Here is a 52,545-nt window from a genome sequence, read left to right as displayed (position 1 = left end):
TAATTATACCAAAAAAACGCTCAGACCTCACGGTCTGGGCGATTTTTTTCTAGGGGAGTTTTTTTACAGCCCCTTTTCTACATTTTTCTATTTATGCAATTTCATTCACTTCTCACTACCCTTCTATCTGACGCAGCACCTTGCGGAACTGGAAATAGAACAGTACAGACGTAAAGCTTACCGCCAGCACATCCGCTACCGGCTCTGCCATATAAACTGCCATTGCCTGATTGCCGGTAAAAATGTGTGGCATAATATAAATAAGTGGCAGTAATAATACGAATTTACGCATCACCGCTACAATAATGGAAGATACTGCTTTTCCCAGTGATGTAAATGCCATCTGACACGCCATCTGGATTCCGAATATCAGAATTGCCATAAGATAAATCCGAAGTGCATTTCCCGTATATGCAATCAGTGCCGCATCTGAGGTAAACATGGCTGCAAATGCTCTTGGAAATGCCATCACCAGTACCCACAAAGCAAAGGAAAATCCTACATCAATTTTCAGTAATAAGAAATAGGCTTCTTTTACCCTGTCTGCTCTTTTGGCTCCATAATTATAGCTGATAATCGGCTGCGCTCCCTGACCCAATCCCTGTAACGGAAGTAGTGCAAACTGCATGACACTGGTTAATATGGTCATGGCTCCTACTGCCATATCTCCGCCATATCGTAATAACGAAGAATTAAAGCAGACTGAAATCACGCTCTCGCTTGCCTGCATAATAAACATTGCTGTTCCAAGTGCAATACTCGGCCAAATAATATTTGCCTGCAATATCATATTTTTTCCTTTCAAGCGAAGATGCGTTTTCTTTCCACATAAAAAAGCCAGCACCCAGATACAGGAACATGCCTGGGAAAGAACTGTTGCCAGTGCTGCTCCTTTTACACCCATGCCAAAGCCAAAGATAAATACCGGATCCAGTGCAATATTAATCACTGCACCAATCAGTACCGACAGCATACCGGTTCTGGCAAATCCCTGCGCCGTAATAAATGCATTCATCCCCAGAGTCAACTGCACAAAAATCGTTCCTATGGCATAAATATTCATATAATCAGTAGCAAAAGAAATTGTATTTTCGCTGGCTCCAAATGCCAGAAGAAAACCTCTGTTTCCCGCCAGCAGAAATGCAGTCAGTATCAGTGATACAATAATCTGGGTGCAAAAACAGTTCCCCAGCGTTTTTTCCGCCTTGTCCTTCTCTCCCTTTCCCATAAATATGGTTGCCCGTGGTGCACCACCATTACTAATCAGTGCTGCAAACGCAGATACTACCATAATCAGCGGCATGCATACACCGACTCCGGTCAGTGCCATTGCACCATCCCCCGGAATATGGCCGATATACATACGGTCTACTATGTTATACATCATATTAATCAACTGGGCTGCAACGGTAGGCAATGCCAGCTTTAATAACAGCTTTCCTACCGGTTCTGTTTCTAAAAATGTTCTGTCATTGGTCTGTTCCATGTGATTCTCCTTACCTTCTATTCGCGTAACTATGGGAAACACGCTTTGCAATTTCCTCGCTACTCGCGTAAAAAAAGAACCGACCAGTAGTCGATTCTTTTCCAAAATATTAATGCCGGCAGCGGGACTTGAACCCGCACGTGGTTGCCCACAACAGATTTTGAGTCTGCCTCGTCTGCCATTCCGACACGCCGGCATTTATTCGGTTCAGTCGAACCGAACAAATGAAAGTTTATCATATTTTCTAATAGATTGCAAGTTTATTTTTCCGGGTCTTTCATATTTTTCAAAATGTCAAAGCAGTCAAATGTTGCAAAATAATCCTTCGGTGTCTCTGCACGACGGATAAGCTGTACGGAGCCATCTTCCTTCAAAAGTAACTCAGCGGATTTTAATTTACCATTGTAGTTATAACCCATGGAATAACCATGTGCTCCGGTATCATGAATTACCAGATAATCGCCCATGTCAATCTTCGGTAACATACGGTCTACGGCAAATTTATCGTTGTTCTCACAAAGAGAACCGGTTACATCATATTTGTGGTCGCATACGCTGTTGTCCTTGCCCAGCACGGTAATGTGATGATATGCACCATACATTGCAGGACGCATCAGGTTTACTGCACATGCATCCACACCAATGTATTCCTTGTGTGTATGTTTCTCATGAATTGCCTGCGTCACAAGGCATCCATAAGGTGCTAACATAAAACGGCCCATCTCAGTATAGATAGCTACATCACCCATACCTGCCGGAACTAAAATTTCATCATAAACCTTGTGTACGCCTTCGCCGATAACACGGATGTCGTTTGGTTCCTGGTCTGGTGTATAGTTCACACCAACTCCACCGGAAAGGTTGATAAAGCTGATATGGCAGCCTACTTCTTCTTTTAATTTAACAGCTACTTCAAAAAGCTGTTTTGCAAGCATCGGATAATACTCGTTGGTTACGGTATTACTTGCTAAGAATGCATGAATACCAAAATTCTTTGCACCTTTTTCTTTTAAAATCTTAAAGCCTTCAAATAACTGCTCTGTTGTAAATCCGTATTTTGCATCTCCCGGGTTATCCATGATACCGTTGCTCATTTTGAACACTCCGCCCGGATTATATCTGCAGCTGATGGTCTCTGGAATCTTACCGATTGTCTTCTCTAAGAAGTCGATATGGGTAAAGTCATCCAGATTGATGATTGCGCCAATCTTGTCTGCAAATTTATATTCATATGCAGGGGTATCATTGGAAGAAAACATAATATGCTTTCCGTCAAATCCCTGGGAATCAGCTAACATCAGCTCTGTCTGGGATGCACAGTCGCAGCCGCAGTCATACTCTTTTAAAATATTTAAGATAAATGGGTTCGGAGTTGCTTTTACTGCAAAATACTCACGGAATCCCGGATTCCATGCAAATGCTTCTTTTACTGCCTTTGCATTTTCACGGATGCCTTTTTCATCATAAAGGTGAAACGGGGTTGGATATGTCTTTACAATTTCTTCAATCTGTTCTTTTGTCACAAATGGTTCTTTCTTCATAATAGTTAGTCTCCTTCACGCCTCAGCTAAGTAGTATTCTAAAATTCCCACTGTGACTTGTCAACCCGTCAAAGTAATTTTTATGCATTTTCTGTGTTGCGCGGAAAGGTCAGCGTTACCTTAAAGAAATCTCCATCCACTAACAGGTGGAAGCTTCCATGCATAAGCTCCGTCAGGCTCTGGGCAATGGATAATCCAAGACCGCTGCCTTCCGTATTTCTGGAGCTGTCTCCCCGGACAAAGCGTTCCTGCAGTTCTTCTCCCGTCATATGCAAAGGACTCTTGGAAATATTTCGAAACACGATGGAAACATTTCTCTCATCCTGTTCTAAGTCAAGATAAACTCTGGTTCCCGGCTGTGCATATTTATAAATATTATTCAACAGATTATCAAAAACTCTCCACAGATGTCTTCCATCTGCCAGAACAGAAAGTTCTTCTTCGGGATGATGAATCACAAGCTCTAAATTCTTTGCCTGCAGCCGTTCCTCATATTCGCCCGCTGCCTGTGTCAACAATACCTCCGGCACACATTTTTCCCAGTTGACTTTTAACACACCGGAGGATGCCTTGGATGCTTCAATTAAATCTTCAATTAATTTCTTTAACCGGGCAGACTGTCGTGTCAGCACTTCCAAGTATTCCTGCACCTTCGGATTTTCCACATCCTCTTTGGTCAGCAAATCCACATAATTAATAATAGAAGTAAGCGGTGTTTTAATGTCATGGGATACATTGGTGATAAGCTCTGTTTTAAAATGCTCGCTCTTCATCCGCTCATCCAGTGCTGTCTGCATTCCGCTTCCAATCTGATTCAGATGCTCTGCATAATTTTTAAATTCTCCACGCATATGGCTGGTGTCCATCTGATAATCATAGTCACCCTCTGCAATCTTCTCACCACCCTGCTTCAACTGATTGAGATTTGCCAGTATGATGCAGAATATCAGGAAAAGTGCTGCCTTTTCTACCAGAAATACCAGGAAAATCCACTCCCAGTTGTAACTGTCTTCCAGCATCAGAACACCGATAAATTCTATGAAAGTAATGCCCAGTGCAATCACTACACCTTTATAAATAAACGGCATATGCTTTTTAATATAAGACAATGCCTGTTTCAGCCATTTTACAAACCGGCATAACAGCGTGTTTCTCCACAACGTCTTTGTCTTATGCCTTACTGAGCAGCTCATGAGAAATACTAAAAGCAGGGTTGCTGTCAATACTGCCAGTATCACAATGGCAGCAAAGGAGCCTATGTCCGTTCCGTAAAATCCCCATATGTTTCCAAAAAATCCTGCCACACAGGCTGCAACGATATAAAGCATCAGTCCATAGAGTTCCAGCGGAATCTTATCGATAAAACTTCTCTGTATTCTGCCCTCTTCATCCTTCTTTCCGGCAGTCCGTACCAGCGTAACCAGTAAAATAACTGCTCCAATTGTACTTACTGCAAGTACCGCAAAGATTGCATAGCGGGTCTTATATGCAAAATCAATATATTTCATTTTAAAATACAAATCATCATGATAAGTCAAATCCCCCAGCGGGAAGAATGCCACTGCATAAATATCACCTCTTGAAAGATTTGCATCCTGTTCTTCTACTTCCGTAAATATCTGCTCCGGACTGTTTAAAACATCTATGGTAATTCCCGGATAACAATAACTGTCATAATTTCCCACGATTGCCATGTATTCCGGAATGACGCTTGCCAGATTTCCGTTTTCTATGGTACAGATTCGTTCCACGGAAGTATCTACACTCTTTTTAAATACATAAAAATTAAAGTTCGTCTCATCAGCCAGGCTGTATGCACAAGACCGCGCATCCTCTATATCATAATTTACAAAGTCTGAAAAAATTTCTGCTGCCAGACAGGAACCAATCTGCTCCTGAAAGTCTGCCGCTGTTTCCTTCTGGCTGTTTCGATAGATCTGGCTGTCTATCATTTCCAGCGTAAATACTGCAGATAAAAATGCAATTGAAGTCAGTAAAATAAATGCAATGACTGCGCTTGCTCTTCTGATGCTTCTTTTTTTCTTTTTCATGGCGTGTTTCCTCTTTCCATCTTATAGCCCTGTCCCCACACCACTTTTAAATATCGTGGATTTGCAGGGTCATACTCTAATTTTTCCCGAAGATGGCGAATATGCACTGCCACTGTACTTTCTGAGCCAAACGGCGCATCTTTCCATACTTTGCGATAGATATCCTTTGGAGAAAATACAACTCCGGGCTGTTCCATAAACAGTTTCAAAATATCATACTCTGTAGGGGTAAGACTCACCGCATCTCCGTCCAGCGTCACAACCTTGGCACTGTCATCTAATTCAATGCCACCGATGGCAAGATTCTTCTTTGTCATGTTTCCACCTCCCAGCTGCATATAACGGCGCAGCTGGGATTTTACTCTTGCCTGGACCTCCACCGGATTAAATGGCTTGGTAATATAATCATCTGCTCCCACCATAAGTCCTAAAACCTTATCGTTGTCTTCACTTTTTGCAGTCAGGAAAATCACAGGGACATTGCTGTTCTCACGAATCTTCACCATGGTCTGGATGCCGTCCATTTCCGGCATCATAATATCCATGAGCACAAGATGTATCTCTGTTTTCTGCATCATTTCAATTGCTTCCCGACCGTTATAAGCCTCGTAAATTCCATAGCCATCCGATGCAAGATAGATTTTTAACGCGGACACGATATCCGGTTCATCATCACATATCAATATGTTATACATTTTCTTTTCCCCTTTCCAAGTACACCATTATTGTATCGAATGAACCTTTAAGAACCAAGGCACCAAGTCTTTAAGATTTCTTTAACATCACGCAAATACTGTCTGTATCAACACCATATAAAGCACGGTTCCCACACCGATGCTCAGTAAATTATTTCTTTTCCACACATGTAAAACGATAACTACGAAAACTGCAATAAATTCCGGCAGACCAAAGGGAAACTTCACTACATTTACTGCCTTTAAGCAGTAAATAACAAGCATTCCCACAACTGCAGGCGGCAGCACTTTTCCAAGATATTTTACGATTTCCGGAATTTCTTTTTTCCCGCTGAATAATACAAACGGAATTGCCCTTGTTGTAAATACAACCAATCCGCAAACCACAATAATTAATAACGACCGTTCCACGCTAATCGGCATTTTCCGCTACCTCCTTTTCTTCCATCACCTTACGACCGGATAAAAGAATTATCATAATACAAATCATGGATGGCAGAATGAAATTATCACTGCCAAAGATAAGCAGGCAGATAAGGGATGCTGCAATTCCGGTCAGCGCCGGCAAGTGATTCCTGCTGGTCAGCCACTGCTCCACAAAAATTACGACAAACAATGCTGTCATGGCAAAATCAATACCCGTTGTGTCAAACGGAATCAGCGTTCCGGCAATGGCTCCGATGGCAGAGCCAATAATCCAGTAAAGTTGGTCTAACAACGCAATGGAAAATAGGAATTTGTGCTCATCCACGCCCTCCGGCACTTTTGTAATAAAGAATAAGGAATAGGTCTCATCTGTCAGGGAAAAAATCATATATAATTTCTTTTTTCCCATATCACGGAATTTTTCTATTAAAGACAGTCCATAAAAGACATGCCGGATATTTACCATAAATTCTAAGAATATAATCTGCAGGAAACTGACTCCCGGTGCAAAGAAATTAACAGCCAGATACTGTCCGCTTCCGGCGTACACCAAGATACTCATCAGAATTGCCCAAAGAAAATTGTAGCCTTTTTCCTGGTACATCACGCCAAATGCAATTCCTATAAAAAGATAACCTGTCAATACCGGTATCGTATACGGAAATGCTGCCTTCACTGCTTTGACATAGCCATTTTGTTTCATTCTGTAATCCTTCTTTCTAATTTGCCCTTTCTACATCAAACACAATAACTCTACAATATGAGACTTCAAAAAACAAGTTTTTTATGCTATACTAGAATAAATTGTAATTTTAATACACAGCCTGGAATTCGCATCTTAATGAGAAAGAAGAATTTCAGATTATGAAAGGAGTTCTATCCATGCAGATTGATCCGATTACCGCTGCGCTTGGAAGTACCGCTGCTTCCACAACCTCTGTAAACGGTGTAAATAATTTTGAATCCTATTTAAATAATGCAGGCAACAATTCCCTTGCATCTATCTTTCAAAAAGCCTCCGATACCTATGGTGTCTCTGTTTCTCTTCTGACCGCCATGGCAAAGCAGGAATCCAATTTTCAGGCAAATGCCACTTCCAAATCAGGAGCCATGGGCATCATGCAGCTAATGCCTTCCACTGCTTCTTATTTTGGCTGTACCGACCCTTATGACCCGGAACAGAATATTATGGCAGGTGCCAAATATATCAGCGAGCTTTTAAATAAATACAACGGAGATACCTCCCTTGCTCTTGCCGCCTACAATGCAGGCAGCGGCAACGTAGCAAAATACGGTGGAATTCCTCCATTTAAAGAAACCCAGAATTATGTAGCCAAGATCACCGGCTATATGCAGGAAGGTGTCACTCTTCCGGACGGAACAGCCGTTGCTGCAAGTTCAAACAGCAATGCTGCCTACAATGCAGGCACTATAGATAATTCCCTTTCTGTCAGCCAGTGGGATTCCCTTGAACAGGATGCCCTGCAGGATATTCTTGACCGCTTCTTTAATTATGATGATTATTTACGTTTTTTGAATATGTTTATGAAATTTATGTAAGATGACTGCAAAAATGCAACCCGGATATTTGTTGCTTCCTAAAAAGCATAGTTTTAGGGGCATTACAAATATCCGGGTTGTATTTTTTTTGCGGATTCCTGGAGGAGCTGGGAATTCTGGCTTCGCTGACTCTCGTCAGGGTAAAAGGCTGGCATTTCTGCGGTTTTTTACCCAATTCAAAGATTCTTACAGCTCCTTCATCATTTCCTGTACTAACTTTGCACAATGCTCTGCTGCTTTCTTTTCAAAAGTTGGATAATCCTCCTGTGCAGAGCCATCTGCTTTATCTGAAATTGCACGAATGACTACATATGGGATGTTATTTAAAGTTGCTGCCTGCGCGATGGAGGCTCCCTCCATCTCCGTACAGTCCGGATGAAATTCTGCAATCAATGCATCCTTTATCTCTTTGCTGGAAATAAACTGGTCACCACTTACTACGCGGCCTTCTGTTACATGAATATCCGGATTTACTTTTTTACATACCTCTACGGCAGTCTTACACAACTTTTCATCTGCCACAAAAGCAAGCTGCTCTAATCCCGGAATCTGTCCTTTTGTATAGCCTAATGGTGTCACATCCATGTCATGCTGAATAGCATCCTTAGATACTAAAATATCTCCGATATCTAATACAGGATTCAAAGAGCCTGCTACACCGGTATTGATAATATGTGTTACATCATATAAATCTGCAAGAATCTGCACGCACATTGCTGCATTTACTTTTCCTACACCGCACTGTACCACTACTACCGGCATTCCTTTTAAATTACCCTCATGAAATTCCATGCCGGCTTTCTTTGTAATCTGGTCTGTATCCATATTTTTCTTTAATGTTGCTACTTCTAATTCCATAGCTCCGATAATTCCGATTTTACTCATGTTTTCTTTCCTCTTTCTGCCGATTTCCTACTTATGCATTACGCAATACATTTTTCATATCTGCTTTAAAGCAAATTTTCCAAGCATTCTCTACGCCGGATAATTCAGATGCGCATCATCAATATGATAGAGCACATTGTTTAAATAGCGGTCTGCCAGATAGTTTGCCATACCAAGGTTCATATCAAGATAGTTGCCGCAGTCTTTTGGACTCGCACCCGGTACTTCACCTTTAAAGTCACGGATAAACTCAAACATGCGAATCATCAGTGGCACAATATCTTTGGATGTATAATCTCCTGCCAGCAGCAAATAAAAGCCGGTTCTGCAGCCCATCGGTCCAAAGTATACGGTTTTGCTGGCATACTCTGCGTCATTTCTTAAAAAGGTTGCGCCAAGATGCTCTATGGTATGCACCTCTGCGGTATTCATAACCGGTTCATCATTCGGTGATGTCATTCTTAAATCAAAGGTTGTTACTGTACTGTCTCCTACGGCATCCTTTCTTGATACATAGACACCCGGCTGCAGTTTAATATGGTCAATTGTAAAGCTTGCGATTTTCTCCATGTGCTTCTTCCTTCTTTCTCTTTTTTCAGAGTAAATTTATCATGCATTTTCTATTGTGTCAAATTTTCTAACAGTAACCCACAAGATTTCTTGCTACTCACCTGCAGAACCTGCCACCGGCAGCTTCTTACGGATGCGTTGCAGCGTAAAAAAGTAAGATGCATACTCTTCGTACACATCTTACTTTTTATCTCCACCATCCTTTATGCGGTAATATTTTTTCCGTTTTCCTGAATGCACTTTGCATACCAGTAATAGCTGTCTTTTGGGATTCTCTTAAAATCTCCGCTGCCGTCATCATGTCTGTCCACATAAATGAGCCCGTAACGCTTCTTCATTTCGCCGGTTCCGGCACTGACAATATCCATGGCTGACCAGATGGTATAGCCGAACAGGTCTACACCGTCCTCGATTGCCTCGCCCATTGCTGCGATATGGTCATTGAGATAGGAAATACGGTAATCATCGTGGATGCTTCCATCTGCACCGACTTCATCCGGTGCACCAAATCCATTTTCCACCACCATCATCGGAAGATGATAGCGATCCCAAAGTTCATTTAATGTATAGCGCAATCCCTTCGGGTCTATCTGCCAGCCCCACTCACTGGCGGTCAGATACGGATTCTTGGCTCCCTCCAAAAGATTTCCATCGGTCTGCTCTGCTGCATCATCTATCGTGGCACAGTTTGTCATGTAATAGCTGAAGGTATAGAAGTCCACACAGCCTGCTTTTAAAATTCCATCATCCTCCGGCTCCTTCTGAATCGTAATTTGATGTTCTTTAAAATAACGGTTCATATAAGACGGATAACTGCCGAACACGGCTACATCTCCGGCAAATTTATTTAATAGCCGGTCTTTGTGCTGGCACTCTAACATATCTTCCGGCCGGCAGGTCAGCGGATACTGCGTAATGTGTCCAATCATACAGCCCACTTTTATTTCCGAGCTGATTTTCCTTGCTTCTATCACCGTTTTTGCTCCGGCAATAAACTGGTGATGTAATGCCTGGAATCTTACTTTTTCGTCTACGGTCATGGATTTAAGAGAAATGAATGCTTCCCCGCCGAGATATTTCCCATCAATCAGCCCCAGCGACTTATAAGCACCCATTGGCATTACGCCAAAGTTAATCTCGTTAAATAAAAGCCAGTAATGTACCTCTTCTTTAAAATAATTCATTACACAACAGGCATAACGAACAAAATCATCAATTACTTCCCTGTTTGCAAAACCACCCTTTTCTTTTACCAGATACCACGGCATTTCAAAGTGGCTTAAGGTCACCACTGGCTCTATGCCAAGGAATTTACACAGGGTAAAGATGTTTTTATAAAAAGAAAGTCCTTCCTGATTCGGCTCCTCTTCGCATCCGGTTGGAAAAATTCTTGCCCAGCTGATACTCATGCGATAACATTTGCAGCCCATCTCCGCCAAAAGGCGGATATCTTCCTCATAATGATGATAATGGTCTACCGCATCATGGCTCGGATAGAATGCTCCTTCTTCCATAGTACTGCGAAACATCCGTGGTTTTCCGATTCCGCCGCCTTTGACATAGTCCTGTATGGTAAGTCCCTTTCCTCCTTCTAAATATCCTCCTTCGCACTGGTTCGCAGCGGTGGCTACGCCCCATAAGAAATTTTCTTTAAATTCCACTTGCACTCCCCCTATCGCTCTATTTTCCTTTCGAGGAATTCACCCAGCCGCTCATCAGAATATATGAGATTTACGGTCTGATAAAAATGCTGATAGCCGTCTCCTGCAAAAGAATGGAATGGTGCATCCTTTTTATAATTCTCCTGCAGTTCCCATTCAAAACAGTCTATCAAATCTGTCAGATAATTTTTCTGAATCGGAATAATGTCATGTGCCGGATAAATTTTATAATCCTCTGTTACTTTTAATGCCAGCTCCTTCAAGCTGTGAAGTGTGCTCTGGAAGGGAGCCTGCACATCATTTCCCTGAAAATGCCAGATGTTGTGTGCAGATATCTGGTCTCCGGAAAAGAGCCATTTCTTCTCCTCTTCCAGAAGCATAATATGTCCATAGCTGTGTCCCGGCGTATGTAATACCGTAAATTCAATATCTCCCAGCGAAATCTTGTCTCCATGACAGAGAAAATGAGGTTTCGTCTTACTGCTGATTCTCCACTCCGGGAACTCTTCCGGTATCAGTTCTTTTGTCCAGGGCATTTTATTTACCCTGTAATCCATTGCTTTTTTACGCATCTCTGTAGTGTCATTCCAAAGAAGCTTTCCCCAGTCCAGCGGATGTATCCACACTTCATCAAACCATTTGCTTCCAAGACCATGATCCGGGTCACCGTGGCTTAACACCAGCATAACCGGCAAATCTGTAATTGTACGAACCAATGGCATGATATTTTCATAGCCATAGCCAATGTCAAAGAGCATTGCCTTATCACTTCCTATAACAAGATAACAATGCACACTCTCTGTCTCCGTAATCACATAAAGCTGATCCGATATTTTTTCCACTACATTCAGACTTTTTTCCATTAAGCTGCTTCCTCTCCATAAATGCTGTCATCAAATCCTAACACCCAGGTTGATACAAAGCTTACTACAATGGTAATTGCTGCTGCAGCAATTGCAAAATAGAAGTTGCTCATCGTTCCATCCGGATTTAAGAAAATCGGCATTGTAAAGAAGGATGGAGCGCCGAAGCTGTATACTCTTACGCTGAAGATTGCACAGAAGATTGCGTTTACTATACATGCAATCCAGGTAGCAATCAAAGGTTTCTTCATTCGTACACAGATTCCATAAAGGGTAGGCTCTGTAACTCCTGCCAGGAATGCTGTAATTGCACAGGAAGATGCCAGTGTACGAAGGTTTTTATTTTTAGTTTTTAACATACAAGCTAATGCTACACCGAACTGTGAGAAGTTCATTCCGATAAATGCAACGAATAACATATTATCATATCCTGCTGTTGCAAACATGGACATTACAAGCGGAATCAATGCAAGATGCATTCCGGTTAATACTAAAAGTGGTGCAAGACAGCCAACAATTAATACAGAAGACCAAGGTGCTACATTATTGATTGCGGTCAGTGCTTTGCATAAAAGGTCTCCACAATAGCTTCCGATTGGTCCGGTAATACATAACATAACTGGAATCATGATAATAACAGACAGTAACGGTTTAAATACAAATTTAACTGCTGCTGGAACAATTTTAACTACCAGCTTCTCTACATAGCTGAAGATCCAGATGGTTAAAATAATCGGAATTACGGTAGAGCTGTAATTTACTGTTTTCACCGGCAGTCCGAAAAGTGATACAAAGCTTCCCTGCTCCGTTAATCCAATCAATGTCGGACTAATCATAATTGCACCAAGGAAAACACTGGTCATAATATCACAGCCGAATTTCTTGGCAGAAGTATATGCCAGTAATACCGGCAGGAAATATAATGCTGCATTTCCAACCATGCTGATGATGGTATAGGTTGTGCCTTCTGTACTCAGTCCGCACTTGGTTAAAATAATCAGTAATGCTGAAATCAATCCACTACACATAATCAGTGGAATTGCCGGTCCTAAAATGGCAGAAAGCACATTGAGAATTTTTGATACAATTCCATTTTTCTCCGGTGCTGCATCTGCTTTTTCAACCTTCTTGCCATCACTGCTGTTTTCAATCTTATGCTTTGCTACAATTGCAGCATAAGCGGATGCTACATCATTTCCAATGATAACCTGAACACCACCAACACTTTCTACTACGCCCATGACATCCGGCAGCTTCTTGATTCCTTCCAGTTCTGCCTTAGACATATCTGCAAGCTGAAAACGAAGTCTTGTAGCACAGTGAAACAGCTTGGTAATATTTTGTTCTCCTCCCAGCCGGGTAATAATTTCATCTCCCAGCTTCTCATAATTTTTTCCCATAAACATTCTCCTTTCATAAATGACCCGCATTTATTTTGTTAAGCTTATTATACCGTGCTTTTATGTTTCAGGAAATTTATACTTTTGCGTCACTAATAGCGAAATCCTCTGCCTAGTTCTGTCCACCTAACAGCTCTTTTACATAGTCAAAGAATTCTATCATATCCCCTTCTCCGCCATAATGTGCTGCAATAACTTCTGTAATCTGCTTACCGCCATAAGAAAATGGCTTTTTAAGATAAATGCGATAAATCTTATTTCTGCCATCCTGCTCATGGTCAATCATAGAAAGACGGTTGCTTCCGATGGTCTCCTCCGACACCTTCTGTTCCTGATATTCATAGCCGATTCTTTTCTTTAAATCATCAAAGTCTGCCACTTCTTCTATCAGATACAGACTGTCCTTTGTGCCATATTTTTTCCGGAGCTTTTCTTCCTTTTCCTTCCAGTAGTTATTTTCAAGCTTATCAACATTTCTCCCCAGCCGCATAATCTGCTCATTGTCTGCAAAGAGGTCGAGATAAGTAAAGGAAGCATCCTTTAATACCAGCTCCTTTTCCGATGTAATCCGAAGCTGGTAATTCCGGCAATACCGCTCCTTTCTCTGTTCAAATAAATATTCCGGGATAACTGTTATCTCACTGATTCGCTCCCCTAAGAAGCCTTTTAATTTATTCTGCACATTATAAATGCTGCTGGCACTCTGGTCACTGATAAATAAAATATCCGGTTTTCTTCTGTTCCGTTCAATGGCAGATGCAAAATAAAGCACCAGATAGCCCATTTCCGCATCCGGAATCTCTGTATTTAAAACAGGACTTAAACAGGTTCTTAAAAGATGCATTTCCAGCGGATACCGCTTCGCCATTTCTTTGGTATGATTACCGATATTATTACGTCCATTCTGAATCCGGAGTTCCATTCTTGACACATGGTCTGATAAAACCTCTAAAAGGTCCCGCTCCACCTGCAATTTAAGTCCGGTTTCCTCCTGCACCCGCTGGATAAATACTTCTAATTTCTGCAGCATATCCAGTTGAATGTCCGTCTCCTTACAGACCATATTCAATTCCTTTAACCGTGCCTCTACATTCTGCTTTTCCTTCTCCTTAAACCGATAGGTGCACACCTTTTCGATTTCATCTACCAGCTCAGTAGAAAGTCTGCCAGGCATTTCAGTTGTGCCATCCTCTTCCTCTGTTACCGGAAATCCCATCTGGCTTCGCATCATGCATACTGCCAGATAACGTGCAAAATCATGATAGGCTTCTCCCGATACGATAAACTGGTTTCTGGTAAATACTTCTGCCAGAACAGCCTGTAACTTCTTCTGATTTTCTGTAAACTGCTCCATCTCTTCTTCCGAAAACAACATATGATAATCCTGTCTGCTCTGCATGGTCTTCATGCACATGATTCTCTTTACATTCTCCGATGCCTGAATCTTAAGTCCATATTGTCCGGATACCAAAAGATTTGCCCCCGGCGTGCGGCTTATAATCCGCTTTACCTGCGGCAGGTCAGAAGTTACAGATGACCGGGAAAAGAATAATCGCTCAGAAATCGTTCCAATACTGGTATACTCCTTTTCAAACAGCAGTAAAGTAATAATCTGCTTGGAATGCACATAGTTCTCCTGTCCGTAACTTTTCTGTTCCTGCTCTAATGCAATCTTATTTTTCAAAAGATACCCCAGCCGGTTATTAGACTGTATCAGAGGCTCTCCTGACTGTTTTTCATTGATTGCCTTAATATCCATCTGCAGTGTCCTGCTGCTCACCCCGATATTTTCCCGCAGAAGGGAACCACTCATCCAGCCATCTGCACTTTTTAAGACCGCTATAATCTTTAACTGTCTGTCTGTATACATTTCATCCTATCTCCTGATTTTTTTCCATTCTTCTATCAGCCGCTCCAGACTCCATGCAGCATTGGCAGGACTGGTGGACGGCAGCTTGCAGATTTCTGCCTTATCCTTACAGGAACAGTATTTCATAAATAATTCGTAGGCTTTTGCGCCATTTAGGAAAACAGCCTCGATGGGAGCCTCCGTTAACAGCCGTTCAATATCATTTGCCACAACATTTGTTATGCTGCTGTCTGAAGATCCTGCTATGTCGCAGGATGCAATAACATCCCAGATAGCAATATGATTTTCAAGAAGAAATGCCTTCTTTTCTTCTATCGTCTCTGGGACCTCACAGCCGCATACTGCCGCCGTTACTTTCCAGAAGCGGTTTCTCGGATGGCCGTAGTAAAACCGGTTCTCTCTCGACTTGACCGACGGGAACGTGCCTAAGATTAATACTCTGGATTTTTTATCGTATACCGGGGCAAAAGTATGCATAACATGTTCTGTCTCCATCTTGTTTTCTCCTTTATAAAATGCTACACTAAAAAAGTTGAATTATCTTTACTATAAAATAGAATGACAAAATAATCAATTTTAAAGGACGATAATCATTATGTATATTCAATTAAATGGTCAGATTCTCTATTATGAAAAATATGGCGAAGGGCAGCCTTTCCTGCTAGTGCATGGAAATGGCGAAACCCACGAAATTTTTGATGTACTGATTCCGGAGCTTGCCGAACATTACACCGTTTATGCCATCGATTCCAGAGGTCACGGTCTTTCTGCTTCTCCAAAAGAACTTCATTACATGGATATGGCAGACGACATGGCAGCTTTTATTGATGCCTTAGAATTAAAGGCCCCTCTCTTTTATGGCTTCAGTGACGGCGGTATCGTCGGACTTCTCTTAGCTTCGAAATACCCGGATAAGCTCTCCAAGCTTATGATCAGTGGTGCAAACCTGACGCCAAAGGACATCAAAGGAAGAGACTACCGCCGCATCCGCAGGGAATGCAAAAAAAATCCGAATCCTTTTTCCACAATGATGCTCAATGAGCCAGATATCCAGCCGGTGGACTTACATAAAATCAAGATTCCAACCCTTGTCTTAGCCGGCGAAAAAGATTTAATCAAGAAAAAGGTTACAAAAAAGATTGCAGAAAATATTGAGCATGCCACTCTGGTTATTGTTCCGGGAGAAGGTCATGGAAGTTATATTGAACACAGTGATAAATTATATCCGCTTCTGTACTCTTTTTTAAACAAATAATCCATTGCAAACTTGAATTGCTGTGCTATAATAATTGCAGACCAAAATGAAAAAGGAGCTATTATGGAACATCTGATTATACCAAAAAATTATCAGTCTCAACTTAACCTGCATGATACACAGATTGCGATTAAAACAGTGAAAGATTTCTTCCAGAATCTGCTTTCCCTGCGTTTAAACCTTTCCCGTGTTTCAGCACCACTTTTCGTTGACCCTGATTCCGGATTAAATGATAACTTAAATGGTGTGGAGCGTCCGGTTACGTTCACCATCAAAGAACAGAATGAGCGTAAAGCAGAAGTTGTTCACTCTCTTGCTAAATGGAAACGTTATGCCTTAAAGCATTATGATTTCAAAGAGGGCGAAGGTCTTTACACCGATATGAATGCTATCCGCCGCGATGAAATCGCAGATAATATCCACTCTATCTTCGTAGACCAGTGGGACTGGGAAAAAGTCATTGCAAAGAAAGACCGCAGCATGGAAACTTTAAAAGATACTGTCCGTACTGTATACAAATGTCTTCGTAAAACAGAAAAATATATGGCTATCCAGTACGATTATATTGAAGAGATTCTTCCGCATGATATCTTCTTCATTACCACTCAGGAATTAGAGGATATGTTCCCTGAAAATACTCCAAAGGAGCGTGAATATTACATAACCAAGGCAAAGGGTGCTGTCTGCATCTTACAGATTGGTGATGTCTTAGAATCCGGCGAACGTCATGACGGACGTGCCCCGGACTACGATGACTGGTCTTTAAATGCCGACATCTTAGTATACTATCCTGTCCTTGATATTGCTCTGGAATTATCTTCCATGGGAATCCGTGTAGACAAGGCTGCACTGCTCTCACAGCTTGATAAAGCAGGCTGCCCGGAACGTGCTAAGCTTCCTTTCCAGAAAGCAATCATTGATGGCAAACTTCCATATACCATCGGTGGAGGAATCGGACAGTCCCGTATCTGTATGTTCTTCCTTCGTAAGGCCCATATCGGAGAAGTCCAGTCTTCTCTCTGGCCGGAAGACATGTGCAAGGCTGCAGCAGATGCAGGTATCCAGTTATTGTAAAACGAACTATGCATAAATATTAAATCCCCGGTATCATATCTTTTTCGGATATGATACCGGGGATTTCTTATTTTGTAATTATATGCGTGCCCAACTCTACTCTGCACGGATTACATCATGCATATCATACATTCCGGCAGGTTTTCCCTTTAAGAACTTTGCTGCTTCTACAGCTCCTTTCCCAAAGATTGCCTTAGAATATGCCGTATGCTTAAATTCAATAACTTCATCAGTTCCTGCGAAGATTACTTCATGTTCACCAACAATGCTTCCTCCACGGACTGCCTGAATACCGATTTCCTTTGCATCTCTCTTCTTCCGCTCACTGCTCCTGTCTAATTTATAGGAATAGGTATTGTCCATAGCTTCGTTCATGGCATCTGCCAATGCAAGAGCAGTTCCACTCGGCGCATCCAGCTTCTGGTTATGATGTTTCTCTACGATTTCCACATCAAAGCCGGCAGGTGCAAGCTTCTTTATAGCAGTCTGCAATAAATCCATTAAGGTATTGATTCCAAGTGACATATTGGCAGATTTTAAAATTGCAGTCTCTTTGCTGGTCTCAGTAACTTTCGCCAGCTGGTCTTCGGATAAACCGGTGGTGCAAAGTACCAGCGGAAGCTTCTTCTCGCCACAGTAATTTAACAGTTCATCTACTGCCTTCGCATTGGAAAAATCAATCACAACATCTGCTGCAATCTGGCATTCCCGGATGGTCTTATATACCGGATAATCATTTTTCTTTTCATCATAGGTATCAATTCCGGCTACAATTTTCACATCTTCGTCCTGCGCAATCAGGCCGGTTATTACCTGACCCATTTTTCCATTACAGCCATGCATGATTACTTTTGTCATCTCTATCATCTCCAGTTTCTTATTCTAATTTTAATCCATATGTACGCATTGCCTGAATCAGTCTCTCCTTATTGGCTGGCTCCATCTCGCAAAGCGGGGAACGAAGCGGTCCGACGTTCTTGCCCATAAGATTTAATGCTTCTTTTACCGGAATCGGGTTTACTTCACAGAATAATGCATCAATCAATGGAAGGGCTTCTCTCTGTAACTGATTTGCTGTTGCAAGGTCTCCTTTAAAGAAGCTTTCACACATATTATGCACTTTTGCCGGAGCAAGGTTTGCCCACACGGAAATTACTCCGATTCCGCCAATGGACATAAGTGGTACAACCAGTCCGTCTTCTCCGGAATATAAATCAAGCTTTCCATCGGTCAAGTACATGGTCTTAGATGCCTGTGCAAGGTTACCGGTTGCTTCTTTTAATCCAACAATATTTTCCTGGGTGCGGAATAATTCTGCAACTGTCTCCGGCAGAAGGTTACATCCGGTTCTTCCCGGTACATTATACATAATAATCGGAAGTCTTGTTTCCTGTGCAATCTTAGAATAATGTCCGATTAAACCTTTCTGTGTTGCCTTATTATAATATGGAGTTACGATAAGTGCTCCGTCTGCTCCTGCTTCTTCTGCTTCTTGGGTCAACTGGATTGCTGTCTCCGTTGAGTTAGAACCGGTTCCTGCTACTACCGGAACTCTGTGTTTTGCAAATTCTACTGCTGCACAGATTACTTTGTGATGTTCTTCCATGGATAAGGTAGAACTCTCTCCTGTTGTTCCTGCAATTACGATACAGTCTGTACCTTCAGAAATCTGTTCTTCGATTAATTCCTCTAATTTGTCATAGTTAACTTCCTCATTTGCTTTCATTGGGGTTACAATTGCAACTCCGGAACCTTTGTAAATAGACATGTTCTTTTTCCTCCACTTTATAAGTATCTTATTTATTGTATGAAGATATCGTTTGTTTTGCTTTTATTACCAGCATAAAAAAACCGGCTCACAGGGAGCCGGTTGATATTCCACTTAAATTATTATGGATCATACCGATAGCGCCCCATCTTATTACAAGATGACAGTCATGAACTTCTTCAATCCATGCCCAAGATTATTCTTTGCAGGAAAAATAACCTTTCGGCGTGTTCCCCTTTCCTTATGTCTTCTTCTATGTCTGCCATATCCGACCAAGTACTCTTGTCTCACGCAACCTCTACCTTCATATATTAAATTTCTTACCTCAATATAGCACCGCTGCTACTATCTGTCAACGTCCTATGCAGACATTTTACATTTTCTTTCTTATTTTTCCGCAGTAATCTTATAAATCTCATCTGCATAGCTGCGAATGGATTCTTCTAATACCCTTCCGGTCATAATAACCTCTGTTTCATCCATCTTTGCTTTTAAAACAGCTTCTAATTCTTCCGACGAAATTACTCCGGCATCTATAAGGCCCAGAACTTCATCCAGAATCAGTACATTGCATTCACCGGTAACCAGCACTTTCTTGGCAAAATTCAGTCCGTTTTTCATATTGAGTTTCTCTTCTGCCTGTCTTTCTTCCGGCAGTTCATCATAATTCTCTTCTGATTTTTCAAAACGGAATACCTTGATTTCCGGTTCTAACTGCTTCATATAAGCAATCTGATCATCTGTTTTTCCTTTTAAAAACTGGATAATAATTACACTCTTATTCTCTCCGGCTGCCCGCAACGCATTGCCCAGTGCAGCATTGGTCTTTCCACGACCTGCACCATAATAAATCTGTACGGAACCCTTTTCCATGACAAACCTCCATGCCAATTCTTACAGGGACTCTTTATCCCAGATTTACTTACGATACCACAATTTCCAATAAAAAGCAATGTCTGTATGTTTCATGTTTTCTCAATTATTCTTTATTTCTACTATTTTATTCCATATATTCAATTTTGCTCACGGATACTTCATAGGCGGTACGCTTCTCTACCTCATCCTCATTTAAGCGTTTGACATACTCCCTGCTCTGGATTCTGCCCCAGATCTGCACATGCACACCCACCTCAAATCTTGCGGCAAATCTTGCATTTCTTCCCCAGCAGATGCATGGGATATAATCAGATTTTCCATAGGAACGGTTTACCGCCACCAACAGGTCTGCAATTTCTCTTCCAAGAGGAGTCTTACGGTAAATCGGGTCTTTACAGATATAGCCATCAAGAAGAATCTGGTTGCTCTTCATCTCCTCTGTCTCTTCTTCAATAAACTCAATCTCCCGGACGAATACGGAGAGAACCAGCCGGTTCTTAAGTTCCTCATGTCTGTTATAGGAACGGAACTGTCCGGTCACATATACCTTCTGTCCTATGTAACTCTGCGAAGTGTCAATCAGACGCTCTGAAATCATCAATGGAATGTAGTCGGAAAAATTACTTAATCTGCTGACCGCTACCTCTACCATATAAAAGCCTTCCCCATACACTTCATGACTGTATTGGAAATCGGAAATAATCTCCCCTACAATGGATACCTGGTTGTTTTCTAAAATCTTATCTGCCATGAATCTTTCTCCTTTATTTAGTGTGTTTTCGAACGTTTTTACAGTACCATTCCAATGAGATGAAACTCATCAAAATCTGTCGATAACATTTTGGATATATTATGCATAAAGCCACTTTTCCATGCATATGCGCTGTGTCCTTGAACAAAGAATGTGCCTTGGCACATTCTCGCGCCTGCGGCGGTCGCTTGCGACATCTACCTTATACGCCGCAGTGTGCATCCTCGCGGAGCGTTTTTTTCTTTACAGGAAAGCAATTTCCTGTAAAGAAAGAAATACTTGCGTATTTTTCAATATGTGATAGAATAAAAACGCCGGTCATTTACAGACAGGCATTATATATAAGAAGAAACTGAATTTTATGCACTGATAGAAGGAAGGATTTTATATGAAAACAACAAGAGACGATATTAGAAACATAGCTATCATCGCCCACGTTGACCACGGTAAAACTACTCTGGTCGATGAGCTGTTGAAACAGAGTGGTGTATTCCGTGCCAATCAGGAAGTCCAGGAACGTGTCATGGATTCCAATGATATTGAGCGTGAACGTGGTATTACCATTCTTTCTAAGAATACTGCTGTATTCTACAAAGATGTAAAAATCAATATCATTGATACTCCTGGCCATGCCGACTTCGGTGGCGAGGTTGAGCGAGTTCTGAAAATGGTAAACGGTGTTATTCTTGTGGTAGATGCATTTGAAGGTGCTATGCCACAGACCAAATTCGTTCTTATGAAAGCACTGGAACTGAATCTGCCGGTTATTGTATGTATCAATAAAATTGACCGTCCAGAAGCAAGACCAGAAGAAGTTATTGATGAAGTATTAGAGCTTTTCATGGATTTAGACGCTTCTGACGAACAGTTAGACTGCCCATTCATCTTCGCTTCTGCAAGAGATGGATACGCCATAAGAAATTTAAATGATGAGCGCAAGGATATGACTCCTTTATTCGAAACCATTATCGACTACATTCCGGCACCTACCGGTGACCCGGATGCAAACACCCAGGTTCTTATCAGTACCATTGATTATAATGAATACGTTGGACGAATCGGTGTTGGTAAAGTAGACAACGGTGTCTTAAAGGTAAATCAGGATGCTATCGTAGTAAACCACCACGAGCCTGACAAACAGAAAAAAGTCAAAATCAGCAAATTATACGAATTTGATGGTCTGAATAAAGTAGAAGTAAAGGAAGCGAAAATCGGTTCTATCGTTGCTATTTCCGGTATTGCAGACATCCATATCGGTGATACCATCTGTGCAACAGACAACCCGGTTGCCATTCCTTTCCAGAAGATTTCTGAGCCTACTCTTTCCATGAATTTCATGGTCAACGACAGCCCGCTTGCAGGACAGGAAGGTAAATTCATTACTTCCCGTCACTTAAGAGACAGACTGTTCCGCGAGTTAAATACCGACGTCAGCCTTCGTGTAGAAGAAACCGACAGTGCAGACTGCTTCAAGGTTTCCGGACGTGGTGAGTTACATCTTTCCGTATTAATCGAAAATATGCGTCGTGAAGGTTATGAATTTGCAGTCAGCAAGGCTGAAGTTCTTTACCACACTGATGAAAACGGCAAGAAATTAGAGCCTATGGAATTAGCTTATGTTGACGTTCCGGATGAATTCACCGGTACTGTTATTGATAAATTAAGCCAGCGTAAAGGTGAGATGGTTGATATGCGTCCAATCAGCGGCGGCTATACCCGTATGGAATTTAACATTCCATCCCGTGGTCTTATCGGTTACCGTGGAGACTTCTTAACCGACACCAAAGGAAATGGTATCATCAATACCATTTTCAATGGCTATGCTCCATACAAGGGAGATATTGCTTATCGTAAACTTGGTTCCCTGATTGCTTTCGAATCCGGCGAATCCGTAACTTACGGTCTGTTCTCCGCTCAGGAGCGTGGTACTCTCTTCATCGGAGCCGGTGTAAAGGTTTACTCCGGTATGGTGATCGGTTCTTCCTCTAAACCGGAAGACATTGAATTAAACGTATGTAAGAAGAAACACTTAACCAATACACGTTCTTCTTCCGCAGACGAAGCGCTGACCCTTGTTCCACCAAAGATACTTTCCTTAGAGCAGGCATTAGACTTTATCGATGTTGACGAGCTCTTAGAGGTTACTCCAGAATCCTTACGTATCCGTAAACGTATTCTTGACCCGACCTTAAGAAAGAGAGCTAACTTCAAGAAATAAAAGTATCTCATGATATAGCATAAGAACTCCCCCGGATATTGAAATTTCTTCCAATATCCGGGGGAGTTTTCGATTACTATAAATGCCTAGTACGCACCATCTTTGTCATATTATTGCAGATATCCGTCCTTTATAATATCAGAAACCACACTGGTCGGAATCGTAAATTCTACAATTCCCATATAACCCGGTGCTACTTCATATTTATCAAAAACAATGGTCAACTCTCCTTCTTTGTTGACATAGAAATTTACATCATTCTTAATTCCATCAAAGCTGTAGCCATCTACATCCTTGTCTAAGAAGTATTGCAGGTTACTGTCTTTTTCCATATTTTCCTTCATCTGCTTTTCTATTTCCTCTGAAATCCGGTCCAGATAATCGGAATCCTTCTGAAATAAATCATTTAATGTAATGGTATTTCCGGTTTTCTTATCTACATTATAGATTTTCGTATACTGGTTCGATCCTGCCATTACAATGGAAGTATCAATTCTTAAAGCAAACAGCCGGTCGTTATCTGTCACTACCTGATAAGACGAATTCACTGCCTCATTACCATTCTCACCATCTTCAATGGAAGCTACATCAGACTGATAAGACTTAATAATACCACCGGCATACTTTTTCACTTCCTGATTCAGCTCGTCCGTCTCATCCGATAATACTTCCCCATCCTGATTTGTCACTGCCACCTGGGGAATGTCTACATTTGCTTCCATATTCTTATCATCCTGTACATCAGAATATGTAGAAAAGTTCACTACTTTTACAATTGTGCCAAGTAATGGAACCTCTTCCATGGCATGGGCTATTGTCGGGCTTACATTTACCGAAATCACCAGTGCAACCATAGCTGCCGCTACCGTTGCTGCTCCTTTTAAAAAGCGGATACTGCCTTTCTGGGTCTCCCTCTTTCCTTTTCTGATTCCGGCTTCCACCTGCGTTTTCAATGCTTCCGGGACTTCTATCTGCTCATATTCCTGCTTCATCCTGTCTATTTTCTCATGGTTCATGCTATTTCCTCCCTGGACATCTTTATCTTTAATTTCTTTAAGCTGCGATACAGGATTGATTTTACGGTGTTTGGATTTTCTTTCAGAAGATCTGCAATATCATCTATTTTCCATTCTTCAAAATATTTTAATATCACAATAGTTCTTTCCCGTTCTTCTAATTCTTCCAACGCTGCCAGCATATCCCAGTCTTTGTATACATCTTCTTTTGCTTCTTCCGGGATAAATACTCCACTTACGATACGCTTCTGTTTCTTGCACATATCCAGTGACGTATTTATAACAATCCGCCAGAGCCAGGTCTTAATATAGGTTTCTTCCTTCACCTGACCGGCATTTTTCATTGCCTTATATGCACTTTCCTGCACTACATCCATTGCGTCCTGTTCGTTCTTTACATAGGTAATTGCCAGCCGGTAAAGCTGCTCATAGGATGCAAGAATTTCCTGCTCCACCGCTTTTGCGATTCCTCTTTTCTTCATTCCTGTTTCCTCTTCTCTTTCCAAAAACCTGCATATGCAAAGAAAGCCTTTCAACCTTTGCTTTCTGTAAATTAGACGTTCCAGCCGGAAAAATAGTTTCATCTTTTTTATTATAACCCGCACAACTTACTGCCGGCAACTCCTTACCTGTGCTTTGCACCCAGAAAATGCTTCCTCTCTTTCATAAATCTCTCTTCTTTTTTGTACTTTTTATTTAGGAAAATGCATAGATTACTACAAAAAATGAATTGAGAATTGCTATGTGCGGTATTTCCGGTTTTTGTAATTTACATACTGATTTTTTAGAAAGGGAGCCTTATTATCGTAACATTCTATCTGATATGAGTGACGCACTTTATCACCGCGGGCCGGACTCCCATGGTATTTATTTAACCTCTCATACAGGGTTTTCCCACACCCGGCTTGCCATTATTGATCCTCATGGTGGACTTCAGCCTATGACCAGACATTATTGTGACGCAGACTTCACCATCGTCTATAATGGAGAACTTTATAATACGAAAGAACTCCGTGAGGAACTGGTTTCCCATGGCATGACCTTTCGTACTCATTCCGATACAGAAGTCATTTTAAATGGATTTCTTTTTGAAGGACCGTCCTTTGTCCGGAAAATGAATGGTATTTTCGCTTTTGCCATTTATAATGAGGCTCATCAGCTTCTCTACCTCTTCCGGGATGCCTTTGGTGTAAAGCCGCTCTTTTACCGGCTTTTTCATGACACACTTATCTTTTCTTCCGAGCCGAAGGGAATTTTCTGTTATCCCGGCTGCATCCCTTCGGTAAATAAAACAGGACTCTCCGAAATCTTTGGTCTTGGTCCTGCCAGGAACCCCGGCAATGCAGTTTATGAGCATATGGCAGAATGTCTGCCGGGACATTACCTCACTTTCAGTGCTTCCGGACTGAAAGATTACTGTTACTTCCGATTAGAAAGCCATCCACATACAGACAGCTACGAAGAAACCGTTGTCCACACAAAAGAGCTGCTGTTACAGTCCATCCGCCGACAGATGGTTTCCGATGTTCCTATCTGCACCTTTCTTTCCGGCGGGTTGGATTCCAGTCTTGTCTCTTCGGTCTGTGCGGAAGAATTAAGAAAAGAAGGGCAGACTCTTTCTACCTATTCCTTTGACTTTACAGATAATTCCCGTTACTTTAAGGCAAATGATTTTCAGCCCTCCGAAGACCGTCCCTTTGTGGATATTATGAAAAACTATCTTAAGAGTGAGCATCAATATCTGACCTGTGACAACCGCTCCCAGGCTGACTTACTCTTTGCTTCCATGAAAGCCCATGACCTTCCATGTATGGCTGACGTTGACTCATCCCTGCTCTTCTTCTGCCGGGAAGTCAGTAAGCAGCATAAGGTAGTCCTGACCGGAGAATGTGCCGATGAAGTTTTCGGCGGCTATCCGTGGTTTCACCGGAAGAATTTTCTTTCCTGCAACACGTTTCCATGGACACCGGATTTGTCTTTCCGCAAGTCTTTCTTAAAAGACGAAATTGCAGATGCACTGTCCTTAGATTCCTATGTGCAAAGTTCTTATGAAAATGCCATTGCAGAGGTCGATATTCTGCCATCGGACAATGATACGGAATGCAGCCGCCGGCGTATTTCCTATCTTAACATCCGCTACTTTATGCAGACTCTGCTAAACCGCATGGACCGCACCAGTATGTTCTCCGGTCTGGAAGCCCGCGTTCCTTTTGCAGATAAAAACCTGGTTTCTTATGTCTTTAATGTGCCATGGGAAATGAAAGCCAAAGATGGTCTTGTGAAAAATCTTTTGCGGCAGTGTGCGAAAGACTATCTTCCGGACACCATTACTTTCCGCAAGAAAAGTCCTTATCCTAAGACCTACCATCCTTACTATGAACAGCTCCTGCGTCAGCGTCTGAGTGCACTGCTGACCACCGGGGAAAGTCCCCTTCTTGCACTGATTGATAAAGAAAAGACTATGCAATTCTTAAATCAGGAAGGAGACTATGGCAAACCATGGTATGGCCAGCTTATGGCAGGTCCTCAGATGATTGCTTATCTCCTGCAGATTCATTACTGGCTCAGTGAATATAAGATTGACCTTCATTTATAATCTACCGGCATTGGAGACAGCACCACCGGCTGCAGCTGTTTTTCTTTCATGGCTGCAGCAATAGTCTCCTCTAACCGGCAAAAATCCGCCACCAGAGAATGAGGTTTCTTCTGATAATCATCCTGCCGGAAAGGCACAAAATAGATATGCTTCATATTCATCAGCAGTCCGATATTTCTAAGATTCATGGACAAAGCATCATTGGTAGAAATTGCCAGCACCAACGGCTTTTCATTTCTAAGATGCGCTTTAGCTGCCATAAGCACTGTGGTATCTACAATGCCCTGCTGCAGCTTTGCCATGGTATTTCCGGTACATGGTGCAATTGCCATCACATCAAAAAGTCCTGATGGACCGATGGTTTCCGCCTGCACGATACTTTGAATTCCCCTTTCTCCTGTAATCTCCTGCATTCTGTTTTGAAATACTTCCGCTGTCATAAATCTGGTATCCAAAGTTCCTGCATGTCTGGAGTATACCGGAATAACTTTTATTCCTTTTTGCACCAGTGCTTCTGTCGTCCGGAGTATCTTCCCAAAAGTGCAGAAAGAGCCGGTAATTCCAAGTCCTAATGTAAGCTTATACTCTTCCATAATCTGCTGCTCCTCTTTCTATTATCCGGGCAAGAATGATTCCTGCACTTTCTGTCAGTATTCTTCCAGGAACGGCAGTAAGATGTTCCACATGAATACCTTTTTCTTCTAACTCCTCTGCCGGAAGTCCGCCACCAGTTGTAATATCCCATAGATATGTTTTCTCATCGCACCATTTTAAGACTGTGTCTATTGGACATGGTTTATCTGCCATATAAAAAATCCACTCAAAGTTCTGCTCCTCTGCATTCTCCTGCCACAAGCTACACCCCATTTCCATTGCCACCCGCTGACAATCTTCCTTTATATCATAAACAGTTACTTCCGCTTCCAAAGATAAAAGCAGCTTTGCCATGGCTCTTCCACAATAACCAAAACCTGCCACCAGACAGTTTCTTCCTTTCACGCAGCACCTGCTCTTTGTCATTGCTTCTACAAGGCAGCCTTCTGCTGTCAGTCCGGCATTCTCATTTCTAAAGACTTCATCTTCCATATAATCAACCAGCCGTATCCGCCGCCCTGATGGTCTTCGTGTCAGAACCTCCGGGAAACAACCTCCATAAATAACACTTCTCTCCGCTGCATAGGATAATACCATTCCTATTTTTACCCTGCTTCCTCTGATTCTGCCATCCTCCTCCAATGCCCGCAACGGTAATACAATAATCTGACTCTGCATCAGTCGCCGGATATTCTGCTCCGTTATTTCTATGATTCCAATTCCTGATTCCATCAGACAACGTTTCAATGCCGGTGTTCTTTCATCTGCTCCAATGATTGCGATTTGCATTTCATCCCTCCTTGCCTTGCAATCGTCTGTTATTACTATATGCGGATGCTCCATTTTGTTACCGACAGCAAAAGAAAACAGAACCGGTTTGCACCGATTCTGTTTTCCTTTATCTGTTTTCTTTTTATCTGCTATTTTTTAAACTGCTACAATAACACCGCCATTATTGGCATACATGGTGCTGACTCCTGCAGTATCTACAATTCTGATATCTTTAAATTTTGCCAGCTTTTCCAATTTTTCTTTTACCTGTTTTGCACGTTCCGGACAATTGCAATGTGCGATGGATAAAATCTTCTTTTCACACTCTTTCGTCCTCTTTACAATTTCATTAACCATATAGTCCAATGCCTTTGTCATTCCTCTTGCCTGTCCCAGCTGACAGATTGTACCCTCGGGCGTGGCCCCCATTACCGGCTTGATATTTAATGCCCCGGCAACCCAGGCTTTCAGGTTACTGAGTCTGCCGTTTTTACGCAGAGTCTCTAAAGTCTCTAATACAAAGAAGGTCTGCTGGTCTTTAATATATTTTTCTGTCTCAGCAACCACTTCTTCAAAGCTCTTTCCGGCTTCCTCTGATTCCTGTATCTTTTCTGCAATCAGAGTCTCTCCAATGGATGCGGAACAGGAATCAAATACATGAATCTGTTTTGCCCTATGTTCTTCTAAATAAAGCTTCTTTGCCAGCTCTGCACTGTTATAAGAACCGCTTAATTTACTGGAAAGTGTTACTACATATACATGCTCTGCTTCTCCTAAATATGCTTCCACATATCTCTGTGGAGATGGGCAGGATGACTTCGGGCTATGCCTGCTTTCCTTTACCCTGCGAATAAACTCCAGTTGATCAAAGGATTCATCATCCACCACATGGTATCCATCTACCTCAAGCTCTAACGGAACAGACTGGAATCTTCCATCTGCTTTCATATCATCAAATAACTCTCCACAGCTGTCTACTATGATTTTGTAGCTCATTTTCTATCCTCCTGATTGCGTGGTCATCTCTCTTATAGTATGTACGCAATGTTTAAAATTATATATTATGTTTTCCTTTGTAATAACAAGTAGTTTTCATTACTACGTCATATTATCATAAATATTACGTTTTGAAAAGAGGATATTTAAATTTTTATAATATTTCACAAATATTTTATTTTTTCAGGAAAGTAAGTACCCGCATTGTCTCATTTTTCATATAAAATAAGGAACTATCCCCGGTATAATAATCCCCGATATGCCCTTCTTCAATGAAAAACTGCTGTGCCTGCCCATAAACTGCCTCATCCTCAAACTTCATCTGTACAGGGTGGCTGTCAAGCTCTGTAAATAATGCTCCGATATCTTCCGGATACCAGTCCTTAAAATAACAATTTTCCTGCACAAAATAACTGTCATCCAGGCAATTGCATTCCGGCAATGAAAAATTCACATTGGGACTGTGGGTCTGAAATAACTCTTCTGTAGTTGCAGTAAAAAAGCAATAATCTACCACTTCAGCTACATCTCCGAAGTCATCCGGACTGTTGGAAGTTGGATTACCCCAGGTAGTATCCATATAATAATAGGCTCCATCCAGTTCGATGAGATTCCATGCATGTGGTTCTCCATTGGCAGTTCCTGTCACTATCGTACATGGAATATCTAATAAATCCATCAGATATTTTGTGGCACAGGCATAGCCCTGGCACACCGTTCTTCCCTCTAGAAATACACTGATGATATTCTGATTATTCTCTGCATTAAGGTCATAATTTACCGTACGCACCAGCGTATCAAATATAAACCGCGCTTTCTGGTAATCACTGTCCTCGGATGAAATGCCGCCAAGCAGTACGTCGACCTTTTCATCAATTGCCGCCTGTGTCTCCTGTCTTGCAGCTTCATCCATTGTATACTTCGGTGCAAACTTAAGCCCGGTCAATACACCCGCACGGGAATATTCCGTATAGGAATAGCCATCCACCCAGAAGAGTCCACCATAGTCTGCCATAATTGCTTCATACATTTTTGCCAGTACGTCTTTATCTAATGTAGCAACTGCCACCTCTTCCCGATGATTTAAAATAGCATCCAGCATCTCATCATAAACAAGCTGTTCTTCTTCCGTAAGCTGGCCATATACATATTTTTCCTCTGAAACCGACTCTACCGGAAGCAAGGTATTATCCGGTATCTGTCCATTGATATCTTCTACTACTTCATCTACCCATTCTTCAACGGATGACGTATTACAGCCGGTAAACAGAAATGCCATAAGTATTCCTGCAATACCGGTTAATAATCTTTGTTTTCTCATATCATTTCCTTTCGATCTGCTTCTTTTCATAGACATTCTACAATACTTTCTCTGTTTTTTCTATCCGGTTTGTGTTACACTTTAAAAATGAGGAGGATACTATGATTGCAATACAACTTTTACAAGTAAAGGATTTTATGAATAAATTACTTCGCACGGATTTATTTGACCACTTCTTATTATCAGAAGCTACCATCCGTGGAAAAGGTTCCTATGAAATCGACGGACATCTTGTACCGGATTTCTACAGTCCGGAAGAACTGGATGAACTGGAACTAACCGGTTTAAGCTGCCTGCCTTTTGGCATGCTGCGTGAAAACTGCTTCGCCCTGATCAAGGGAAAACATACCCCCTCCTATTTCCGCTTTATCTTTCAGCTTTCTCCAAAGAATCTTAAAAATACTCTGGAAGTAAGTAAAAGTGGTCTGACTACCCAGGATTTGAATGGAGTTTTCTTAAACATCAAATTTCAGGATGGTATTCTTTCCTGTACCAATGGTGTATCTTACCGCAGTTTTACCTTAGACCACACCTTCGACCAGGAATGGGATCTGCTGATACGAAAATTTTTTGCCGGGCATGATATCCCCTATACTGATATCAACTAATTTTCTTTACTTTTAAAATAAATTATGCTATTCTAAGCATAGCCGTATGGCTAGATAATTTTTGTGGAGGTACTATAATGAACGGTACAGTTAAATGGTTTAATAACCAGAAAGGTTACGGATTCATCTCTGATGCAGAAGGTAATGATGTATTCGTACACTACTCAGGACTTAACATGGATGGTTACAAATCCTTAGAAGAAGGCGCAGCAGTAGAATTTGACGTAACAGAAGGCGCTAAAGGTCCTCAGGCAACTAATGTAACAGTAATTAAATAGTTGCAATAATCAAGGTTTTTCAATGTACCTTTCTCAGATATAGAATTTGATTTTTAATAATGATTTTTTATGTTGATTAAGATATAACGAACGAATTTGATTAAGAAAAATGGGATTGCTTCCTTCGGTATTATTACCGTTGGCTGCAATCCCGTTTTCTTACCTGTATGCAAACAACATAGAAACTGCTGCTCCGATAAAAATAAAGAAATCGGAAATATTAAATACAATTCTTGAAAAGCGTTTCCACGGTGTATCAAAGCGGATATAATCCACCACATGCTTCTTATGAATTCTGTCCCAGAGATTACTTAATCCGCCGCCAACCATCATACTCATACCGGTTTTCAGTCCTGTATTTCCTTTTCTTAATACAAATCCATATATGGTCATCAGTCCTGCCATGCATGCACTGTGTAACCCCAGCATAATTTTCGGTTTCTTCGCTAAAAGATTCAATGCGGCTCCATTGTTATAATATTTTTCAATTACAACCGGAAGCTTTGGAACTCTTCTTTCTTTTCCCAACGGCTCCTTCTTATCAATCCGCTGCTTGATTCCTTCATCCAGCCCAAAAATGGATACCACCAGTAATAAATATTTCATGGAAACTCCTCCTTCTTTTGTCCTGCCTGATTCCTTCTACCCTTTTCTTTCTATTCCGCCTGCTCTATAATTCTATGTCAGCAATCACATCCCGCAGTGCTTTTGCTGACGCATGAAGCCTTGCCCGCTCTTCTTCGTCTAATGACACCGGAAGAATCTGCTCCACGCCACCGGCATCCACCACTGCCGGCATGCTCAGCACGATATCGGAAATGCCATATTGCCCATGCATCAGACTGGACACCGGAAGCACCGAATGTTCATCCCGGACAATACATTCACAAATCCGCTTAATCGCCATTGCAATCCCATAATAGGTTGCCTGCTTACGCTCTATGATTTCATAAGCACTATTCTTTACTTCTTCATATATACGCTTCGTATGACTTTCATATTCCTCATAGCCACGCAGCTTATAAATCTGTTCCAACGGAATACCGGATACGTTGGCAGAACTGAATACCGCCACCTCGCTGTCTCCGTGTTCTCCTACAATAAATGCATGCACACCACGATTGTCAATGCCAAGCTGTTTTCCCAGCATATTTTTTAACCGGGCAGTATCCAATACAGTTCCGGAACCGATTACCCGGTTTTCCGGAAAACCGGATAATTTCAATGCTGCCAGCGTCAGTATATCCACCGGATTCGATACGATGAGTAATATGCCACGACACCTTCTGTTAGCAATTTCCGGGATAATATTTTTGTAAATGGCTACATTTTTCTTTACCAGCTCAAGCCTTGTTTCTCCCGGTTTCTGGTTCGCTCCCGCCGTAATGATAATAATGTCGGCATCCACAATGTCATCATAACTGCCGGCATATATTTTCATCGGTGCAGCAAATGGCATTCCATGGCTGATATCCATGGCCTCTCCTTCCGCTCTTGCTTTATCCACATCAATTAAAACCAGTTCAGAAAAGAGCTTGCTCTGCATCAGTGTAAATGCAGTGGCAGAGCCGACAAACCCACATCCGATAATGGCTGCCTTTCGTAAATCAATTGCATGTTCCTGTTTCATCTTTACCCTCCTGCTTCGTGCTTTCTATATAGAATCCCACAGAAGCAGTTATTCTATGCAAACAAGAACCTCTTATGTCCGGCGCAATTGTTCGAAGGTCTGATAGAGATTTAATGTTCCATAGCCCCATTCCCGGTTCGGATAGACTCTGCTTTCCAGCCGCACCGCGCCGCGGATAAAATCATTTTTAATTTCTGCATTTGTAATATCAGTATTATAACCACGCTCTACTGCCCATTCCAGATACAGTGCTGCAGCTCCTGCAGTAATTGCCGCTGCAATGCTGGTACCACTTCTTGCCTCAAAACGGTTGCCCGGTGCCGGTCCAATTACATTGACACCCGGTGCTGCAAAATCCGGCTTTACCTGTCCTGATGCAGTGTATCCTCTGCTGGAATTCAGATAAATACTGCCATTTCCTGCATTGTATCCACCTGCTGTCATCGGTGCAGCTGCATTTCCCGGCATGGTAATCGTCGTATCCGGATTAGAGCGGATAAAGGAAATATCACCGGCAATCAGTCCGGTAATCGGAAGCCACATGTGATATCTTCCTTCTATACTGTAATTGCCATTTACCTCAATCGTCCAGATGCCTCTGGTGGGCCGGTCAAACCGGATATAAATAAGCTGATCTCCTGTGGCAGTGCCAACAATGCGGTAATCAATGGTAACCTGTGTATTTTCAAATACAAAACGGTATACCTCTCTGCCATCCTGCTGCACCCGGACACCTGCCGTCCGCTCTCCCGTTGGCGATATAATCTGCACCGAATAAAGCTCCGGAGCCTTTGCCCACATTTCAATATGGAAACCCTCCACTGGATCTTCAACATTTACTTCTACCACATCACTCTGCTGCCCGAATGCAACTTCTCCGTAATAATGATGTCTGGCAGTAGCTTCATTCCCTGCTGCTACCACAACTGCCGTATTACGCTTTAAGGAAACATAATTAAGATAATACGAAATCACACTGTTTCCACTGTGATCCCCGGAATTGCTTCCAAGCCCAAGATAAATCACCAGAGGGCGGCGATATCGTTCCGCCAGTCTGGTCAGATATGCCACCCCCGCCATAATATCATTTTCCTGATAAGCCTTTGCACCTTCCGGAATATAATAAAAACGCCTTAAATATTCCTTTGCCGGCTTCAGCTTTACCATGGCAATCTGTGCATAGGGTGCTACTCCGGCAAATTTCTCCGAAAGTTTTTCGCTTCCTGCCGCAAGACCTGCCATAAAGGTACCATGTCCTTCTTCATCCCGGTGAGGTACTACCCGAAGAGGTGCATCTGTTAACAATGCCATATCGATCTGTTCTTTTGTATATTCCGTTCCATAGAGGAATCCCTCTGGTGTATCTCCGCTTTGAATGCTCTGATCCCAGATTCTTAATATACGGCTGCTGCCATCGGAATTACGGAATACTTCATTCTGATAATCAATTCCGGTATCCACAAATCCAATCAGAACACCCTGCCCTCTCAAAGCAAGATTTGGCTGACTCTGTACCTTTATGATTCCGCCTGCCTGCAATGCCTCTTCGTCTAATGTGGTAAAACATTTTGGAATTGCCGAATAGGTATACTGGTCAATATCCAGCTTCGGCAAGCCTGCACTCTGCAAATAGACTACATTAAAATCTTTATCAATATTCTGGATACAGTCTTCCGGAAGATATTCATTTTCAAGTCTCAGATAGGAAACCAGAAGGTCGTAATATTCTTCCGAGTATGGTGCGTCTTTACAATCTTCCATATAAGCTCCGGCACTTATTTTCTTTTATTTTATTCGTTTACCGGTAATGCTGCCACTCCACGCATAGTGATAAGCGGACCGCCCTTTTTCTCAATATAATCTCTTGTAATCGTTACCTGGCCGATGTTTTCGTCCTTTGGAATCTCATACATGATATCTAACATAAATTCTTCAATAATGGAACGAAGTGCTCTGGCTCCGACCTTCTTCTCTTTTGCTTTCTCTGCAATTGCCCGCAATGCATCCTCTTCAAATACAAGATTCACTTCGTCTAATGCCAGAAGCTTCTGATACTGCCTGATGATAGCATTTTTCGGCTCCTTTAAAATACGAACCAGCATATCAACGGTAAGCGATTCCAAGGTAAAGAGAATCGGAAGTCTTCCGATAAACTCCGGTATCATTCCAAACTTCTTTACATCTTCTACCGTTACTTTCTGTAACAGATTCTCATCATTATCATATTTATCCTTCAAATCTGCCTGGAAACCAATGGATGCCTGCTTATTGAGACGTTCTTTGATAATCTCTTCAATATCCGGGAAAGCTCCACCACAGATAAAAAGAATATTCTTAGTGTTAACGGTAACCATCGGAACCATGGCATTCTTGCTGCTGGCTCCCACCGGCACTTCCACTTCTGCTCCTTCAAGAAGCTTTAACATTCCCTGCTGTACGGATTCTCCGCTGACATCACGCTGGTTGGTGTTCTTCTTCTTGGCAATTTTATCAATCTCATCAATGAAAATAATGCCATGCTCTGCCCGCTCTACATCATTGTCTGCGGCTGCAAGCAATTTGCTGACAACGCTTTCGATATCATCTCCGATATAACCTGCCTCGGTTAAGGAAGTCGCATCTGTAATTGCCAGTGGCACATCCAGAAGTCTTGCCAGTGTCTTCACCAGATAAGTCTTACCACTTCCGGTCGGTCCAATCATTAACATATTGGATTTCTCGATTTCAATATCATCCATCGTATCGGTTGCCACACGTTTATAGTGATTATAAACTGCCACAGACATTACCTTCTTGGCATATTCCTGTCCAACTACATATTCATCCAGGCTTGCCTTAATCTTATGTGGTGCCGGAATCTTCTTAATATCTAATTTCGGAGCTTCTGCTTTCTCTTCTTTGGTTTTCTTTTTCTTAATCTTCTGACTCTGCGGCATAAAGCCCTGCAGATCAGAAAGATTAATCATACTGATATTGGGCATCTGACCATTTGGCATAAAATCACCCATTGGAAATCCTGAGTTATTCATGCTGTCGAAGGTTCTCTGCATACAGTCTTTGCAAATGCAGATATTATTCGGAATCTTTATCATCTGACCGGCAACGCTTTCCGGTCTGCGGCAGATGTAACAGATTTCTTCGTATTCATCCTTCTTCTCATCTGTGTTCTCTTTCGTTGCGTCCTCTACAGTATCTATATTTTCAAGTTCTCTCTTGTCTTTATTCTCTGCCATATCTGATTCTCCTATTCTCTCAAATCTGTTTTAAGATTCTAAAACATTGCTTTTATTATAATTCAAGCCGGTTTTAATCTCAACCTTCGCAGCCATAATTTTATAAAATCTTCATATATGACAAAACCTGATGTTTTTTACTATTTTTCGAAATTTGCAACCGTTATTTGACATTATTCCATATTAATGATAAACTTTCTACGTAATTTATTAAATTTTTATAAACCAAGGAGGACTTGAAAATGGGCGTTGCATCATTAGTATTAGGAATTATTGCAATCGTTGTTGATGTATTCACTATTGGTGTTTACGGATGGATTGGAGCAATCTTAGGTCTTATAGGAACTATCTTAGGTGCTATCGGACATAAGAATCAGGCTAAATGTGCTACCGGCGGACTTGTATGTTCTATCATCGGATTAGTATTAGGCTTACTGCTTTACATCGCATGTGTTGCATGCGTTGCATCTGCAGGTTTGTTATAATAGAACCGACTTTTTAAAAGGGTGATACTATGTCGATTTATCTTAACATTCTGGGATTTCATATCCCATCATACGGACTTATGATTACCCTTGGGGTAATCCTTGCAAATGTATTTGCACTTTACCCCCTTAAGAAATATAAGTTGATTTTTGATGATTTTCTTATATTAGAAGCATACACATTACTTGGCGCCTTTATAGGCGCCAAGCTTTTGTATCTTATCATTTCTTATCGGGAAATTGACTGGTCCCGTTTTTTAGAACCCAAGTATTTTAATTATATCATGTCAAGTGGATTTGTATTCTATGGTGGACTCATTGGCGGACTTCTCTGCTTTCTTTTTGCTGGAAAATTCCATCATATCAACAGCAAGCCTTATATTACACACCTGATTTATCTGATTCCATGGATTCACGGTTTCGGACGCATCGGCTGTTTTCTTGCCGGCTGCTGTTATGGCATTCCATATGACGGTCCTTTTGCTGTACAGTTTCCGGAAGGCTCTCTGGCACCATCGGATACGACACTGTTTCCGGTTCAGTTAGTAGAAGCAATCTGTCTTCTGATTCTTGCGATTGTACTTGCTGTGCTGGATTTAAAGAAATCTTATCCCCATACCATTGCCATTTATTTCATCGTCTATGGTATTCTCCGGTTCCTGTTAGAATATGTGCGTTACGATGCCGTCCGCGGCCATCTTTTAGCACTCTCCACTTCCCAGTGGATTAGTCTTGGATTCGTAGTGGGAACCGTATGCTATCTTATCCGGGCGGCACATAAGCAAAAGAAAGATATGGTTCCATAACGGGAAACAAAAAATCCTGCAATATGGAAGTTTGTTCTTACATACTTTCCATACTGCAGGATTTTTTATAAATTTGAATGTGCTTTCGAAACACATTCTGTCATGCTCTTTTCAAAGCTTTATCACAACTCTTATAACAGTTCTTTTAAGATTTTATTTACCATTCCAGGATTTGCTTTACCCTTCATGGCTTTCATGGTCTGACCTACTAAGAAGCCAATTGCCTTTTCTTTCCCATTGCGGTAATCTTCTACCGACTGTGGATTCTCTTCGATGACTTTGGCAATAGTATCACGCAATGCACCTTCGTCATTTACAGTCTTTAATCCATGCTCTTCTACATATTTATCCGGGTCGATATCCTCTGCAAAAATCTGCTCAAATACTTCTTTTGCCACATTGCCATTGATGGTTCCGGCATCAGTAAGCTCGATTAATTTTGCCAGATTTTCCGGTGAAAATGCGATATCCTCCGGGTCTTTATTCTGCTCCTTTAAGATTCGCATGGTCTCACCCATCAGCCAGTTGGATACTTTCTTTGGCTTATTGCAGATTGCAGTTGTTGCCTCAAAAACATCTGCCATTTTCTTTGCAGATGTTAAAATGTTGGCATCATATTCCGGCAGGCCGAATTCATCCTGATAACGCTGACGTTTTGCTTCCCGAAGCTCCGGCTGACTGTCTTTTATGCGCTGTAACCATTCATCACTGATAACGATTGGAACCAAATCCGGTTCCGGGAAATAACGGTAATCCTGTGCATCCTCTTTGGAACGCATGGCATAGGAATATCCCTGGTCATCATTCCAGCGTCTGGTCTCCTGAACCACCTTTTCGCCAGACTCAATCAAATCAATCTGTCTTGCTGTCTCTGCTTCAATGGCTCTTGCAATTGCTTTAAAGGAACCGATATTTTTCATCTCGGTACGGGTACCAAATTCTTTTGCTCCTACTTCACGGACAGATAAGTTGACATCTGCACGCATGGAGCCTTCCTGCATCTTACAGTCGGATGCACCAAGATACTGCACAATCATTCTTAATTTATCAAGATAAGCAATGACTTCCTCTGCAGAACGCATATCCGGCTCAGATACAATCTCAATCAGTGGCACACCGGACCGGTTATAGTCCACCAGGGAAACATCTTCCCAGTCATCATGGACTAATTTTCCCGCATCCTCTTCCATATGAATCTCATGGATTCCAATGGTTTTCTTTCCTTCGGAAGTCTCAATCTCAATGCCGCCATCGTGGCAGATTGGAAGATAAAGCTGGGAAATCTGATAGTTCTGAGGATTGTCCGGGTAGAAATAGTTCTTCCGGTCAAATTTACAATACTGGTTGATTTCACAATTCATGGCAACACCTACTGCCATGGCATATTCTACCACCTGTTTATTTAAAACCGGAAGAGAGCCCGGCATACCGGTACAGACCGGACAGGTGTGTGTATTTGGCGCACTTCCGAATGCAGTAGAACAGCCACAGAAGATTTTGGTCTTAGTTGCCAGTTCCACATGGACTTCCAGTCCGATGACGGTTTCATACTGTTTACTCATAATCTTCTTTCCTCCTATTCTGCTGCTAACGGGCTGTGCTGATATGGTCTTGTCTGTTCAAAGGCATAAGCGGCACGGATGATATTCTTCTCCTTGAAGCAGTCTCCAATCAACTGCATGCCAATCGGAAGTCCCTTGCTGTCGATGCCGCATGGCAGGCTGATTCCCGGAAGTCCTGCCAAGTTCACCGATACGGTATAGATATCGCCTAAATACATTTTCAGCGGGTCGCTTAAGGACTCTCCCAACTTCGGAGCGGTGGTCGGTGCTGCCGGTCCTAAGATAACATCATATTTTGCAAATGCTTTATCAAATGCCTGCTTAATCAATGCTTTCGTACGCAGTGCTTTCAGATAATATGCATCATAATAACCGGAACTTAAAACAAAGGAGCCTAACATGATACGACGTTTTACTTCTGCTCCGAAGCCTTCGGAACGGGATTTCTTATACATGTTGTGAAGTCCTTCGTAGTCTTTCGTACGATAGCCATATTTTACGCCATCAAAACGGGCAAGGTTGGAGCTTGCTTCTGCATCTGCAATTACATAGTAAGCAGGGATTGCATATTCTACCAGGCTCAAATCGAACTCTTCTACGATAGCACCTTTTTCTTCTAATTTCTTAGCGGCTGCTAAAATAGCATCCTTTACTTCTGCATCCAGTCCTTCTCCAAAATAATCTCTTGGAATACCGATTTTCATTCCTTTCACATCATCGACTAATGCACTGGTAAAATCGGTCTCTTCTCTCTGAATGGAAGTAGAATCCTTTTTATCATAGGAAGTAATTGTCTCTAAAATGGTTGCGCAGTCTGTCACATCTTTGGCAACCGGTCCTATCTGATCCAAAGAAGAACCATAGGCAATCAGCCCATATCGGGATACGGTTCCATAGGTTGGCTTAATTCCTGTGACACCACAAAATGCACTCGGCTGACGGATGGAGCCACCTGTATCAGAACCCAATGCATAGAAGCACTCTTCTGCTGCTACTGCAGCACAGCTTCCGCCGGATGAACCGCCCGGTACATGTTCGGTATTCCATGGATTTTTGGTCTCTCCAAAAGCAGAGGTCTCTGTGGTACTTCCCATGGCAAACTCATCCATGTTGGTCTTTCCAAGAATTACTGCTCCGGCTTTTTCCAGATTTAATACTGCTTCTGCGGTATAAGTCGGAATAAAGTTATATAAAATTTTAGAACTGCAGGTGGTCAGCATTCCTTTTGTGCACATATTATCTTTGATTGCAACCGGAACTCCTGCCAGCGGTCCTGTCAATGTGCCGTCATCAATGAGCTTCTGCACTTCTGCCGCACGCTTCATTGCACCTTCTTCATCTACGGTAACAAAACTGTGTACCGCATCCTCTTTTGCTGCAATGGCATCTAAGGCGGCTCTTGTAGCTTCTTCTACTGATACTTCATGGGCTTTGATTTTCTTTCCAAGCTCTACTGCTGTCAGTGATAATAAATTCATCTTCTGCCGCCTCCTTTACTGATCTACGGTCTTTGGTACAACAAATGCCCGGTCTCTGCGCTCCGGCGCGTTGGCAAGGGTATCCTCGCCGCCGTCACCATTGGTTACTACATCTTCCCGGAATACATTATGCACCGGAAATACATGGGACATCGGTTCTACACCGGATGTATCCAGTTCGTTTAATTTATCAATATAATCTAACATGCTTTCCATGTCTTTTTTTGCTGCTGCTTTTTCCTCTTCGGAAAGCTCAAGCTTTGCAAGGATTCCAACGTATTCCATGGTTTCATCTGAAATCACATTTGCCATTGTTTTTCCTCCTTAATCACGTACTTTGATATGAACTTCTCTTAACTGCTGCTCGGTTACTTCGTTTGGTGCTCCGCACATCAAATCCTGTGCATTTCCGTTCATCGGATAAGCAATGACTTCACGGATATTATCCTCGTTACGCAGTAACATAATCATACGGTCAATGCCAGGAGCCATTCCTGCGTGTGGCGGTGCTCCAAACTGAAATGCATTGTATAATGCGCCGAATTTATTTTTCAGCACTTCTTTATCATAACCTGCGATTTCAAAGGCTTTCTCCATAATCTGCATATCATGGTTACGGACTGCACCGGAGGAAAGTTCCACACCGTTGCAGACGATATCGTACTGGTATGCTAAGATGTCCAGCGGATTCATGGTATTGAGTGCCTCTAAGCCGCCCTGTGGCATGGAGAATGGGTTATGGGTAAATCCGATTTTCTTGGTCTCCGGGTCACGCTCGAACATTGGGAAATCATTGACATAACAGAAACGGTATGCATCTTTCTCAATTAAATCCAGCTTCTCGCCTAATTCATTTCGAATCATGCCTGCATAATATGCGGCACGCTCTTCTTTATCTGCCATGAAGAAAATGGTATCTCCTACTTCAAGACCTGCCAGATTTCTGAATTCTTCTTTCATGTCATCCGGGATAAATTTGTCAATCGGTCCCTTGTAGCTTCCATCTTCTAATACTTCCAGATATCCTAATCCACCCATTCCGATTCCGGTTGCAAATTTCAAAAGTTTCTCATGGAAACCTTTGGACATCTCTGCATGTACGCGGATGGCTCTTACGGTCTTTCCGATAAATGGCTTAAAGGTACATCTCTGGAAGAACTCTGTCACATCGATGATACGAAGTGGGTTCCGAAGGTCCGGTTTGTCACTTCCGAACTCTAACATTGCCTGCTTATAACTGATGATTGGATATGGTGCTTTCGTTACTTTGCTGCCTTCCGGTGCGAATTTCTCAAAGGTTGCAGAAAGTACTTCTTCACCAATCTTAAATACATCTTCCTGGGTTGCAAAGCTCATTTCAAAGTCAAGCTGATAGAACTCTCCCGGTGAACGGTCTGCTCTTGCATCCTCATCACGGAAACATGGTGCAACCTGAAAATATTTATCAAATCCGGATACCATCAGAAGCTGTTTGTACTGCTGTGGTGCCTGTGGCAATGCATAAAATTTTCCTTTGTATTTTCTGGATGGCACGATGTAATCTCTTGCGCCCTCCGGAGAAGATGCACAAAGAATCGGAGTCTGAATCTCTAAGAATCCCATTTCTGTCATTTTCTCTCTTAAGAATGAAATTACCTTGGAACGGAAAATAATATTGTCTTTTACTTTCTGGTTTCTTAAATCCAGATAACGGTATTTCAACCGGACATCCTCGCGGACTTCCTTACTGGTCATTACTTCAAATGGAAGCTGTGTATAAACCTCTCCTAAAATATCTACGCTCTTTGCCTCTAATTCAATGGTTCCGGTCGGAATCTTTGGATTGTAGGTCTCTTCATCTCTTTTTTCAATCAGACCTTCTATGGAAACTGCCTGCTCCTTGCGGATTCCCTCTAACAGTTTTCCATCCCGGATTACAATCTGCATTACTGCATACATATCTCTTAAATCAATAAAGGATACGCCGCCATGATCACGGATATTCTCTACCCAGCCTGCTACCCGAAGTGTCTTTCCAATGTCGTTTTCGCTTACCTGATTTAAGGTTACGTCTCTGTAAATGTTGCTCATCTTATCTACTCCTTTTCTGATATGATTGTCAGCCCGGAGTATAAAAATAACCCCGGAATACTGACTCGTATTCCGGGGCGAATAATCTTCTTATCCGCGGTACCACCCGCATTGGAAAATGAATGCTTCATCTTCCCTCTCTTCGTGCGTAACGTGCACTACGTACTGACCTACTGTAATTCAGCCAGTCGGCTCCAGAGTGTTCCCTTTGCTTTCTCTTCCAAACAGCGCTCTCAGTCGGTGACGCTGTATTCCTGTCGGCCTCTAAAAGTAAGAGTCTCTTTCCCAGCTTTTGCAACTATATCTCCTAGTTGTTGACTATGATAGCACTGCTTTTTTTGTTTTGCAAGTATTTTTTACAAATCTGATGCTATTTTTTCACTATGTTCTTTATATTATCCAATTTTATTTTATATAATGAACATAATCTGTTTTTCTCGGAGCGGCGTCTTTTGCCGGTTCTTTTGCATAGCCGATGACACAGTTTCCAATGCCTTCGTAATCTCCTTCAATGCCAAGTTCCTTTAAGATTGCTTTTCCTTCTTCCCGCTCAAAAGTCTCTTTGGCACGGTGAATCCAGCAGCTTCCAAGGCCTAAGGAATGTGCTGCCAGCATCAGATTGCCCATAACGAGGCTTCCATCATAAAGATAGGTAGGACGGCTCTTATCTGCTAACACCACCAGTACCACCGGTGCTCCATAAAACGGATCGCCGGTTGTTCCCATAATCTCAGCATTTACCTTGGAAAGTCTGTCCCTTACTTCTTTATTGGTAACTGCAAGTATAATCGGTGACTGCCTGCCCATTCCGGTAGCCGCATAGGTTCCGGCTTCCACTACTTCTGCAATCAGCTCTTCCGGCACCATATCTTCCTTATAACCTCTGATACTTCTTCTTGTCTCCATTGCTTTTATGATATCGTTCATTTCTTACTGCTCCTTTCTGATGCTCCGGCGGAAAATTTCATCCGCCTCTTTTACTACTTTTATTTCTCCGGTCTCGATCATATGATTGATGCGGTTCATATACCAACTGTCACTGATTCCAAGGGGATATTTTAACAACAGATTTCCAATGAGTCTTGCCTGTATGATTTCGCCCTCCGGCAGTTCTCTTCGAATCAGGAAATCATAAAAATCCTCTTTTACGCCCACCAGACAGCCATTTATCAGAACCCGAAGGGGTGCATCCTCTTCCTTAAGTTCGTCCCATCTGGATGCAAATACTTTCTGCTCATGCTCTGAAAGTTCTTTTTCCAATGGAAGAAAACGATAAAACTGTCCGGCATCTACTTCTCCCCAGGAGGAATAGCGTACTGTCGTATTCTCTTCTTCTCTTACATAATCCGGCAGCCGCACCACGGATATCGCGCATTCATATTTCCGCAGCACACTGACTGCATGGCAGAGTCCGCACAGGGAATAAGGCTTGTTACTGTACCAGATACGAAAAGATTCTCCCTGCTTTGCAAACTGCTCCATCCGCTGCAGCTCTTTTACATAGGTTTCCACTGCCTGCTCTAATTCTTCCCGCTCCTCTTTTTCATCCTCATTCCAATAGACACCATACTGCTCTAAGATTATCTTCTTCCGATATGTACCATCCAGCGGTTCCCTCAGGCTGCCAATGTCCAACATAAATGGCAGTATAATGACCTCCGCAGAAGTTCCGCCAACTGCTTCTCCTGCAAACATGTCTTCAAAGGTGGCTTTGTCCGGCTTTTCCCCAAGCCATGCGGTTGGTCCATCCTCATAATCCGGCTGCCGATAGTTCTTCGCAAGCTTCATGGCTCCGCCTTCGCTCTCGCCAAATAAGATTTCTATCATCTACACTTCTCCCTGCTCTATGAGATATTCTAAGAATGCTTCGCATCCGCGTGTTACATCCGCATAAGTCTTATCGAACCTGCCGCTATACCATGGGTCAGATATTGCTGCCTGCTCTCCGGCAAAGGAAAGCAGCATGGATATTTTACCGCCACGATGCCCGGTTATCCGCTCGATTTCCCGGATGTTGCTTTCGTCCATCCCTATGAGGTAATCATAAATCTCATAATCGGATTTTGTCAACTGTCTCGCCCGCTTGTCCCGAAAATCGGTCTCCGGCGTATTCCCGATTCCATGCTTCTTAAGCTCCGCCTGCGCCGGCGGGTAAATCGGATTCCCAATGCCATTCCAGATTTCTTCGGTGCTGGTGGCAGCCGAGGCTATCTCGAAGCGGTCGGTGAGACCTCGTCTGGCGACGAGGTCCTTTAGGATGAATTCTGCCATGGGGGAACGGCAGATGTTGCCTAAACAAATGAAGAGAACTTTAATCATAGTTTTGTTTACTCCTTGTTTTGTCCCGGGATGCTCTGTTTTGCAAGGGTTTCTAGGATTCGTGTAGTTTGCTCTGAAATTACGGATTGTGGTAAATCAGAGCAGAATTGAACAAGTTGTTACTACCTGTTAGTAGTAAAGTTGGTAGTAAAACGGGTTTGGGTTACTACTAAGGATTTTAGAGTCTTCCATGACATTTTTTATATTTCAGCCCACTACCACATGGACACTTTTCATTAGGATAAATCTTTTTCTTTTTTCTTTCCTTTACAGGAAATTCAACCGGCAAAGGTACTACCCCTTTAGTAAGCAATTCTAATTCTCTTAACCTATAAAGGTATTCTGAAATAACCAAAATTGCTTGAAACATACTTAATGCTTCGATTTCAAATTCAAGCAGATATTCAGACAGTTTCTTTTCTCTCTTTTTAGGATCTGGAATATATATTATTTTTTGAGTTGATGTTTCATACTCAACATCATTATGTCCTATTGCATTCCGAAGTTTTTGATTATACTTTACCTCTATCGTACGCATATAGAGTTCATTCTTGTTATATAAATGAAATCTATTAGCTTTTGTCGCAGTTATAAACTTATCCAAAGAAACAATTCCTGCATTGTTCGCAATAAAATCGTTCGCATCACCTCTATTTTTTATATTATCAATTGCCGCTGGAATAATCAGAAGATTTCCTAACGTCTCATATGAATCTAAATAAAACTGCTTTACATCTTCATAAGTGCTTGTTGTAGTTCCCTCTACTTCAAAATCTACACTTCCTTCATCACAAAATTGTAACGACAAAGCTGGAAGCAAATAAGGATAAGCCACTACAAACTCGCCTAATAGAGTGTTAATCTGTTCCTGCATCTGTTTTAACGAATACCCATCATGTGTATTAAGATATTCTATAAGACAATTCATTTTTTCTTTATCTAATTTCAAAATATCAGATCCAATTTGTGGAAAATCCAAAATGACTGGTTTTAGCGGTGACAGGAATCCATGAACTTCAATCATGCGAACTGCTCTCATTATTTCAAGTTCATTTCTACACATTATATATTCTTCTGGAAATAGTTTCTTTATCTCTTGTTTAAGATATTCTTGATTTCCATCTTTATACAATTGTAAAACACGTTTATATTGGGGCCACATACTAGCCGTTTGCTTTAGTGTAGTCACACTATCTCCAAAACTCTTATAATTATCAATATCACCACTTTTCTGCTGGTATCTTATAAATGGTGTGATAAAATTTTCCTGTAGGCACCATCCATCACACATCTTAATTGTTGTAAATTCTCCTGAGCACTCTACTACGTAATTTGGAATAGTTGTTGGAGTGGCATTAACTCTTTCAGCATTTTCAAATTCAAATTTAAGTTCCAAGGTATCTTGTCCAATCTTTACTTTTCCTTTTAATGATATACCACACTTTCCGCAAGTTACAGCAATAGGATGCTCATCAAGCCATCCAACCTGCAATCTGATTCTTGTTATACATCCGCAGACTTCACATCTAATAAATTCGTTATATACCAAGTTTTTCACTCCAATCTTTTATATTATGTAATTTTCCTAAAATCGCAGAAAACCTACCAGTTTCATTATATCTGTATAATCAATTTTTTTCCACAAAAAATAACGCCCCAGCCTAAGCCAGAGCGTTACCTATCCTCCATATTAAATTACCTTGAACATTTTCTGTGGCATCGGTTTCTCCTTCTTCTGCTCAGCCTCCGCCTGTGCTTTCCTAAACTCTTCTATCCGCTTCAATTCTTCCTCAGCGTCATCGAATCCGATATGCGTGTACATGTTCATTGTTACACTTATATCCGAATGCCCATGCGGTACTGTAACGTCTTTGGCTTCATTCCCGATTTTGCCATATTTGAGCAATAAGTGTGTCGGCATACATGAGGTGTAATGTTTGGCATCTGTACTCTGTAAATATCATTATATCTGCCTACCATATGATTGAAGCGGTGCTGCCAATGCATTGCAACAAGTGGCATTCCATTATCATCGTAGAATAGAAAGCCGCTATATCCGTCTATAGATTTCTCCACTTTCGGTGCCTCTCTATCCTCGATGATTGCCTAAAATATCTGTGCCACATCCTCTGTAATTGGCAATACCCTGATTCCTGCATCCGTCTTTGTGGTTTCTATGATATATCGCATATCCGAAGTTCTCTGCAACTGATTGTCGATATTTACAGTTCTGTTCTCAAGATCAATATCCTTCAGTGTCAATCCGCAAAATTCAGATATTCGCATTCCCGTATGAAATAATATGTACACCACTTCATAATATTTGCAGTACACCACATCTTCATGCACAAACTTTAGGAACTTTCTCATCTGGTCTTTTGTAATTGCCTCTCTTGTGACTGCATCATTTACCAATACTCCGGCAAGCTGAAATCCAAATGGATTTTTTACCAGAATGTCATCATCCACCTCCATCTGAAAAGCTGGTCGCAGCACTCCCCGGATGGTATGAATGGAACTGTAGCTTTTCCCATCCTCCTGCTGCAATTTGATAAGGAATAGCTTTGCATCGGAAGTTTTCACACTTCGTATCGTCTTTTTGCCAAATACTTCCTTCGCAAGTAATCTCTGTACTGTAACACATCCCTGTTGGCAGACTGATTCCCTTCTGTGCAGATAATTCCTGTACACTCATAGTTGTTTTTTCCATAAGATGTTGCTCCTTTCGTAGATTTTGTTGCATCTGTCTCTTCAATAGTCATTTCTCTGCTACCGCTCTTGGCGGCTACCAGTCCCTGCAGTAACAAAGGCTTGTTCATTGAGAACGGTATGAAATTGTCAAGGTACAAATCCGTTACATCATTTTGTGTAACTTTTTATTGTTTTCATGAATATTTTAAGCTATAATGTAACCGGAGTTCAAAAACTGACGGTAACGCTAACGGTTACGAATTAACGATTGGAATGAGGTATGATATGCCATTAAACTGGAATGATGAAACTATTCCATCAGAAGCAGATAAAACAACAGATATATTTGGATTTAAAGAGGTCGGTGGTGTCGGTCAACTGATTTACCATCCTTTCCGCTTCAAGAAATATGAACTTGATATTGATAAAAGCGATGATTATTGCGCAACACCATTTTGCCGCCCAGGATATGAACCCATCTTTCCTAAAGAAGATTTTCTTTCTGGACAGGGACTGCTTACCAGCCTTTGCAATCTGGCAATGCAGATAAACAACTTTGATAATAAAATTCCATATACGCAGCTCATCATGGAATGGTGTACAAATAATATGCATCCATATAATATTGACTTCATCTATTCTGAATTGAATGAATCATTTGATATAAATAGCTTCGATGCAGAAATGGTAGAAAGAGACGGAACATTTGAGATTAACACCTTCCTAGATGATCTTGGAAAATTATATAATGCAGTCATGTTTTATGTTGCTCTCGAAGGTGTCTGTATTACCGATGACGAATCTGCATATGATTTATCCAAAGAAGGGAAATACTTTGAGGAATACTCTTTCTTTGATAACTATAAGCATCCTATCGTTGCAATACCAGATGACTTAGATTATGGGGATACAAAAGGAAATCTCATAGAAGAAATGCAAATTGATAATGAGTACATTAAAAATCATCCGGCAGATAAACCTCCAATCGTAGAATTCGCCACTACACCATATGACGATTACGATGAATTACGGAATGCACTTATTGACATTATTCCGGAATTTACCATGAAATTAAAGGTAGATTCACGCACTAACCGATTAGAATTTTCTACCGATATTAACTCCGTGTTTGATATTGCATGGCTAACACTTGCAAGAATGCTTTCCGAAGATCCTGCACCAGAAGATAAAGGAAAACCGGATAATCGTCCAGAGGGCATTATGATTCGTTGTCGGAACTGTGGTAAATTCATAATACGAAAGAGCAACCGCCAGGAATTTTGTGATGCCGAAGAATGCCAGAAGGTTCGAAATGCCCGAAAGCAAAAAGCCTATCGTGAGCGAAAAGCCATCGAAAAGGCTCAAAAAAGCAAGAAAAAAGCACATTAATTTATATAATTTTGCGGAAAGACAAATAGAACATTGTATCTAATATTAGCTAGTTATATGTAATTATGTGCTATGATATTATATAAAATATGTTAAAAGACACAGGAATCCCCCCTATGCAATTTCGCGAAAAAACGTGTGTGAGGGGGCATCGGTCTTATACTAAATAAGTTGTGAAAATTATTGCTCCCCTGGGAGCTGAATGTGGAGGATATAAAGATGGCAGTTAGTAGTATTGAAGAAAACGTTGAGGACATAGCCAAAGAATGGTTAAAAAAATTCGGTGTTAAGTATTACACAAAAACCGAAAGTGTTAATACTGAAATAGATACGGCATTGATCAACGCTCCAAGTAAAAAAGGGGGCACAGGAAAGAACTTTCCTGATATTAAATGCTTTATTGATTATAAAGGACGGAAGCTTCCTGTAATGATTGAAGCTAAAGGCAAAAAGACTGACTTAGAAAAACTTAACGTTATGGGTGAGGTAGATAATTACAATAAAGATGATTCCCCAAATTACACCAATATCGCTAAATATGCGGTTAATGGTGCTGTTCATTATGCTACCGCTATTGTAAATGGTACTGACTCATACAAAGAAGTTATCGCCATTGGAATAACTGGATGGAAAGAAGAAAAAACTACTAAAATTGCTTTGAAGGTTTTTTATGTTTCAGATGAAAATTACAATGTACCAAAACAAGTAGGTACATACGAAGATTTATCTTTTCTAGCTGGGGCTGAACTAGATGATTTTATGGATAAAATTGATGCGCTTTATCTTACTGAAGAAGAAAGAGAAAAACTAACTCTAAAATTAGAAGCTCAGATTGAAACAAATTTAAAAAATCTCAACCAAGAAATGAGAGATGCTTATAGTATTAGCGAAGCATATCGTGTGAAACTAATTTCTGGTATGATCATTGCCGGATTGGGTGTTATTGAAAATGGAACAACTCTTGTTGCACCATTAGAAATTTCTGATTTAAGAAGCAAGCAAGATAAATATCAACACGATGGCAAAATAATAATGAACACAATAGAAGCATATCTTAATAGTAAAGATATTCCTAAAGAGAAAGTGGAACTTATAAAAACCAATTTTGAACAAGTATTTGTTCAAACTGATTTATATAAAGAATATCAACCAGGCGAAAGTCGATTGAAAAAGGTTTATACAACTGTAAAGAAAAATATCGTTCCCTTCTTTACAAAACAAAAATACCATCTCGATTTCACAGGGAAACTTTTTAATGTTCTTAACGATTGGGTAAAGGTTCCTGATGGAGATCAAAATGATGTTGTTCTTACTCCACGTTATGTTTGCGATTTGATGGTTAGATTATGTCAAGTCAATAAGGATAGTTATGTGTGGGATTACGCTGCCGGTTCCGGAGGATTCCTTGTTGCCTCTATGAAAGCAATGATAAAAGATGCTACTCAAATAGAAGACAAGGATGAACGTGATAAAAAGATTAATAAAATTAAGATGAAGCAGCTTCTTGGAGTTGAGCTTCGTCCAGATATGTACACCCTTGCAGTATTAAATATGTTCCTTATGGGAGATGGTTCAACACATATCCTCTGTGATGATTCACTGAAAAACTATTCAGGAAAGTATGAACAAGGTTCTGACAAGGACAAAGATTTTCCTGCTGATGTATTTCTGCTTAATCCACCTTATTCGGCAGAAGGCAAAGGTTTTAATTTTGTAAAATTAGCATTAAGTCGTATGAAAGGTGGATATGCCGCTGTTCTTATTCAAGAAAATGCAGGTAGTGGGGCCGGTGGTTCTTACACACGAGATATACTTGATAATAATACGCTTATTGCTTCTATCAAAATGGGAGATATTTTTTGTGGAAGGTCAAGTGTACAAACAGCAATTTATGTATTCGAAGTAGGACATGCGCATCCTGAAAAAAAGAGGGTTAAATTTATAGATTTCACTAATGACGGATACGCTCGTCAGAGTCGTAAAAAATCTAGTCAAGAAGTTAATTTAAGAAATGTTGATGATGCCATAGGTCGTTATTCTGAAATAGTTGATATCGTTTTAGATTGTGAACCAGATACATCATATTATACAAATGAAAATGGCTTGCTAATTACCGATACTATTACTACACAAGTTTCATTAAGAGAACCCAAAAAAATCTTAGATAAGGTACACGAACGAATAGATCCTCTTCGTGCAGACAAAATCAACTTTGATAAAGATTTAAAAGATACGGAAAAGAAACTAAAAAAGGAGAAAGATCCAGTTAAAGCAACTGCTATGGAAGCTGAAATAGATGTCTTAAAGAAAGCAATAAATGACTTGACTATTAAGATTTCTGCTATTGAACCAGAACTGATTGAAGCACAAAAGAATTATAATGATGTGTTTAATAGGATTGGAGCCGATTGGACAATTTCTCAACATAAAGAAATAGATACCATTCCAACAAAAAAAATATTTGAAACAACCATTGCAGACTATTTATCATGGAAAATAAGCCATGCAATTAAGGAAGGCGTTTAACTATGAAATATGCAGAATTTACGGTAGGGGATCTTTTTATAAAAAAGACAGTAAAGGGATATCCGAAATCAAAGGAAAATCTAACACCTGTAAAAAACGGGTACTATGTATATGGTCAAAACATCAAGCATCAATATAATTTCAAAATACTAATGAATGATATATATTTATATAAAATTGAATTAGGTCATCCAATTTTAGCATATACATCTAGTGTTGGTGAAATAGGTTTAATAGAGGAAAGTTTTTATCGTAGCGGTGATAATGGTGCATTCCAGGCACTAATTCCAAAAGATAATCAAATATCTAAATATGAACTTCAATATATCTTATCTATATTAAAAAAGCATTTTGATACATATGGTTATGCTACCAGTATGGCTCATATAATTGATCTATCTTTCTCATTACCTGTTACAGATACTGGAAGCCCCAACTATAATTATATGAAAAATTATATGGTTGAAATAGAAAATAATCAATTGAAGAGAACAAAGATGTTTATTGAATCACTTGGATTATCTGATTGTACTCTTACTGAAGAAGAAAAAAAAATACTATCTTTAAAGAAAAACTATAAAGAATTTTTTATTGACAATCGCAACAAAGGTGGATTATTCACCATAAAAAATACCCATAGCATTTTGAAAGAATGGATTAAAAATTCTGGCAAATATCCTTATGTGACTGCCGGAGAAGGGAATAATTCCATATCCGCTTATGTTGATTTTGATTCCGAACAAATCGAAGAAGGTAATTGTATTTCTATAGGCGGCAAAACCATGGTTGTTACATATCAAAGTGAAGACTACGTTTCTAACGATAGCCACAATTTAGCTTTATATATGGATAATCCAAGAGGAAGAACAGAAAAGGTCCAGTTATTTATGGTCTCCGCAATTAAGGCTGCTCTTTCCTACAAATATACTTGGGGAGATTCTATTTCAAAGAGCAAAATAAAATCCGATACAATAATGCTCCCTATTACAGAAATAGGTGATATTGATTTTGATTATATGGAAAAATACATTACATCTATGGAAAAAGTCATCATGCAAAAAGCATTGAAAGAAATTGATAAATTAGGGGGGGCTATTTGATAAGTGAGACTATACTATTAACATTTTTATATACACAATCAAAGCTACAATCCCTGGGAGCATCCCAAAGTTTGTGTAAACCTCCAAACTGATGTAAGATAAAATTACTCAGTTTGGAGGTTATTT

At 41.1% G+C, this 52,545-nt stretch carries 48 protein-coding genes, 1 tRNA gene, 1 pseudogene and 1 riboswitch; of the genes and pseudogenes, 12 read left to right on the top strand and 38 right to left on the bottom strand.

Features of this window, described 5'->3' with window-relative positions; translation table 11 throughout:
- Nucleotides 1–115: 115 nt before the first annotated feature.
- The 7 genes from OCV43_RS11140 to OCV43_RS11110 form a co-directional block, all read right to left on the bottom strand.
- On the bottom strand, nucleotides 116–1,486 hold the full coding sequence (locus OCV43_RS11140; RefSeq protein ID WP_262624114.1) for an MATE family efflux transporter: 1,371 nt from the start codon (nucleotides 1,484–1,486) through the stop codon (nucleotides 116–118).
- A 113-nt stretch (nucleotides 1,487–1,599) separates the two neighbouring features.
- Nucleotides 1,600–1,682, bottom strand: a tRNA-Leu gene (locus tag OCV43_RS11135).
- A gap of 64 nt (nucleotides 1,683–1,746) precedes the next feature.
- The gene (locus OCV43_RS11130) at nucleotides 1,747–3,027 is read right to left on the bottom strand and encodes a diaminopimelate decarboxylase (protein ID WP_022242696.1); all 1,281 of its coding nucleotides are present in this window, start codon (nucleotides 3,025–3,027) and stop codon (nucleotides 1,747–1,749) included.
- Nucleotides 3,028–3,107: 80 nt separating this feature from the next.
- The gene (locus tag OCV43_RS11125; RefSeq protein ID WP_262624113.1) at nucleotides 3,108–5,078 is read right to left on the bottom strand and encodes a sensor histidine kinase; all 1,971 of its coding nucleotides are present in this window, start codon (nucleotides 5,076–5,078) and stop codon (nucleotides 3,108–3,110) included.
- Nucleotides 5,075–5,773: a response regulator transcription factor gene (locus tag OCV43_RS11120; RefSeq protein ID WP_022242694.1), complete on the bottom strand. Its 699-nt coding sequence runs from the start codon at nucleotides 5,771–5,773 to the stop codon at nucleotides 5,075–5,077. Before OCV43_RS11120 ends, OCV43_RS11125 begins: the two co-directional genes overlap by 4 nt.
- Nucleotides 5,774–5,860: 87 nt before the next feature.
- Entirely contained in the window at nucleotides 5,861–6,196 is a 336-nt protein-coding gene (locus OCV43_RS11115; RefSeq protein WP_022242693.1) for a branched-chain amino acid transporter permease, read from the bottom strand.
- Nucleotides 6,186–6,902, bottom strand: a complete 717-nt coding sequence (locus OCV43_RS11110; RefSeq protein WP_022242692.1) for an AzlC family ABC transporter permease — start codon at nucleotides 6,900–6,902, stop codon at nucleotides 6,186–6,188. Before OCV43_RS11110 ends, OCV43_RS11115 begins: the two co-directional genes overlap by 11 nt.
- Nucleotides 6,903–7,063: 161 nt before the next feature.
- Here OCV43_RS11110 and OCV43_RS11105 point away from each other — a divergent pair, with 161 nt between their 5' ends.
- On the top strand, nucleotides 7,064–7,759 hold the full coding sequence (locus tag OCV43_RS11105; RefSeq protein ID WP_227701351.1) for a lytic transglycosylase domain-containing protein: 696 nt from the start codon (nucleotides 7,064–7,066) through the stop codon (nucleotides 7,757–7,759).
- A 186-nt stretch (nucleotides 7,760–7,945) separates the two neighbouring features.
- On the opposite strand, the gene OCV43_RS11100 is transcribed toward OCV43_RS11105, so the two are convergent.
- The 7 genes from OCV43_RS11100 to OCV43_RS11070 all read right to left on the bottom strand — a co-directional run bounded on the left by OCV43_RS11100 (nucleotide 7,946) and on the right by OCV43_RS11070 (nucleotide 15,503).
- Entirely contained in the window at nucleotides 7,946–8,644 is a 699-nt protein-coding gene (locus OCV43_RS11100) for a 5'-methylthioadenosine/adenosylhomocysteine nucleosidase (protein WP_227701352.1), read from the bottom strand.
- A gap of 90 nt (nucleotides 8,645–8,734) precedes the next feature.
- Nucleotides 8,735–9,214, bottom strand: a complete 480-nt coding sequence (locus OCV43_RS11095; protein WP_117946762.1) for an S-ribosylhomocysteine lyase — start codon at nucleotides 9,212–9,214, stop codon at nucleotides 8,735–8,737.
- 203 nt (nucleotides 9,215–9,417) lie between these two features.
- Nucleotides 9,418–10,875, bottom strand: coding sequence for a glycoside hydrolase family 1 protein (locus tag OCV43_RS11090; protein ID WP_262624112.1), 1,458 nt, complete (start codon nucleotides 10,873–10,875; stop codon nucleotides 9,418–9,420).
- 11 nt (nucleotides 10,876–10,886) lie between these two features.
- Nucleotides 10,887–11,738 (bottom strand): MBL fold metallo-hydrolase, encoded by an 852-nt coding sequence (locus OCV43_RS11085; RefSeq protein ID WP_262624111.1) that lies wholly within the window; start codon nucleotides 11,736–11,738, stop codon nucleotides 10,887–10,889.
- Nucleotides 11,738–13,138, bottom strand: coding sequence for a PTS transporter subunit EIIC (locus OCV43_RS11080; RefSeq protein ID WP_022242686.1), 1,401 nt, complete (start codon nucleotides 13,136–13,138; stop codon nucleotides 11,738–11,740). Before OCV43_RS11080 ends, OCV43_RS11085 begins: the two co-directional genes overlap by 1 nt.
- Before the next feature lie 112 nt (nucleotides 13,139–13,250).
- Nucleotides 13,251–15,008 carry a BglG family transcription antiterminator gene (locus tag OCV43_RS11075; protein ID WP_262624110.1) on the bottom strand — a complete coding sequence of 586 codons (1,758 nt, stop codon included), beginning with the start codon at nucleotides 15,006–15,008 and terminating at the stop codon, nucleotides 13,251–13,253.
- Nucleotides 15,009–15,014: 6 nt separating this feature from the next.
- On the bottom strand, nucleotides 15,015–15,503 hold the full coding sequence (locus tag OCV43_RS11070; RefSeq protein WP_117696752.1) for a DNA-deoxyinosine glycosylase: 489 nt from the start codon (nucleotides 15,501–15,503) through the stop codon (nucleotides 15,015–15,017).
- A gap of 100 nt (nucleotides 15,504–15,603) precedes the next feature.
- Between OCV43_RS11070 and OCV43_RS11065 the strand changes: the two genes are divergently transcribed.
- Together OCV43_RS11065 and asnA are read left to right on the top strand one after the other, a co-directional pair.
- The gene (locus OCV43_RS11065; RefSeq protein WP_022242683.1) at nucleotides 15,604–16,263 is read left to right on the top strand and encodes an alpha/beta fold hydrolase; all 660 of its coding nucleotides are present in this window, start codon (nucleotides 15,604–15,606) and stop codon (nucleotides 16,261–16,263) included.
- Between the two features lie 63 nt (nucleotides 16,264–16,326).
- Entirely contained in the window at nucleotides 16,327–17,337 is a 1,011-nt protein-coding gene (asnA, locus tag OCV43_RS11060; protein WP_022242682.1) for an aspartate--ammonia ligase, read from the top strand.
- 96 nt (nucleotides 17,338–17,433) lie between these two features.
- On the opposite strand, the gene dapB is transcribed toward asnA, so the two are convergent.
- From dapB to OCV43_RS11040, 4 genes are all read right to left on the bottom strand, one after another.
- Nucleotides 17,434–18,195: a 4-hydroxy-tetrahydrodipicolinate reductase gene (gene dapB / locus OCV43_RS11055; protein ID WP_022242681.1), complete on the bottom strand. Its 762-nt coding sequence runs from the start codon at nucleotides 18,193–18,195 to the stop codon at nucleotides 17,434–17,436.
- A 19-nt stretch (nucleotides 18,196–18,214) separates the two neighbouring features.
- Nucleotides 18,215–19,105, bottom strand: coding sequence for a 4-hydroxy-tetrahydrodipicolinate synthase (gene dapA / locus OCV43_RS11050; RefSeq protein ID WP_022242680.1), 891 nt, complete (start codon nucleotides 19,103–19,105; stop codon nucleotides 18,215–18,217).
- Nucleotides 19,106–19,235: 130 nt separating this feature from the next.
- Nucleotides 19,236–19,414: riboswitch (Lysine riboswitch) on the bottom strand.
- Between the two features lie 78 nt (nucleotides 19,415–19,492).
- A complete protein-coding gene (locus OCV43_RS11045) occupies nucleotides 19,493–19,978 on the bottom strand; it encodes a cob(I)yrinic acid a,c-diamide adenosyltransferase (RefSeq protein WP_022242679.1) in 486 nt (161 codons plus the stop codon).
- 127 nt (nucleotides 19,979–20,105) lie between these two features.
- Nucleotides 20,106–20,732, bottom strand: coding sequence for a single-stranded DNA-binding protein (locus tag OCV43_RS11040; RefSeq protein WP_022242678.1), 627 nt, complete (start codon nucleotides 20,730–20,732; stop codon nucleotides 20,106–20,108).
- A 388-nt stretch (nucleotides 20,733–21,120) separates the two neighbouring features.
- Here OCV43_RS11040 and typA point away from each other — a divergent pair, with 388 nt between their 5' ends.
- A complete protein-coding gene (typA, locus tag OCV43_RS11035) occupies nucleotides 21,121–22,950 on the top strand; it encodes a translational GTPase TypA (protein WP_022242677.1) in 1,830 nt (609 codons plus the stop codon).
- A 110-nt stretch (nucleotides 22,951–23,060) separates the two neighbouring features.
- On the opposite strand, the gene rsiV is transcribed toward typA, so the two are convergent.
- Nucleotides 23,061–23,966: an anti-sigma-V factor RsiV gene (gene rsiV / locus OCV43_RS11030; protein ID WP_022242676.1), complete on the bottom strand. Its 906-nt coding sequence runs from the start codon at nucleotides 23,964–23,966 to the stop codon at nucleotides 23,061–23,063.
- A complete protein-coding gene (locus tag OCV43_RS11025) occupies nucleotides 23,963–24,448 on the bottom strand; it encodes a sigma-70 family RNA polymerase sigma factor (RefSeq protein WP_117698937.1) in 486 nt (161 codons plus the stop codon). Before OCV43_RS11025 ends, rsiV begins: the two co-directional genes overlap by 4 nt.
- Before the next feature lie 260 nt (nucleotides 24,449–24,708).
- Between OCV43_RS11025 and asnB the strand changes: the two genes are divergently transcribed.
- Entirely contained in the window at nucleotides 24,709–26,562 is a 1,854-nt protein-coding gene (gene asnB / locus OCV43_RS11020) for an asparagine synthase (glutamine-hydrolyzing) (protein ID WP_262624108.1), read from the top strand.
- On the opposite strand, the gene OCV43_RS11015 is transcribed toward asnB, so the two are convergent.
- The 4 genes from OCV43_RS11015 to OCV43_RS11000 form a co-directional block, all read right to left on the bottom strand.
- Complete coding sequence (locus OCV43_RS11015; RefSeq protein ID WP_022242673.1) at nucleotides 26,553–27,155, bottom strand: dipicolinate synthase subunit B; 603 nt, start codon at nucleotides 27,153–27,155, stop codon at nucleotides 26,553–26,555. The genes asnB and OCV43_RS11015 overlap by 10 nt on opposite strands.
- Nucleotides 27,142–27,945, bottom strand: a complete 804-nt coding sequence (locus OCV43_RS11010; protein ID WP_262624107.1) for a hypothetical protein — start codon at nucleotides 27,943–27,945, stop codon at nucleotides 27,142–27,144. The genes OCV43_RS11015 and OCV43_RS11010 overlap by 14 nt, the downstream gene beginning before the upstream one ends.
- A gap of 138 nt (nucleotides 27,946–28,083) precedes the next feature.
- On the bottom strand, nucleotides 28,084–28,923 hold the full coding sequence (locus tag OCV43_RS11005) for a DegV family protein (RefSeq protein WP_262624106.1): 840 nt from the start codon (nucleotides 28,921–28,923) through the stop codon (nucleotides 28,084–28,086).
- A gap of 175 nt (nucleotides 28,924–29,098) precedes the next feature.
- Nucleotides 29,099–30,244 carry a transglutaminase domain-containing protein gene (locus OCV43_RS11000; RefSeq protein WP_158565952.1) on the bottom strand — a complete coding sequence of 382 codons (1,146 nt, stop codon included), beginning with the start codon at nucleotides 30,242–30,244 and terminating at the stop codon, nucleotides 29,099–29,101.
- 101 nt (nucleotides 30,245–30,345) lie between these two features.
- Here OCV43_RS11000 and OCV43_RS10995 point away from each other — a divergent pair, with 101 nt between their 5' ends.
- Entirely contained in the window at nucleotides 30,346–30,852 is a 507-nt protein-coding gene (locus OCV43_RS10995; protein WP_117698942.1) for a DUF5721 family protein, read from the top strand.
- A gap of 77 nt (nucleotides 30,853–30,929) precedes the next feature.
- Nucleotides 30,930–31,130, top strand: coding sequence for a cold-shock protein (locus OCV43_RS10990; protein WP_022242668.1), 201 nt, complete (start codon nucleotides 30,930–30,932; stop codon nucleotides 31,128–31,130).
- Nucleotides 31,131–31,289: 159 nt separating this feature from the next.
- On the opposite strand, the gene OCV43_RS10985 is transcribed toward OCV43_RS10990, so the two are convergent.
- From OCV43_RS10985 to clpX, 4 genes are all read right to left on the bottom strand, one after another.
- Nucleotides 31,290–31,736, bottom strand: coding sequence for a signal peptidase II (locus OCV43_RS10985; RefSeq protein WP_227710120.1), 447 nt, complete (start codon nucleotides 31,734–31,736; stop codon nucleotides 31,290–31,292).
- A 64-nt stretch (nucleotides 31,737–31,800) separates the two neighbouring features.
- Nucleotides 31,801–32,760, bottom strand: a complete 960-nt coding sequence (locus OCV43_RS10980) for an L-lactate dehydrogenase (protein ID WP_022242666.1) — start codon at nucleotides 32,758–32,760, stop codon at nucleotides 31,801–31,803.
- Between the two features lie 72 nt (nucleotides 32,761–32,832).
- Complete coding sequence (locus tag OCV43_RS10975; protein WP_262624105.1) at nucleotides 32,833–34,521, bottom strand: S8 family peptidase; 1,689 nt, start codon at nucleotides 34,519–34,521, stop codon at nucleotides 32,833–32,835.
- Nucleotides 34,522–34,550: 29 nt separating this feature from the next.
- Nucleotides 34,551–35,993 carry an ATP-dependent Clp protease ATP-binding subunit ClpX gene (clpX, locus tag OCV43_RS10970; protein ID WP_022242664.1) on the bottom strand — a complete coding sequence of 481 codons (1,443 nt, stop codon included), beginning with the start codon at nucleotides 35,991–35,993 and terminating at the stop codon, nucleotides 34,551–34,553.
- A 242-nt stretch (nucleotides 35,994–36,235) separates the two neighbouring features.
- On the opposite strand from clpX, the gene OCV43_RS10965 reads away from it, so the two are divergent.
- The gene (locus OCV43_RS10965) at nucleotides 36,236–36,478 is read left to right on the top strand and encodes a hypothetical protein (protein ID WP_022242663.1); all 243 of its coding nucleotides are present in this window, start codon (nucleotides 36,236–36,238) and stop codon (nucleotides 36,476–36,478) included.
- A 29-nt stretch (nucleotides 36,479–36,507) separates the two neighbouring features.
- The gene (locus tag OCV43_RS10960) at nucleotides 36,508–37,284 is read left to right on the top strand and encodes a prolipoprotein diacylglyceryl transferase (protein WP_262624104.1); all 777 of its coding nucleotides are present in this window, start codon (nucleotides 36,508–36,510) and stop codon (nucleotides 37,282–37,284) included.
- A 131-nt stretch (nucleotides 37,285–37,415) separates the two neighbouring features.
- On the opposite strand, the gene gatB is transcribed toward OCV43_RS10960, so the two are convergent.
- From gatB to OCV43_RS10910, 10 genes and pseudogenes are all read right to left on the bottom strand, one after another.
- A complete protein-coding gene (gene gatB / locus OCV43_RS10955) occupies nucleotides 37,416–38,846 on the bottom strand; it encodes an Asp-tRNA(Asn)/Glu-tRNA(Gln) amidotransferase subunit GatB (RefSeq protein ID WP_227701559.1) in 1,431 nt (476 codons plus the stop codon).
- 14 nt (nucleotides 38,847–38,860) lie between these two features.
- Nucleotides 38,861–40,324, bottom strand: coding sequence for an Asp-tRNA(Asn)/Glu-tRNA(Gln) amidotransferase subunit GatA (gene gatA, locus OCV43_RS10950; RefSeq protein ID WP_227701558.1), 1,464 nt, complete (start codon nucleotides 40,322–40,324; stop codon nucleotides 38,861–38,863).
- A gap of 15 nt (nucleotides 40,325–40,339) precedes the next feature.
- The gene (gatC, locus tag OCV43_RS10945) at nucleotides 40,340–40,636 is read right to left on the bottom strand and encodes an Asp-tRNA(Asn)/Glu-tRNA(Gln) amidotransferase subunit GatC (protein WP_022242659.1); all 297 of its coding nucleotides are present in this window, start codon (nucleotides 40,634–40,636) and stop codon (nucleotides 40,340–40,342) included.
- Between the two features lie 12 nt (nucleotides 40,637–40,648).
- Complete coding sequence (gene aspS / locus OCV43_RS10940) at nucleotides 40,649–42,394, bottom strand: aspartate--tRNA ligase (RefSeq protein ID WP_117699106.1); 1,746 nt, start codon at nucleotides 42,392–42,394, stop codon at nucleotides 40,649–40,651.
- A gap of 405 nt (nucleotides 42,395–42,799) precedes the next feature.
- Nucleotides 42,800–43,321 (bottom strand): nitroreductase, encoded by a 522-nt coding sequence (locus OCV43_RS10935; RefSeq protein ID WP_022242657.1) that lies wholly within the window; start codon nucleotides 43,319–43,321, stop codon nucleotides 42,800–42,802.
- Nucleotides 43,322–43,324: 3 nt separating this feature from the next.
- On the bottom strand, nucleotides 43,325–44,221 hold the full coding sequence (locus OCV43_RS10930; protein ID WP_262624103.1) for a DUF1835 domain-containing protein: 897 nt from the start codon (nucleotides 44,219–44,221) through the stop codon (nucleotides 43,325–43,327).
- Nucleotides 44,222–44,713 (bottom strand): low molecular weight protein-tyrosine-phosphatase, encoded by a 492-nt coding sequence (locus tag OCV43_RS10925; RefSeq protein WP_262624102.1) that lies wholly within the window; start codon nucleotides 44,711–44,713, stop codon nucleotides 44,222–44,224.
- Between the two features lie 178 nt (nucleotides 44,714–44,891).
- Nucleotides 44,892–46,262 (bottom strand): YecA family protein, encoded by a 1,371-nt coding sequence (locus OCV43_RS10920; protein WP_262624101.1) that lies wholly within the window; start codon nucleotides 46,260–46,262, stop codon nucleotides 44,892–44,894.
- A 141-nt stretch (nucleotides 46,263–46,403) separates the two neighbouring features.
- Nucleotides 46,404–47,389: pseudogene (locus OCV43_RS14070) on the bottom strand (site-specific integrase).
- Complete coding sequence (locus tag OCV43_RS10910; protein ID WP_262624115.1) at nucleotides 47,293–47,520, bottom strand: hypothetical protein; 228 nt, start codon at nucleotides 47,518–47,520, stop codon at nucleotides 47,293–47,295. The pseudogene OCV43_RS14070 and the gene OCV43_RS10910 overlap by 97 nt, the downstream one beginning before the upstream one ends.
- A 169-nt stretch (nucleotides 47,521–47,689) precedes the next feature.
- On the opposite strand from OCV43_RS10910, the gene OCV43_RS10905 reads away from it, so the two are divergent.
- The 3 genes from OCV43_RS10905 (at nucleotide 47,690) to OCV43_RS10895 (ending at nucleotide 52,419) form a co-directional block, all read left to right on the top strand.
- On the top strand, nucleotides 47,690–48,793 hold the full coding sequence (locus OCV43_RS10905) for a hypothetical protein (protein WP_262624100.1): 1,104 nt from the start codon (nucleotides 47,690–47,692) through the stop codon (nucleotides 48,791–48,793).
- Between the two features lie 219 nt (nucleotides 48,794–49,012).
- Complete coding sequence (locus OCV43_RS10900) at nucleotides 49,013–51,319, top strand: HsdM family class I SAM-dependent methyltransferase (protein ID WP_262624099.1); 2,307 nt, start codon at nucleotides 49,013–49,015, stop codon at nucleotides 51,317–51,319.
- 2 nt (nucleotides 51,320–51,321) lie between these two features.
- On the top strand, nucleotides 51,322–52,419 hold the full coding sequence (locus OCV43_RS10895; RefSeq protein ID WP_262624098.1) for a restriction endonuclease subunit S: 1,098 nt from the start codon (nucleotides 51,322–51,324) through the stop codon (nucleotides 52,417–52,419).
- Nucleotides 52,420–52,545 lie beyond the last annotated feature (126 nt).

Source organism: Roseburia amylophila (assembly GCF_025567465.1).
GTDB lineage: Bacteria > Bacillota > Clostridia > Lachnospirales > Lachnospiraceae > Roseburia_C > Roseburia_C amylophila.
This window is presented reverse-complemented; position numbering and strand designations above follow the sequence as displayed.

Coding starts and splice junctions, on each gene's coding strand:
- OCV43_RS10905 (WP_262624100.1), top strand. CDS start 47,690: ATGCCATTAAACTGGAATGATGAAACTATTCCATCAGAAGCAGATAAA.
- OCV43_RS11125 (WP_262624113.1), bottom strand. CDS start 5,078: ATGAAAAAGAAAAAAAGAAGCATCAGAAGAGCAAGCGCAGTCATTGCA.
- OCV43_RS10935 (WP_022242657.1), bottom strand. CDS start 43,321: ATGAACGATATCATAAAAGCAATGGAGACAAGAAGAAGTATCAGAGGT.
- OCV43_RS11110 (WP_022242692.1), bottom strand. CDS start 6,902: ATGAAACAAAATGGCTATGTCAAAGCAGTGAAGGCAGCATTTCCGTAT.
- OCV43_RS11065 (WP_022242683.1), top strand. CDS start 15,604: ATGTATATTCAATTAAATGGTCAGATTCTCTATTATGAAAAATATGGC.
- gatB (WP_227701559.1), bottom strand. CDS start 38,846: ATGAGTAAACAGTATGAAACCGTCATCGGACTGGAAGTCCATGTGGAA.
- OCV43_RS11005 (WP_262624106.1), bottom strand. CDS start 28,923: ATGAGCTACAAAATCATAGTAGACAGCTGTGGAGAGTTATTTGATGAT.
- dapA (WP_022242680.1), bottom strand. CDS start 19,105: ATGTCTATTTACAAAGGTTCCGGAGTTGCAATTGTAACCCCAATGAAA.
- OCV43_RS11085 (WP_262624111.1), bottom strand. CDS start 11,738: ATGGAAAAAAGTCTGAATGTAGTGGAAAAAATATCGGATCAGCTTTAT.
- OCV43_RS10925 (WP_262624102.1), bottom strand. CDS start 44,713: ATGATTAAAGTTCTCTTCATTTGTTTAGGCAACATCTGCCGTTCCCCC.
- OCV43_RS10895 (WP_262624098.1), top strand. CDS start 51,322: ATGAAATATGCAGAATTTACGGTAGGGGATCTTTTTATAAAAAAGACA.
- asnA (WP_022242682.1), top strand. CDS start 16,327: ATGGAACATCTGATTATACCAAAAAATTATCAGTCTCAACTTAACCTG.
- OCV43_RS11075 (WP_262624110.1), bottom strand. CDS start 15,008: ATGTATACAGACAGACAGTTAAAGATTATAGCGGTCTTAAAAAGTGCA.
- OCV43_RS11015 (WP_022242673.1), bottom strand. CDS start 27,155: ATGGAAGAGTATAAGCTTACATTAGGACTTGGAATTACCGGCTCTTTC.
- OCV43_RS10980 (WP_022242666.1), bottom strand. CDS start 32,760: ATGAAACAGGAACATGCAATTGATTTACGAAAGGCAGCCATTATCGGA.
- OCV43_RS11100 (WP_227701352.1), bottom strand. CDS start 8,644: ATGAGTAAAATCGGAATTATCGGAGCTATGGAATTAGAAGTAGCAACA.
- OCV43_RS11045 (WP_022242679.1), bottom strand. CDS start 19,978: ATGGAAAAGGGTTCCGTACAGATTTATTATGGTGCAGGTCGTGGAAAG.
- OCV43_RS10995 (WP_117698942.1), top strand. CDS start 30,346: ATGATTGCAATACAACTTTTACAAGTAAAGGATTTTATGAATAAATTA.
- asnB (WP_262624108.1), top strand. CDS start 24,709: ATGTGCGGTATTTCCGGTTTTTGTAATTTACATACTGATTTTTTAGAA.
- gatA (WP_227701558.1), bottom strand. CDS start 40,324: ATGAATTTATTATCACTGACAGCAGTAGAGCTTGGAAAGAAAATCAAA.
- OCV43_RS10990 (WP_022242668.1), top strand. CDS start 30,930: ATGAACGGTACAGTTAAATGGTTTAATAACCAGAAAGGTTACGGATTC.
- OCV43_RS11105 (WP_227701351.1), top strand. CDS start 7,064: ATGAAAGGAGTTCTATCCATGCAGATTGATCCGATTACCGCTGCGCTT.
- OCV43_RS11115 (WP_022242693.1), bottom strand. CDS start 6,196: ATGCCGATTAGCGTGGAACGGTCGTTATTAATTATTGTGGTTTGCGGA.
- OCV43_RS10900 (WP_262624099.1), top strand. CDS start 49,013: ATGGCAGTTAGTAGTATTGAAGAAAACGTTGAGGACATAGCCAAAGAA.
- OCV43_RS11000 (WP_158565952.1), bottom strand. CDS start 30,244: ATGAGAAAACAAAGATTATTAACCGGTATTGCAGGAATACTTATGGCA.
- dapB (WP_022242681.1), bottom strand. CDS start 18,195: ATGACAAAAGTAATCATGCATGGCTGTAATGGAAAAATGGGTCAGGTA.
- OCV43_RS10975 (WP_262624105.1), bottom strand. CDS start 34,521: ATGGAAGATTGTAAAGACGCACCATACTCGGAAGAATATTACGACCTT.
- typA (WP_022242677.1), top strand. CDS start 21,121: ATGAAAACAACAAGAGACGATATTAGAAACATAGCTATCATCGCCCAC.
- gatC (WP_022242659.1), bottom strand. CDS start 40,636: ATGGCAAATGTGATTTCAGATGAAACCATGGAATACGTTGGAATCCTT.
- aspS (WP_117699106.1), bottom strand. CDS start 42,394: ATGAGCAACATTTACAGAGACGTAACCTTAAATCAGGTAAGCGAAAAC.
- OCV43_RS11130 (WP_022242696.1), bottom strand. CDS start 3,027: ATGAAGAAAGAACCATTTGTGACAAAAGAACAGATTGAAGAAATTGTA.
- OCV43_RS10960 (WP_262624104.1), top strand. CDS start 36,508: ATGTCGATTTATCTTAACATTCTGGGATTTCATATCCCATCATACGGA.
- rsiV (WP_022242676.1), bottom strand. CDS start 23,966: ATGAACCATGAGAAAATAGACAGGATGAAGCAGGAATATGAGCAGATA.
- OCV43_RS11140 (WP_262624114.1), bottom strand. CDS start 1,486: ATGGAACAGACCAATGACAGAACATTTTTAGAAACAGAACCGGTAGGA.
- OCV43_RS11095 (WP_117946762.1), bottom strand. CDS start 9,214: ATGGAGAAAATCGCAAGCTTTACAATTGACCATATTAAACTGCAGCCG.
- OCV43_RS11040 (WP_022242678.1), bottom strand. CDS start 20,732: ATGGCAGATAAGATTTTAGAAAACAACCAGGTATCCATTGTAGGGGAG.
- clpX (WP_022242664.1), bottom strand. CDS start 35,993: ATGGCAGAGAATAAAGACAAGAGAGAACTTGAAAATATAGATACTGTA.
- OCV43_RS10985 (WP_227710120.1), bottom strand. CDS start 31,736: ATGAAATATTTATTACTGGTGGTATCCATTTTTGGGCTGGATGAAGGA.
- OCV43_RS11010 (WP_262624107.1), bottom strand. CDS start 27,945: ATGCAAATCGCAATCATTGGAGCAGATGAAAGAACACCGGCATTGAAA.
- OCV43_RS11070 (WP_117696752.1), bottom strand. CDS start 15,503: ATGGAGACAGAACATGTTATGCATACTTTTGCCCCGGTATACGATAAA.
- OCV43_RS10965 (WP_022242663.1), top strand. CDS start 36,236: ATGGGCGTTGCATCATTAGTATTAGGAATTATTGCAATCGTTGTTGAT.
- OCV43_RS11025 (WP_117698937.1), bottom strand. CDS start 24,448: ATGAAGAAAAGAGGAATCGCAAAAGCGGTGGAGCAGGAAATTCTTGCA.
- OCV43_RS11120 (WP_022242694.1), bottom strand. CDS start 5,773: ATGTATAACATATTGATATGTGATGATGAACCGGATATCGTGTCCGCG.
- OCV43_RS10930 (WP_262624103.1), bottom strand. CDS start 44,221: ATGATAGAAATCTTATTTGGCGAGAGCGAAGGCGGAGCCATGAAGCTT.
- OCV43_RS11080 (WP_022242686.1), bottom strand. CDS start 13,138: ATGGGAAAAAATTATGAGAAGCTGGGAGATGAAATTATTACCCGGCTG.